The sequence below is a fragment of the Micromonospora sp. CA-263727 genome (genome assembly GCF_050942455.1).
Classification (GTDB): Bacteria; Actinomycetota; Actinomycetes; order Mycobacteriales; family Micromonosporaceae; genus Micromonospora.
The window spans coordinates 6,100,019-6,157,079 of sequence record NZ_CP192031.1; the positions used below are offsets into that span (position 1 = coordinate 6,100,019).

The following is a 57,061-nucleotide window of genomic DNA, read 5'->3' on the forward strand; positions in this document are numbered from 1 at the left end:
AAGGCCCGCGACCTCTCCGGCGTCGACGGGCTGCTGTTCTGGCGCAACTCGGTCACCGGGGCGCTGGAGGCCCGGCCGCGTACCGGCCGGGGCATCGAGCTGAACGCCGCCCTGCACGCCAACGACTGATGCAAGGAAGGGCCCCTTCCTAACGCCTCGCGTATAGGAAGGGGCCCCTCTTAACATCCCGGCCCCGGTGGCGGCGGGGCCACCGGGTACGGCTCACCGCAGGCGGTACGCCTGGATGATCCGCTGGGTCACCGTGTTGCCGGCGGTGTCCCGGGCACTGGCCCGCAGCGACACGTGGCCGGTGGCCCGCGGGTGCTGCACCGTGGCCCTCCACTCGCTACCGTTCTTCTTCACCTGGGCACTGCGCCAGGTCTTTCCACCGTCGTAGGAGACCTCGACGGTCAGCGACGCGATCTTCGCCGTCGGCGCACCGGGCTGACGTTCCACCCGGACCGGGATGACGAAGGACCGGCCGGCCGGCGCGCCCTGCTGCCCGTCCAGCTTCGGCGCGAACCTGATCGCCGAGGCGGGTAGCCGGGCGAAATCGTCGCCCGGGACGTGCCGGGAGCGGAAGGTCCACGTGGTGGCGACCTCGGTGCTCAGGTCGGTGAAGCTCCGCTTCGCCGACGTCTCCAGCCGGTACGCCGCCTCCCCGGGCGGCACCTCGAACCACGCCCAGCCGTGTTCCGGGACCTCCTCGACCAGCTGGCCGTTTCGGTACAGCGCGGTGCGGGCGGTGTCCGCGATCGACCCGCCGGCGTGTCCCTGCACGTCGCTGTGCAGCGGCACATCCAGGACGATCGTGTCGCCCTGGCGGGTGAGGCCCTGCCCCGGCCAGCGGGGCGCCGGGAAGGACGGCCCGTACGGCGCGCCGTTCCAGCTCTCCCGGTAGTGCCGGCCCGCCTTGTACACCGTCGGCTCCGACCACAGGGCAGCCACCAGGTCGAGCCACGGTTCCTCGGTCTGCGTACCGAAGGCCAGCTCGGAGGACCAGCGCATGCCCTTGGCTCGGTAGTGCTCGACCCGCTGCCCCGGTACCGCGGTCGGCAGGATGATCGCCCAGCCGCCCAGGTCCGGGTCGAACGTGGGATAGACGATCCGCTCGGCGAGTTGGCCCGGATAACCGGTCGGGAAGGTGTGCGTGACCGTGGCCAGGTCACGTTTCTGGTAGTGCCGGGTCAGCCCGGACGGCATCCGGCCGGGGAAGCTCTCGCCCAGGCCGTAGAGGTACGGGCTGCTGGCCGCCTCCAGATCCGCCCACTGGCTGGCCACCGTGCCGACGAACTGCTTCGGCGACACCGCCCGGCCGATCTGGCCGCTGGACAGCCCGGTGAAGTCGAGGCCGAGCAGGCCGAAGCCGGCGCCGCCGTCGTCGAGAATGAAGTTCGCTCCGATGTCGACCAGCGCCGGCGTCGCCGACCGGTCCGGCACGGTCATCCGCACCGGTCCCGCCTTACCCGCGTCGACGGTGACCTCGGTGTCCCGCTTCAGGGTCAGTTCGGGCTGAACCATCAGCGCGGCGCTCTCCCCCTCCGACTCGAACAGGTAGCTCGCCAGCCCGTACCGCCCCTTGGGCAGGCGCACCTCCGCGGTGCCGTCCGGGTCGTACGCCCAGGTGTAGCTGTACTCCGTGAGCCCGAGCAGGATGGTGGCGTAGTCGGCCGCCGGCGCACCCGCGGTGTCCAGATGCCGGACGGTCAGGGTGTAGCTCTCCACCTCCTTGTTGACGGCGAGCGGGGTGATCGCCACCGTGCCACCGGAACGGGCCACGATCCGCCCGGTGTAGTGACCGTCCGGGCTGTCGACGCTGGTGTCGGCCGTGACGGTGGCCGACACCGTGCCACCGGCCGGCACCACGACCCGCTGGGTGCTCAGCACGAACATGCCGGCCGGGGCCGGCGTGCCGCCGGGGCCGCTGGCCTCGACGGTGAGGTCCAGCGTGAGCGCCTGCGGCCCGTTGTTGCGCCAGCTCAACTCCCGGGTGACCGGTTCGTCGTCGTCGTGCGGCCAGAGCGTCCGGCCGAACGAGACGCTCGCCGGCTCGCTGACCAGCGACTGGGCGATCGCCCGGGCCACGTCGACCCGACCGGCGCCCTGTTGGAACGCGGTCAGCTCCGGGTGAGGGCTGGCCGAGGCCATCAGGGTTGCCTTGAGCTGCCCCGCCGTCGCGCCGCTCTGCTGCTGGGCGAGGAGCGCCGCCGCCCCGGCGACGTGCGGCGCGGACATCGAGGTGCCGGAGAGCGACACGTACTGCTCTCCGACGGGGTCGCCGAGCCGGGTGCCCGCGCCCCGGGCGGCGACGATGTCCACGCCGGGAGCGGTGATGTCCGGCTTCAGCGCGTCGTCGCCGACCCGCGGGCCCTGGCTGGAGAAGTAGGCGAGTTCGTCGTCGCGGTCGACCGCGCCGACGGCGAGCGCCGCGTCGGCGCTGGCCGGTGAGCCGATCGAGCCGACCATGCCGTCGTTGCCGGCCGAGATCACGAAGAGCGCTCCGGTCTGCTCGGTCAGCGTGTTGACCGCCTCCTCCAGGGGATCGATCTCGGGAGTGTCCATCCCGCCGAGGCTCAGGTTGACCACGTCGGCGCGCTGGTCGACGGCGGCCCACTGCATGCCGGCGAGGATGGCCGACTCGGTGCACCCGTAGATCTCGCAGACCTTGCCGGAGAGCAGGGTCGCGTCCGGTGCGACGCCGCGGTACCGGCCGCCGGAGGCGGCACCGCTGCCGGCGATGATGGAGGCGACGTGGGTGCCGTGTCCCACCAGGTCACCCGGGTTCTCCTCCTCGGTGAAGTTCTGCGCCTCGGCGACCCGGCCGGCCAGGTCCGGATGCCCGGCGTCGACCCCGGTGTCCAGCACCGCCACCCGCACCCCTTGGCCGGTGAAGCCGGCCTGGTGGGCAGCGGGTGCACCGATCTGCGGCACGCTGTGCTCCAGTGTCAGCTGTCGCCTGCCGTCGAGCCAGATCCGCTCGACACCCCCCGCCGCGTCGATCCGGGCGGCGCTGCCGGCCACGGCGGCCCACACCTGGCCCGCCTGTCGCTTCTCCGCGGTGGCCGCGACACCGCCGATGGCGGCCAGGTCGCCGGTGACGGTCACCCCGCCGGGCGCACCGCCACGCCGCGCCGCGCCCGCCTGGTACCTCATGATCAGCGGTAGGTTGTCGCGACGGGCGTCGTCGTAGCCGGCCGCGATCAGCCCGGTCACGTCGAAGAGCCGGCGGTCGACCCGGCCGTCGCGAATCAGCGGCAGCGCGTCCTGCGGCACCACCCAGAGGTGGTCCCGGTCGCGCAGGGTGAGGAAGCGGACGTCGGAACGCCCTTCCGCCGGGCGTACGCTCGCCGCGCCGGACGCGCTGACGGTCACCCGGTCACCGGTGAGCAGGGTGACGGTGGTCGACCGACCGGACTGCGCCGGCTGGCCGTTGGCGGAGAGAATGGCCGTGGCGGCCGGTTGGGACGGCTTGGCCGTGGCCGCGCCCGGCACCCCGAGCACCAGACCCAGCACAAGCCCGATGGCGGTCAGTCTGCGTTTCCGTGGCAACTGATCCTCCTTACTGGAGCGTCGTAACCGATGAGGAACCTCATCGATACCTGCAAGAATTGCATACCGAGTATGTATTGTGGAGTCAAGGATGTGACGAAGTTGATTCCGCAGCACGGCCGGCGGCGGCAGGATCAGACAAGTGACGTCCATGAAGGAACGCATGCTGGCCGGCGAGCCGTACATCGCCGAAGGGCCGGAGATCATCGCCGACCTCGACCGCGCCGCCCGGCTGATGGAGCGGTTCAACACCAGTTCCGCCGACGACCCCGACGGCCGGCTGGCCGCGCTGCGCGAGCTGCTCGGCGAATTGGGCGAGGACACCTGGATCCGTCCGCCGTTCTACTGTGACTACGGCCGGCACATCCGGATCGGCCCCCGCAGCTTCGTCAACTACCAGGCGGTCTTCCTGGACGTCGCGCCGATCACCCTCGGGGCCGACGTGCAGGTCGGCCCGAACGTGCAACTGCTCACCCCGACCCATCCGGTGGACCCGGAGCGGCGCCGGGCGAAGTGGGAGGCGGCCCAGCCGATCACCATCGGCGACAACGTCTGGCTGGGCGGAGGCGCAATCGTCCTCGCCGGAGTCACGGTGGGTGAGAACACCGTCGTCGGCGCAGGCGCCGTGGTGACCCGGGACCTGCCGGCAAACGTCGTCGCCGTCGGCAACCCAGCCCGCCCGGCACGCCAGATCGGCTGACCCCGACACCGCCTTTCACCTGCATAAACGCCGTCCCGGCCGGTGGCACTTTGCCCAGAAATCGAGCACCCTGGGTAGCAGAGTCGTCACCGGGAGGCTTGGCATGAGCGGACGGATTCTCGAACTACGCGTACACGGAGTGTCAAACACGCCGCCCGCCGAAACCCTGGGACTGACACCGGAGCCGGGCGGCGAGCCACCACAGCCACGGCTGGTCGCCGGCGGCCCGGTCACCGGCTTCTACCGCTCCGCCACCGCCTCGCCGGCCGACCCGATCGTGGTCGAGGCGTACAGCTGGGGACAGTTGACCTCCGGCGCGCGGACCGCGCGCGACGTGGAGCGGGCCCTGTGGACACTGCTGTTGCCCTTCACCCTGGCCAACGTGGCGCTGCACGCCCGGCCCGGCATACCGGCCGACCCGACCGACGAGCGGCTGGCCAGCCGCCCCGGGATCACCGCCTGGCTGATCCGGCTGTTCTGCCTGACCCTGACCAGCACACCGGTGCTCGCGCTGACCGGCGTCGGCGTCGATCTCATCGGCTGGCAGTGCGTGGACCAGACCTGCCTGAGCCGGATCCCCGGGCCCTGGGAGTTCCTCGCCAGCCCGTGGTGGCAGCAGGGCGGGCGGGCGCTGGCCGTCGGCCTGACCGTGCCGCTCGCCCTGATCGTGGTGCTCGGCCTCGTCGCCTGGCGCACCTACCAGTACGAGGCGGTCATGCCCGCCGATCCGGTCGATCCGCCGGTACCCCGGATGGCCGCACCGGTCGACGCCGACGCGCTGCCCAGCCAACCGGTCGACGAACCGGCTCCGGTGCCGCAGGAGCCGCCCGGCACGCTCGCCAACCCCCTCGAAGACCCCACCTTCTGGTGCGGCGAGGGGCAGCTACGCCGCGCCGCGGTGCTGCACCTCTGCACCGGTACGGTGGTGGCGGCGGCGATCCCGCTCGGCACCATCGGCGTGCTGGACCCGCCGCAGGGTGCGCGGGCGGTGCTCGTCTGGTCCACCGTGGCGCTGCTCGCCGCCGTCGTGGCGATCGCGCTGGTGGCCATCGGCCGCCCCTACCTGACCCGGCGTTCCGGGGCCACCCCGCTCGGCCCGTGGAGCGTCGCGGTCACCGTACTCACCCTCCTCGGCCTGGCCGGCACCGTGCTGGTGCTGCTACTGCCCGACGGCGCGGCCGGCACCCCACTGGCCCAGCTGCGCCCACCGGCCGGCTGCGACGCCACCCCGCTGCTGCCCGGGTGTCTGGAGGACCGGTCGCTGCCCGGCTTCGACGGGACCATCGCCTGGCTGGTCACCGGCCAACTGCTGCTGCTCATCGCCATCGGCACGACCGCCCGCTCCGGCCGCCGCGGGCTCGCCGCACCCGTCACCGCCGCGCTGCTGATCGCCGTCGGCACCGCCTGGGTCCACGGCTGGCTGCCCGGCGTCGGATCCGCTCCGCTCCAGGTCTGGCAACTCGCCCTGCCGGTGCTGGCCGTCACGGTGACCGGCCTGATGCTGCCGCGGATCCGGCCCAACGGTTCGAAGCAGCCGTTGGGACCGTACACCGACCTGGCGTGGCGGGGCCGGGCCCCGGCCGTCATCGCCGGCTTCGGCTGGCTGCTCTGCCTCGCGTACTGCACGGGGTTGCTCTACTTGGTGACCGACCACCTCAACGGCAACGTCCCGCCCGACGGCCGTCCGATGGTGGTCACGCCGGCCCCGACCACATGGGTCGGGCTGAGCTTCGCCGGCGCGCTGGTGGCCCTCGCCCTGGTCGCCGCCCGCGCGGTCGTGCTCTTCCAGCGGCTACGCCGGCACGAGTACGGCACCCTGGTGGCCGGCGGCGGGCAACTCTCCGCGCACGAGCTACGCCGGGCCCGGGACGTCAGCGCCCACCGCGCGGTCCACCGGCTGGTCGGCGAGCACGCCCTGCGCCTGATCGGCTGGTACGCGGGCGTGCTGGCCCTGCTGGCCGCCCTCGGCTGCGTGGCCGTCCTCTCCCCGGTCCATCCGAACGAGATGTCGACGACCGGCGGCACGGCCGTGGTCAGGGGCATCGCCGACGTGGGTGACGCACTGCTCGGCTGGCTGCCGGTGGCGGTCGCCGCCATCGGCCTGCTCGTCTACCGCAACGACACGGTCCGGCGGTCGGTCGGGGTGCTCTGGGACGTGGGGACGTTCTGGCCGCGCGCCGCGCACCCGCTCGCCCCGCCGAGCTACGCCGAGCGGGCCGTGCCCGAACTGCTCACCCGCACCGCCGGCCTGCTCGCGTTGACCGAGCACGATCCCCGTCGGATGGACGGCATCATCCTCTCCGGGCACAGCCAGGGCACCGTGCTCTGCACCGCGGTCATCCTCCAGTTGCCCAGCCGGTGGCGGCGGCGGATCTGGTTCCTCTCCTACGGCTGCCAGCTGACCCGGCTGTACGGCCGGGTCTTCCCCGCGTACTTCGGACCGGAGCGGCTGCCGGTGCTGACCCGGGCGCTGGCCCGCCCCTCCGGTGGGACCGGCTGGACGAACTTCTGGCGGGACACCGACCCGCTCGGCTGGCCGGTCACCGCCGGGGAACGCGACGTGGCCGTCACCGACCCCGAGGCGCTGCATCCCAGCGACGGAGAGGTGGCCGACCCGCCGATCCGCAGTCACAGCGGATACCCGGAGGCCGCCGAGTTCCAGCGGGAACGGTCCCGGGTGGCCTGGCTGCTCCGACGGACGGTCCCGTCACCCCGGCGGGGGCTCGGCTAGGCGTACCACCAGGTCGGCGCGGTCGGCGGTGCCGGCCACCAGCGCCGCGTTGACCTCGTCGCTGCCCAGCGCCCAGGCGCGGGCCTCATCCGCCGACCGCCCGTACGCGACGTGCCGCTCGACCAGCCGGCGGTGCCGCAGGTCGGCGTCCAGATCCACGAACCACGCGTCGTGCAGCAGGGCACGGACCTCGTCCCAGGGCCACTCCGGGATCAGCAGGTAGTTGCCCTCGGTCACCACCAGCCGGACCTCCGGCGGCACCTCGATCGCCCCGGCGATCGGCTCCTCCAGCTCCCGGCGGAACTCCGGCGCCCAGACCGAGGTCGGCTCCTTGCGCCGCAGCCGGCGCAGCAGCGAGACGTAGCCGTTGGCGTCGAAGGTGTCGATCGCGCCCTTGCGGGCGGCCCGGCCCAGTCGGTGCAGCTCCGCCTGGGAGAGGTGGAAGCCGTCCATCGGCACCAGCTGGGCGGCCGGGCCGACCGCCGCCACCACCTGCGCGGCCAGCGTGGACTTGCCCGCGCCGGGAGCGCCGGTGACGCCGAGCAGTTGGCGCGGGCCGGCAGCGGCGAGCGCGCGGGCACGCTCCAGCAGTTCCTCGACGGGCAGCACCCGGGCGGTGGGCATCAGGACAGGACCGGCCGGCTGATGGCAAACCGCGCCCGCACGGCCGCATGCACCGACTGCTGCTGCGGGTCGAGCTCCAGCTCCGGCGCACCGCCGCCGGCCTCGAACGCCATCCGCGCCATCATCGGCTGCCCGCCGCCGCCCTCGTCGGCCAATTCGATCAGGTCGGTGACCTGGGCACCGAGCGCCTCGGCGTATTCGCGGGCCCGCTGCACCGCATCGGCGATCGCGGCGTGCCGGGCCTCGCGGTAGGTGGGGCTGTCGGGGCGCAGCGACCACCACGGCCCGGCCACCTCGACCTGATCCTGGTCGGCCAGGCGCAGCATCAGCTCACCGAGCGCGGTGAAGTCGCTGACCGTCACCGTGGTGACCACCGAACCGTGCCAGGCCACCACCCGCTCGCCGGAGCGGCGCGTCTCGGGCCGTACCCGCAGCTCGCCGGTCTCCCGGCGGTCGACGGTCGGCTCGGCGGAGTCGAGCAGCACCCGGACGGCGGCGGCCCGCTCGGCCAGCCGGGTCAGGGTGGCCTCCCGGTCCCGGTCCCGCGCGAGCGCGGTCACCGTAAAGCGGGCGACCTCTGGAGCGACCTCGCGGTAGGCCTCGCCGCGTACCGTCACCACCGGTCCGTCCACCATGCCATCACCCTAGCGGCGGGTCCCCCGCCGCGCCCACCGATGCACCGCCCCGATCGGGCGTACGGCACCGGTGCCGGCCGTCGTCCGGGCCGGCCGCAGGCCAGCCGGTTCCGGTGAACGCGCCCTAACCGACGGTGTGCGGGAGGTGGGCGGTGTAGGTGACGGCGCCGGCATCGACCTGGCACGCGCTCAGGTGGCCGCCCGCCACGCCCAGCCCGCGCAGCCAGGCCAGCTCGCCGGCGAGGTCGCCGCCGGCCGGGAAGGACCGGACCCGCTCGTGGTGCAGCCGCCCGGCCAGCGCCAGGCGGGCGGCGCCGGCCTCGGCGTACCGGGCGGTGAGGGCGTCGCCGTCACCGGCCCGCAGCGCACCGGCCAGCTCGTCGAGGAACGCGGTGACCCCGGCCAACGCGGCCAGCACCTCGTCGCGGTTGCCACCCAGCATGTTCGCCGTGCGCTGCGGCGGAGTGCCGGCGACCCGGGTGCCGTCCCGGAAGCTGCCGGCGGCCAGCGTGAGGACCGCGTCGCGCAGCGCCGACCGCTCGGCCGCACCGGCCAGCGCACCGGCGAGCAGATGCGGCACGTGCGAGGCGAGCGCCACCACCGCGTCGTGCCGATCCGCCGCCATCGGCACCACCCGGGCGGCGAAGACCTCGGTGACCAGGGCGGCCAGGCGGCGGAACGCGGCCAGCCCGTCCGCTGCGGGGCAGAGCACCCAGGCCGCGCCGGCGAAGAGTTCCGGCAGCGCCGCGCCCAGGCCGGCCCGGTCGGTGCCGGCCATCGGATGGCCCGGCACGAACCGGTGGGTCAGCCCGCGTGCCCCGGCGAACGCCGCCAGCTCCGCCTTGGTGCTGCCGACATCGGTGAGCAGGCAGTCGTCGTCGGTCGCCGCGGCCACCTCGACCAGGGTCGCCGGCAGGGTGGGCAGCGGCCCGCCGAGGAAGACCACGTCCCGGTCGGCCACCGCGTCGACCAGCCGCTCGGCGGTGGGTACGCCGGTCGACCGGGCCCGCCTGCGGGTCGCCTCGTCCGGATCCCAGCCGGTCACGTCCAGCCCGGCGGCGTGCAGCCGGAGCAGCACCGACCCGCCGATCAGGCCGGTGCCGACCACCGCCGCCCGCAGCGGCGCATCCGGTCCGTCCACCATCCGCACCCCTCGACGTTCCTGCTCGGGTACGGGACCGACCGGTCCCGCGCCAAGGACTGTCGGGAGACCCCGGGGCGAGCGAGGCGGACTTTTCCGACAGTCTCTAAGCCCGCGCCGAGGATATCGTCCGGCCCGGTTTACCTGAGCCGGGCGGCGACCGCCGCGACCCGCTCGTCGGACTCGGTCAGCGCCGCCCGGACGTACTGCCGGGCGGCGGGGCCGTAGAAGACACCGGCGGCGACCAGGACCCCGCGCCGGGCCAGCCAGTCGACGGTGTCCCAGCAGTCCTCGCCCCGGGTGAGCCAGAGGTAGAGCCCGGCCTCGGAGTGCTCCACGGTGAAGCCGGCACCGGTGAACGCCGCGCGCAGCAGCTCGCGCCGGGCGCGGTAGCGCTCCCGCTGCTCGTCGGCGTGCCGTTCGTCACGCAGGGCCGCCACCATGGCCGCCTGCACCGGCGCGGGCACGATCATCCCCGCGTGCTTACGGATCTTCAGTAGCTCGGCCACCAGCGCCGGGTCTCCGGCGACGAAACCGGCCCGGTAGCCGGCGAGGTTGGAGCGCTTGGAGAGCGAGTGCACCGCCAGCACCGAGTCGTACGAGCCGCCACAGACCTCGGGCGAGAGCACCGAGACCGGCTCGGCGTCCCAACCCAGCGGCAGGTAGCACTCGTCGCTGGCGACCACCGCGCCGCGCTCCCGGGCCCAGTCCACCACCTTGCGCAGGTGGGTCGCGGGCAGCACCCGGCCGGTCGGATTGCCCGGCGAGTTGACCCAGACGAGGCGTACCCGGGAGGTCGGGCCGACGGCGGTCAGCGAGTCGGCGCGAACCGTGGTGGCCCCGGCCAGTCTCGCCCCGTCCTCGTAGGTCGGGTAGGCGACCGACGGCACCACCACGACATCGCCGGGGCCCACCCCGAGCAGGGTGGGCAACCAGGCGACCAGTTCCTTGGAGCCGATCGTCGGCAGCACCCCGAGCCCGTCGACGCCAGCCCCGCAGGCCCGGGCCACCCAGGCCGCGATCGCGTCACGCAGCGCCGGGGTGCCGGCGGTCAACGGATAACCCGGGGCGTCGGACGCCTCGGCCAGGGCCCGCCGGACCACCTCCGGCACCGAATCGACCGGCGTACCCATGGAGAGGTTGATCAGGCCGTCCGGATGCGCCGCCGCCAAGGCGGCCGCCGCGTCCAGGGTGTCCCAGGTGAACTCGGGCAGCCGCGACGAGACCGGCGCGGGCCGGTTCAGTGGCCCTCGCCGCGCGGCGGCTGCGCGGCGACGAAGGTGGCGTCCTTCTCCACCTTGCCGATCTTCGAGGCGCCACCGGGCGAGCCCAGGTCCTCGAAGAACTCGTAGTTGGCGCCGGTGTAGTCCTTCCACTGCTCCGGGACGTCGTCCTCGTAGAAGATCGCCTCCACCGGGCAGACGGGCTCACAGGCACCACAGTCGACGCACTCGTCGGGGTGGATGTAGAGCATCCGGTTGCCCTCGTAAATGCAGTCGACCGGGCACTCCTCGATGCATGCCTTGTCGAGCACATCCACGCACGGCTCGGCGATGATGTAGGTCACCGGTCTTCTCCTCCGCAAGACGCGCCGCGATCTCCCGCGACGGTAAGAGCCTAGTATCTCGCCGGGGAGGAGGTCGATCGTGCTCCGAGAGCAGGACGTGGGACACCGGATCGTGGTCCGACGCGTGGTGGGCAGTCGCGGTGGACGCCCGGTCTACTCCGACGCCCTCGGCGAACTCGTCGAGCTTACCGATACCCACCTCACGCTGACCACCCGTCAGGGGCGACTGCGCGTGCCGATGACGGAGGTGCACCGGGCCAAACGGGTACCGCCGGCCCGGCGGCCGACCGCCGCCGCCGTGGTCGAGCTGGAACTCGCCGCCGACGAGGCATGGCCGGCACCCACCCGCGCCCGCCTGGGCGACTGGCTGTTGCGCGCCGCCGACGGCTGGACCGGCCGGGCCAACTCGGCCCTGCCGGTCGGTGACCCGGACCGGCCGCTGCCCTCCGCGCTGGACGCGGTCGAGCGTTGGTACGCCGACCGGGGCCAGCCGGCACTGGTCAACACGCCGCTACCGCTCGCCGCGCCGGTCGGCGCCGAACTCGACCTGCGAGGCTGGGGCAGCCGCCCGCTGGTGCTGGTGCAGACCGCCCCGCTCGCCACCCTGACCGGGGCGCGACCGGAGCCGCCCTCCCTCGGCACCGGCCCGGAAAGGGCCGGCGCGGGAGGGTCCGGCCCGGGGGCCGGCTCCACCGCCGGGCTGGTGGTCGAGTTGGCGGCGGCGCCCTCGGCGGACTGGCTCGCGGTGGCGGCGGGCCGCAAGGGCGGCCTGCCGGAGACCGCCCGGCACGTGCTCACCGCCGTGGACCGGGTCCGCTTCGCCCACGTGTACGCCGACGGCAGGCTCGTCGCGGTCGGCCGCGGCACGGTGACCGGCCGGGGACGCTGGCTCGGATTATGCCTGATCGAGGTGCTGCCTGCCGCGCGCCGGCAGGGGCTGGCCGCCCGGCTGATCCGGGCGCTCGCCGACTGGGCCGCCGGCCACGGGGCGACCGATGTCTTCCTCCAGGTGGAGCAGGACAACGTGCCCGCCGTCACGCTCTACCGCAAGCTCGGCTTCACCACCCACCACACCTACCTGACCCGCGTCGCGCCGCACTGACCCGTCGGCAGAGAAGCCGAGCCGGACCCGCGCCCGGACGGCCCGCGTCAGCGGCGGACGATCCGGCGGGGCTTGGCGGCGCTGGTCTCGGCGTACCGCTTGAGGCTCTGCGAGCGGTGGTCGAGGCCCAGCGTGGTGAGCAGCAGGTAGCCCAGGAAGGCCCCGGCGGTGGTCGCCACCAGGTAGAGCACGACCTGCCAGAAGAAGGTGGCGCTACCCTCGGCGAACGGGCTTCTGCCGAGCAGAAGCGGCGCGATCAGCATGGTCAGCCCGAGCGCGATGCCGATCGAGGCGGCCGTCTCGGTGCCCCAGTGGGCAACCGGGTACCGCCGGCCCCGGGTGAAGGCGACCCAGGCCAGGATCAGCCCGATCACCCCGAACATTCCCAGCGTCACCCGGTCGGCGGCGGTTTCGTCACCGTCGAAGCCGAACCGGATGACCAGCCGGGCGACCACGTTGACCGCGAACAGCCCGATCGCGACCACCCCGATCGAGCGCCACCGCTGCCCCATCGCACGCCTCCCGCCGTACCGCCCGCCCCGATGGCGGGTCTCCTGGCAGGAATGTCTACCACCCGTTGCTGGGCGTCGTCAGTACCTACCGGGAGCCGGCGGCGGTGCCAGGATCGAGCGGAACGCCATCACCGCGAAGGTCATCGCACCGGCCACCACCAGGGTGAGCCCGACCCAGTTGCCGACGAGCAGCACATCGCCCTCGGTGGTCCGGTCGGCGGCGGCCACCATGATCACCACCCAGGGCAGCGCCGGCAGCGCCACCGCCCAGCGGCGTCCGACCGTCTCGATGGCGAACCAGCTCAGCGCGATGTTCGCGGCGACCGCCACGAGCACCGCCACCCCGACCAGCTGCCCGCTGACCCGCAGCGGCGCGAGCAGCAGCTCCAGCACCGCGGTCGCCGCCCCGGCGACGAAGACGACCAGCCCACCGGTCACCCGCAGGCCGACGTCGAGGGGCCGCCACAGCCGGGCGGGCGGGGGCGGCTCCTGTTCCGGCGGGGCGACCGACATCGCGGCGGGGAGCGTCACCGGAGACCGGCCGAGCCGACCGGCGCGCGATCCGCCGGGCCGGCGCCGACGTCCAGCCCGGCGAAGAGGTCCGACTCCCAGCCGTACGGGCCGCCGCCCGGCCCCTTCGTACCCACCGCGAGGGTGAAGTACTCCACTCCCATGAACTCGGCGCCGAAGTTGCCGGCGATCGAGTAGAGCCAGGAGGTGGCGGGAATCTGGGTGGCGTGCGCCCGCATCGCCGCCTCCTTCGCGGCGTGCTCCTCGGTGGCGTCGATCCGCGCCGCGATCTCCTTGTCCGGCGTGCAGAAAGGCAGCTCGGTCGCGTCCGAGATGCCGGCGAAGGGGTTGTCCGACGCCTCCTCGAAGTGCGTCATGCCCGCCTCCAGGACGCTCTGCGGCATCGCCGTCCAGTAGACCTTCGCCGGGGCGAGACCTTCCCGGTCGGCCAGTTCGACGGCCCGCATCGCCACCCGGTGCGCCTGGATGTGGTCGGGGTGGCCGTAGAAGCCATTGTCGTCATAGGTGATCATCACCTGCGGGCAGATCTCCCGGATGACCTCCAGCAGATATCCGGCGGCCTCGTCGAGGTCGGCCCGCCAGAACGCCCGGGGGTGCCCGTTGGTGGGCAGGCCCATCATGCCCGAGTCCCGGTAGCGTCCCGCGCCACCGAGGAAGCGGTGGTCGGTGACGCCGAGTTCGGCGCAGGCGGTGGCCAGTTCGGCGATCCGGTACCCACCGAGCTGGTCGGCCTCGGCAGCGGCGAGACCGGCCAGCTCCGGCACGTGGATCTCACCCTCCTCGCCGAGTGTGCAGGTGACCAGGGTGACGTGGGCACCGGTGGCCGCGTAGTGGGCCATCGTCGAGCCGGTGCCGATGGACTCGTCGTCGGGGTGCGCGTGGACCAGCAGCAGGCGGCGGTCAGGCAGCGTCGTCACGACGGTCACTCTAACCGGCGGTTCTCTCGTACCGGCCCCGACGCGTCCGCCCAGGTCGGTCACATCGTGTCCGGCACCGGCCTACGATCTGGCCTGTGGACTTTCCCGAGCTGGCCGCCCGCACCCGTCGGTTCAGCCACGGGGCGCCGCGCGCCGTCTCCGTGGCCGACGACGGGGCCCGGGTGGTCTTCCTGCGTTCCGCCGGCCCGGAGGACCCGGCCGACGCGCTCTGGCTGCTGGACGTCGCGACCGGCGAGGAGCAGCTGGTCGCCTGTCCGGCCACCCTGCTCGGCGCGGACGCCGACCCTGGCGCGCTCAGTCCGGGAGAACGGGCCCGCCGTGAGCGGCTGCGGCTGAGCGCCTCGGGCATCGGCTCGTACGCCCTCGACGGCACCGGGCGGGTGGCGGTGTTCGCGCTGGCCGGCCGGCTGTTCCGGGCCGACCTGGTGCACGGTGACGTGGTGGAGGTGCCCACCGTCGGGCCGGTGCTCGACCCCCGACCCGACCCGACCGGCCAGCGGCTGGCGTACGTGACCGACGCCGCCGAGGGAGTCCGCCGGGGCCAGCTGCGGGTGGTGGACATCGACGGCGCCGACAGCATCCTGGCCGGCGAGGACTCCGGGGTGGTCTGGGGGCTGGCCGAGCACATCGCGGCGGAGGAGTTCGGGCGGCACCGAGGCTACTGGTGGGCATCGGACGGGCGGTCCGTGCTGGCCGCCCGGGTCGACGAAGCCCGGCTGCCCCGCTGGCACCTGCACGACCCGGCGCAGCCGGCGAGCCCGCCGGTCGACGTCGCGTACCCGGTGGCGGGCGGGCCGAACGCGGAGGTCAGCCTGCACCTGCTCGACCTCGACGGCGGCTGGGTCGACGTGCACTGGGACCGGGAGACCTACCCGTACCTGACCGCGGTGCACTGGGCCGAGGGCGCCCCGCTGATCACCGTGCTGCGCCGGTCGCAGCAGCACGGGCTGGTGCTCGCCGTCGACCCGCGCACCGGCGAGACCCAGGTGCACGCCGAACTGGCCGACCCGCGCTGGGTGGAGCCGATCCCGGGCACCCCCGCGCACCTGCCCGACGGGCGGGTGCTGGTCGGCGGCGAACTGGCTCACGACGGGTACGACGCGCGCTGCCTCTTCGCCGACGGCACACTGCTCACCCCGCCCTCGCTCTACGTACGCCGGGTGGTCGGCCGGCTGGCCGCCAGCAGCGGCCCGGCGGACCTGCTGGTGGAGGCGAGCGACGGCGAGCCGAGCGAACAGCACCTGTTCCGGATCCGGACCAGCATCGGCGGGGGCGTCGACGCCCGCCGGCTCACCACCGACCCGGGCTGGCACGCCGCCGCGGTCGGCGGTGACGTGCTGGTCGTCGGCAGCGCCTCGCTGGACTACGCGGGCATCCGGTGGACGGTCTGGCAGGGCGACCGCGAGGTGGCCACGCTGCGCTCGCTCGCCGCCACCCCGAGCTATTCGCCGCTGCCGCTGCTGGAGCGGGTGACCGACCGGCGGCTGCCCTCGGCGGTGCTCTACCCGGACAACCACGTCACCGGGCGGCGGCTGCCGGTGCTGCTGGACATCTACGGCGGGCCGGGGCACCAGGAGGTGATCGCCGCGCGGGCGGCCTGGCTGGAACGGCAGTGGTGGGCCGACGCCGGCTTCGCGGTGGTGGTGATCGACAACCGGGGTACGCCGGGCATCGCCCCCTCCTACGAGAAGGCCATCCACCGGCGGGTGGCCGACGTGATCCTGGCCGACCAGGTGGAGGCGCTCACCGCGCTCGCCGACAAGCACCCGGATCTGGACCTGGACCGGGTCGCGGTGCGGGGCTGGTCGTTCGGCGGCTGGCTGGCCGGTCTGGCGGTGCTACGCCACCCGGAGTTGTTCCGCTGCGGGATCGCCGGGGCGCCGGTCACCGACTGGGCCCTCTACGACACCGCGTACACCGAGCGCTATCTCGGCCTGCCCGACGACGGGATGGACGTGTACGCGCACCACTCGCTGGTGGAGTTGGCGGCCGAGCCAATCACCGACCCGGCACAGGCCCGACCGCTGCTGCTCGTGCACGGCATGGTCGACGACAACGTGGTGGCGGCGCACACGCTACGGCTCTCGGCGGCGCTGCTGGCCGCCGGCCGACCGCACTCGGTGCTGCCGCTGACCGGAGCGACCCACATGGCCGCCGGCGGCCTCGCCGAACGCCTCCTCCGCCTCGAACTCAACTTCCTCCACACCCACCTGCCGTAAAGGAGGGGCCCCCTGTTAACGCCTGGTGTAGAGGCGGGGCCCCCTATTAACAGCGCCGACGGTCGGTGCCGGCCGGTGCCGTTAATAGGGGGCCCCTCCTTACATCACGGCTTGACGTGGGCGGCGATGAGGGAGGGGTAGCCGAAGACGCTGGAGACGAAGATCCCGCCGGCCTTCGAGCCGTGCACCAGATAGGCCACGTCGACGTAGAGCGGGACCACCGGGGCGTGCTCCCGCATGATCCGCTCGTCGAGCTTCGCCCACTCGGGGGCCTGCTCGGACGGGGAGAGGGTGAGGATCCGGTCGAACTCGGCGTTGATCGCCGGATCGTCGAAGTACGCCTGGTTGCTGTTGCCCGCGGCCCTGATGCTGCGACCGTCGTAGAGCACCGGCAGGATCGACGCGCCGCTCGGCCAGTCGGCAGCCCACGAGCCCAGGTACAGGTCCCAGGGGTTGTTCTTCTTCTTGATCTCGTCGAGCTTGGCGTCGGCCGGGATGCTGCGGACCGTGATCTTGAATCCGGCGCGTTCCAGGTTGCCCTTGAGCTGCGTCGCCACCTGCTGCTCGACCGAGCTGTCGGCCGCGCCGAGGACCAGCTCCGGGGTCTGCCCGCCGAGCAGATCCCGAGCCCTCTCCAGATCGCCGTTGGGCCCCGCCGGATAGGCGTCGTACGCCTCGTGGCCGATGGTGGCCGGCGGCATCAGGGTGGTCATCGGTGCGGCCACGGTCGCCCCACCGAGCACCTTGACCAGTCCCTCGCGGTCGATGGCGTAGTTGAGCGCCTGGCGTATCCGCAGGTCGGTGACCCGCCGGTTGTTGATGACCAGTTGGTTGGCGCTGGGCGTCGGGGAGAGGATGGTCCGGGACCGCAGCGCCGCGTCGCCCGCGACCCTGGCCACCAGCGGGGCGGGCACGTAGTCCCAGGCCATCGCGCTCCGGTCGGCGCCGTTGTCGGCGATCACCCGGTTGTTCGCGGCATCCGGGGTCGGGCCGAAGCTCCACACGATCCGGTCCGGATACTGGTGGCGGACCGGATCGGTGCCGGCGTCCCAGTGCTGGTTGCGCTCCAGCACAATCTCGACGCCCGCCCGGTACCGGGCAACCTTGTACGGGCCAGAGGAGAAGGGCGCGTTGCCGAGATTGAGCCCGGTGTCCTTCTCCGGCGGCAGCGGCGCGGTGGCCGGCAGCGACACCGCGAACGGCAGGTCACAGCGGGGCCGGGCGAACTCGAACCGGAGCGTGCGATCGTCCGGTGTGGTCAGGCCCGGCGGCAGCCCCGTCCGGTTGGCCCTGAAGTCCCATCTCGTGTCGTACTGAGGCGTGTCGGCCAGCCACTCCTGGAGGTAGGTGGGGCCACCTACGAGGTCCGGGTCGAAGGAGCGGGCGATGCCGTACGCGATCTCCCTGGAGGTGATCGGCCGGCCGTCCTCGAACCTGACCCCGTCCTTGATCGTGAATTCCCATGCCGTGCAGTCCTCGTTGACGTCGCGGCCCGGCGTCTCGGCGAGGTCGCCGACCAGCACCAGGTTGCCCTGGCCGTCGTCCTTCCAGGTGGTCAGAAAGCGCGTGAACAGCGGCGCGGCCATCAGGCCGACGAAGGAGTACGTCCGCTGCGGGTCCAGGTGGGAGATGGGGGTCTCCCGGATGATGGTGAAGGTGCCGCCGGGCTGCGCCCCCGCCACCGCGGGCGCCGGCCCCAACGAGTCCTTCGGGTCGGTGGCGATGACCCCGGTCTGCTGCCGGGCGATGTCCACCGTGGCGCCCTCGCCGGTGTTCCTCGTGCACGCGCCCACTGCCACCACCAGCGCGACCGCGCCGCCCGCCACCGCCGCCACGCGTGGTCTCATCCGCTGTTTCCTCCACCCGGACACCGCCGGTTCCACACCGGCGTCCGGAGAATCGTAGGGAAGAAGACCTTCGGATTCCGCAACGGATATCGATGAATCTCACCAGCAGCCGAGGCCCGGACGCTTTAGCCGAGCCGCACCCGCGGGTCGATGGCCGCGTAGAGCAGATCCACCAGCACGTTCGCCAGCACCACGAAGACCGCCGCGATCAGCACCGTGGCCATGATGGTCGGCAGGTCACCGGCGCGTACCGCCTCGACCGCCGTCCGGCCCACCCCGTGGATGCCGAAGGTCGTCTCGGTGATCACCGTGCCGCCGAGCGCCGCGCCGACGTCGAGCCCGGCGACGGTGACCACGGGCGTGATCGCCGCGCGCAGCGCGTGCCGGCCGTACACCCGGGTCCTGGTCAGGCCCTTGGCCCGCGCGGTACGGACGAAGTCCTCGCTCAGCGTCTCCAGCATCTGGGCCCGGAACAGCCGGGCGTAGATCGCGGAGAACAGGAAGGCCAGCGAGCACCAGGCCAGCACCAGCCCACTGGCCCAGCGCACCGGATCCTCGAACAGCGACGTGTAGCCCGGCACCGGCAGCCAGCGCAGCCGGTAGACGAAGACCAGCAGCAGCACCGCGCCGACGAAGTACAGCTGCGACGAGGCACCGGCGAGCGAGAAGCCGATCGCCGCCCGGTCCAGCCAGCTGCCCCGGCGCAGCGCGGAGAGCATGCCCAGACCCACGCCGAGCAGCAGCCACAGGACCGCCGCCGGCAGGACGATGCTCACCGTCACCGGCAGCACCCGGGCGATGGTGTCGGTGACCGCCTCGTTGTTCGCGTACGACCAGCCCAGGCAGGGGGCGTCGCAGCGTCCGCCCTGCGCGCCGCCGAGGTCCCGTCCGGCGACGATGCCCTTCATGTAGCCCGCGTACTGACTCACCAACGGATCGCGCAGCCCCAACTCCTGGCGCACCCGCTCCAGCCGGTCCGGGTTGCAGTTCTTCGGGCACATCCCGGTGACCGGGTCGCGGGGCAAAGCGAAGAACATCAGGAAGGTCAGCACGCTCACCGCGAAGAGGGCGAGTACGGCGGAGATGCTCCGCCGGACCAGGAAACGCACCATCAGGGCCTGCTCTCACCTCGGGTCGAGCGCGTCGCGGAGCGCGTCCCCGAACAGGTTGAAGGCGAGGACCAGCGCGAAGATCGTGACGCCGGGGAAGAAGACGAATGCCGGACCGGTCTGGAGGTGGTCCAGGCTCTGGTAGATCATCCGACCGAAGCTCGGGGTTTCCTCGGTCAACCCGACGCCGATGAACGACAGCGCCGCCTCGCCGGTGATGAACTGTGGCACGGCGAGTGAGAACGACACCAGGATCGGTGCCCAGACGTTCGGCAGGAGTTGCTGGAACAGCATGTGGCCGAGGCCGGCTCCGCTGGCCCTTGCCGCCGCCACGAACTCCCGCTCGCGCAGTGCGATCACCTGGCCGCGGACCAGCCGGGCGGTGCCCGTCCAGCCGAAGACGGCGAAGATGGCGATCAGCACCCCGACCCCGAAGGCCGGCGGCACCGCGTCCCGCTGGCCGTGAAAGCGCAGCGTCAACGTCGGGGTCAGGGCCAGCGCGACGACCAGGAAGGGCAGCGCGAGCGTCAGGTCGGTGACCCAGTTGACCACCGCGTCCAGCCAGCCGCCGAGGTAGCCGGCGAGCGCGCCGAGCACCGCGCCGATCGCGCCGGTGAGCACCGCCGCCGTGACGGCGATGAACAACGACGTACGCAGGCCGTACACCAGCCGGATGAAGATGTCCCGTCCGAGCCCGGGTTCCAGCCCGAAGAAGTGTTCGCCGGAGACGCCGCCGGCGTAGCCGAGCGGCGTGCCGGAGAGGTCCAGCCTGTCCTGGAACTGGTCGCGCGGGCCGATCCCGTAGGCCAGTTCGATCAGCGGCGCGGCGAGCGCCACCAGCACGAACAGGACCAGCATCGCCCCGCTGACCAGCGCGGTGCGGTCACGGCGCAGCCGCAACCAGGCGAGTTGCCCGGGCGAGCGGCCGACGATCCGGCGGTCCGGCGGCGCGCCGGACCCACCGCCTTCCGCACCGGCCCCGATCCCGGCCAGCGCCGCCCCGTCCACCCGCGACCGACTCATGCCGACGCCTCCCCTCCCGGTCGGCCGAGCCCGCCGGGAGCCGGGCCTGCGGCACGCCCGCCGGCAGCCCGGCAACGCCCGCCGGCAGCCCCGCCATGCTCGCCGGCAGCGGGCCGAGTGGCCCGGCCTCCGGGAAGTGGCAGGCGGTGGCCTGGGTGCCGGCAGCGCGCCGGACCAGGGCCGGCGCGTCGACCGCGCACCGGTCGCGCGCGTTCGGGCAGCGGGTTCGGAACCGGCAGCCGGAGGGCGGGGGCGGCGGGGCGGGCAGGTCGCCGGAGAGCCGGATCCGCCCGGCCGGGCCGAGCCGCGTCACCTCCGGCACCGCCGACAGCAACGCCCGGGTGTACGGGTGCTGCGGCCGCCGGTAGATGTCGTCCCGGTCACCGATCTCGACGATCCGGCCGAGGTACATCACCGCGACCCGCTGGCAGAAGTGCCGGACCACGGCCAGGTCGTGGGCGATGAAGACGAAGGCCAGGCCCAGCTCGCGTTGCAGGTCCCGCAGCAGGTTGACCACCTGGGCCTGGATCGAGACGTCCAACGCGGAGACCGGCTCGTCGGCCACCACCAGCCGGGGCCCCGGTGCCAGCGCCCGCGCGATGCCGACGCGCTGGCGCTGGCCACCGGAGAACTCGTGCGGGTACCGGTCGTGGTGCTCGGGGTTCAGGCCGACCAGCTCCATCAGCTCCCGCACCCGGGCCTTCGTCCCGCCGGGCGGAACGATCCCGTTGACCCGCAACGGCATCGCGATGATCCGGCCGACCGTGTGCCGGGGATTCAGCGAGGCGTACGGGTCCTGGAAGATGATCTGGAGGTCCGACCGCAGCGGGCGCAGCTCACGCCGGCCGGCGTGGGTGATGTCGCGCCCGGCGAATTCGATGCTGCCCCCGGTCGGCTCCAGCAGCCGCACGAGCATCCGACCGGTGGTGGTCTTGCCGCAACCGGACTCGCCGACCAGGCCCAGCGTCTCACCCGCCCGCACCGCGAAGTCCAGCCCGTCCACCGCGCGTACCAGGCCGCCGCGGCGCAGGCCGCGACGTACCGGGAAGTGCTTGGTCAGCCCGCGTACCCGCAGCAACGGCTCCGCGCCGTCGCCGCTCGCCGTCACCGGGCCGCCTCCGCCCGGGTGACGTCCGCGGCATGGTGCCGGGTCCGGTCCTCGGCGCAGAGGTGGCAGGCGACCCGGTGCCCGGCGGCGCCGGCCGGGCGCAGCTCAGGCAGCTCGGCGTGGCACCGGCCGCCGGTCTGTCCGGCGTACCGGCAGCGCGGGTGGAAGGCGCAGCCGGCCGGTACGTCGATCAGGCTCGGCGGGTGACCCGGGATCGGCGTCAGGTCCGCGTCGGCGTCGCCGTGCAGCGACGGCACGCTGGAGAGCAACCCCCAGGTGTACGGATGCTGGGGCCGGCGCAGCACCCGCTCGACGCTGCCCTGCTCGACCGCCCGGCCGGCGTACATCACCAGCACGTCGTCGGCGATCTGACCGACCACACCGAGGTCATGGGTGATCAGCACGATCGCGGTGTGGAACTCGGCCTGCACGTCGGCCAGCAGGTCCAGGATCTGCGCCTGCACGGTGACGTCCAACGCCGTGGTCGGCTCGTCGGCGATCAGCAGATCGGGATCGTTCACCAGCGCCATCGCGATCATCGCCCGCTGCCGCATGCCGCCGGAGTACTCGTGCGGGTACTGGCCGTACCTCCGTTCCGGCTCCGGGATCCCGACCCGGCCCAGCGTCTCCACCACCCGCCCGCGCACCTCGGCCCGCCCGGCCCGCGGATGGTGCACCCGGTACGCCTCGGCGACCTGCCGGCCCACCGGGTAGTACGGGTGCAGCGCCGACAGCGGATCCTGGAAGATCATGGCCAGGTTCCGGCCGCGCAGCCGGCGTACCTCCGCCTCCGGCCGGCCGACCAGCCGACGGCCGGCAACGGTGATCTCACCGGTGACGGTGGCCCGCCGGGGGTCGTGCAGGCCGAGGATCGCCAGTGCGGTGGCGCTCTTGCCCGAGCCGGACTCGCCCACCACGCCGAGGGTGCGCCCGCGCTCGACCGCGAACGACACCCCGTCGACCGCGCGCACCGTCCCACCGGCGGTGGCGAAGCTGACCCGCAGGTCCTCCACTAGCAGGTAAGGGTCCACGATCGCCTCCCTCCGCCCGGCGAAGGAAACCTACCGCCACCACCGTCTCCGCCGCCCACCCCGCGCACCAAGAGTGCGGCCATGGTTGCAGCGACCAGAACGAGAATGACGCCGGACGAGGTGGAGGTGACGATCATCCGGCCGGAGGACCTGCTCGCCTGACGGTTGTCGCCGGGCTCGCCTAGGGTCGGGTCATGAGCGAGTTCGATGCGGCTGGCGCCGCCGTGCAGGCCGCGCTGGACGCGGGCGCCCGGTATGCCGACGCTCGCGTGATGCACCGGCGCTACGAGTCGATGTCGGCCCGCAACGGCGAGGTCGAGGCGCTGACCCAGGACGAGAGCGTCGGGCTGGGCGTACGCGCGCTGGTCGGGTCGAGTTGGGGCTTCCACGCCGTACCGGAGCTCTCCGACCGGGCTGCCCGCGACGCCGGCCATCGGGCCGCGCGGACCGCCGCCGCGAGCGGCCTGGTTGCGGGCCCGCCGGTCCACCTGGTCCCCTCCCCACCCGCCACCGGGAGCTGGTCCTCGCCCTGCGAGGTGGATCCGCTCGGCGTCTCCCTCGCCACCAAGGGCGACCTGCTGGTGGCCGCCACCCGCACCATGGCCGACCACGGCGCCGACCTCGCCGAGGGCCTCTACCAGGTCTGGGACACCGCGAAGTGGTTCGTCTCCAGCGAGGGCCACCGGATCGACCAGCACATCCGCGAGTGCGGCGGCGGCATCTCGGCGACCGCCATCGGTGACGGCGAGACGCAGCGTCGGTCCTGGCCGAGCTACCGCGGCCAGTACGGCACCACCGGCTGGGAGCTGGTCGACTCCCTCGACCTGGCGTCCCACGCGGCACGCGTCGCCGAGGAGTCGCGGGCGCTGCTGACCGCGCCGCTCTGCCCGACCGGCGAGACCGACCTGATCCTCGGCGGCGAACAGTTGGCGTTGCAGATCCACGAGTCGGTCGGGCACGCCATCGAGCTGGACCGCATCCTCGGCTGGGAGGCGGCCTTCGCCGGCACCTCCTGGCTGGATCTCGCCCAGCTCGGCTCGCTGCGTTACGGGTCCGAGCTGATGAACATCACCATCGACCCGACCATCCCGGGCGCGCTGGGCAGCTTCGGCTACGACGACGAGGGCTCACCGGCGGTCAGGCGCGACGCGGTACGCGCCGGGCGGTGGGTGGGCGTGCTGGCCGGGCGGGACTCGGCCGCCGTCGCCGGCCTCGATTACGGCGGCAGCGTACGCGCCGACGGCTGGGCACGGCTGCCGATGGTACGGATGACCAACGTCGGCCTGGATCCCGGTCCACACACCCTGGAGGAGATCGTCGCCGCCACCGACCGGGGGGTGCTGATGGACGTCAACCGGTCCTGGTCCATCGACGACAAGCGGCTGAACTTCCAGTTCGGCTGCGAGATCGGGTGGGAGATCCGCAACGGCCGGCGCGGGCGGATGCTGCGCAACCCGACGTACACCGGCATCGGCCCGCTGTTCTGGCGCTCGATGGACATGCTCTCCTCCGAGATCATCTCGTGGGGCACGCCGAACTGCGGCAAGGGTCAACCCGGCCAGGTCGGGCACACCGGCCACCCGGCCGCGCCGGCCCGGTTCCGCAACGTCCGGGTGGGGGTGCGTGCATGACCGAGTTGGAGATCGCCGGTCAGGTGGTGGAGTTGGTCGCCCGGCTGGGCGGGCCTGCCGCGCAGGCCGAGGTGCGGGTGAGCCGGGCCGAGCTGGCGTTGACCCGGTTCGCCAACTCCACGATCCACCAGAATGTCGCCGAGTCCGTGGTGGAGGTCCGGCTGCGGGTGCACATGGCGGGACGCACCGTGGCCGGCGGCGGCAACGTGGTCGACGCCGACGGCCTGCGCGCGCTGGTGGAGCGGGTGCTCGCGGCGGCGCGGTTCTGCCCGCCCGACCCGGCCTGGCCCGGGCTCACCCCGCCCACGCCGGTGACCACGTCGGGATGGGACGCGGCCACGGCCCACGCCGGGCCGGACGAGCGGGCGGCGCTGGTCCGGGCGTTCGTCGGCGCGGCCGGCGGCCTGTCGACCGCCGGCTACTGCCGCACGACGGCCAACGCGACCGGGTTCGCGAACTCGGCCGGGCACTGCGCTCAGGGGCGGATGGCCGAGGCGGCGATGGACGGGATCGCCCGGGCCGGCGGCGCGGACGGCACGGCCCGGCACTGTGTCGATCGGCTGGTCGACCTCGACGGTGCCGAGCTGGGGCGCCGGGCCGCCGCGAAGGCACGGGCCGCCGCCGACCCGGTGGAGCTCTCCCCCGGGCGGTACCCGGTGGTGCTGGAACCGGCCGCCGTCGCGGACCTGCTACAGAACCTGGCCTGGTACGGCTTCAACGGCAAGCGGTACGCCGAGCGGCTGTCGTTCGCCCGGCCCGGCGTGGCCCAGCTCGACCGGGCGCTGACCCTGGTCGACGATCCACTCGGCGGCTCCGGGCTGCCGTTCGACCTGGAGGGCACGCCGACCCGGGCGCTGACGCTGGTCGACGCGGGCACCACCGCGGCAGTGGCGCACGACCGCCGCAGCGCCGCCGGGGTGGACGCCGAGTCGACCGGCCACGCCTGGACCGGCAGCAGCACCTTCGGTCCGATCCCGCGCAACCTGCGCCTCGCCCCGGCCGGCACGGCGGGCATGGCCGGCATCGCGGGGGCGACGGCCGCGACGTCGGGTGCGGGCGGCCGGGCGGCGTCGGCGGCCGGGGCGGTGGTCGACGCGGACACCGCCGCCCTGGTCTCCCGGGTGCAGCGGGGCCTGCTGGTCAGCGACCTCTGGTACATCCGGGTGCTCGATCCGAAGAGTCTGGTGGTCACCGGCCTGACCCGCAACGGACTGTGGCTGATCGAGGACGGCCAGGTCACCGGCGCGGTCCGCGACCTGCGCTTCACCGAGTCGTACCCGCGAGCGCTCGGGCCCGGCGCGGTGCTGGAGGTGGGGCGACGCGCGGCACGCCAGCCGGACCGTACCGACGGCGTCTGGTGGGAGGCGCCGTCGCTGCGACTGGCCTCCTGGAACTTCACCGGCGGAGCGTCCGGCTGACGGCTTCGTCCGCCGCTGGTCGATCTTTTTCGGACGCTCACATATTGATCATGGAGGGAGGGTTTCCAAAGGGCGGGACACACGGGACACTGCCTTGCGCGGACGGCCCGCCTAGATCGGCGTAACGTGTGTCACTTAGCTGCTCCGGTACGCCGGTGCGGTCGTTGGTGTGCGCATGGCGTGGCAAGCGGGGTCGGGATCGCCGCTCCGCGTGCCGACCGGAAAGTGTTCCGCCGCCCATGAACGGGCCCCGTCAGGGAGACGACGCGAATGACATCATCGGCAACGAAGCCGCGGGGGGCGCTGGCACGCGCCGCCATCACGGCGAAGACGTTGCGTACGGACCGTTGGTGGCTTGCCCCGCTGGTCACCGTCATCGGGCTCGGTGCGTGGATCACGTACGCGACGGTCCGGGTCTTCATGCACAAGTGGTACTGGGTCGAGGAGTTCCACTACCTGACGCCGTTCTACTCCCCGTGCGTGACCGATCGGTGCATCCCGGAGGCGTCGCACTTCGGGCAGTACCTCCCCGGCTGGTGGATCATCCCGGACGCCGCGTTCACCCTGCCGTTCCTGCTGCTGTTCCGGCTCACCTGCTACTACTACCGCAAGGCGTACTACCGGTCGTTCTGGCTCTCGCCGCCGGCCTGCGCGGTGCCCGACGGCCACGCCTCCTACGGCGGTGAGACCCGGTTCCCGCTGATCGTGCAGAACTCGCACCGGTACTTCTTCTACTTCGCCGCGATCATCTCGCTGATCAACACCTGGGACGCGATCGCGGCCTTCCGCAGCCCGGAGGGCTTCGGCTTCGGCCTGGGCAACCTGATCCTGGTCGGCAACGTGGTGATGCTCTGGGCGTACACCATCTCCTGTCACTCCTGCCGGCACATCATCGGTGGGCGGCTGAAGCACTTCTCCAAGCATCCGGTCCGCTACCGGGCCTGGGGCTACGTCTCCTGGCTGAACGTCCGGCACATGCAGCTCGCCTGGATCACCCTCGGCACGCTGGCGCTGACCGACTTCTACGTCATGTCGGTCGCCGCCGGGTGGATCTCCGACCTGCGGTTCATCAACTAAGGGCCCCTGACATGACCAATCCTCACCAGGACACCAGCGCGACCACTCGGATCGAGCGACACCACTACGACGTCGTCGTGATCGGGGCCGGCGGCGCCGGCCTGCGCGCGGCGATCGAGGCCCGGCTGGCCGGCAAGAAGACCGCCATCATCTCCAAGTCGCTGTTCGGCAAGGCGCACACGGTGATGGCCGAGGGCGGCGCCGCCGCGGCCATGGGAAACGTGAACAGCCGCGACAGCTGGCAGGTGCACTTCCGGGACACCATGCGGGGCGGCAAGTTCCTCAACAACTTCCGGATGGCCGAGCTGCACGCGAAGGAGGCGCCGCAGCGGATCTGGGAGCTGGAGACGTACGGCGCGCTCTTCGACCGCACCAAGGACGGCAAGATCTCCCAGCGCAACTTCGGCGGCCACGAGTACCCCCGGCTGGCGCACGTCGGTGACCGGACCGGCCTGGAGCTGATCCGCACCCTCCAGCAGAAGATCGTCTCCCTGCAACAGGAGGACAAGCGGGAGCACGGCTCGTACGACGCGCGGATCAAGGTCTTCGCCGAGACCACCGTCACCGAGCTGCTGCTCGACGGCGACCGGGTCGCCGGCGCGTTCGGCTACTACCGGGAGTCCGGCGAGTTCGTCCTCTTCGAGGCGCCCGCCGTGGTGCTCGCCACCGGCGGCGTCGGCCGCTCCTACAAGGTCACCTCGAACTCGTGGGAGTACACCGGGGACGGCCACGCGCTGGCGCTGCGGGCCGGGGCGACCCTGATCAACATGGAGTTCCTCCAGTTCCACCCCACCGGCATGGTCTGGCCGGTCTCGGTCAAGGGCATCCTGGTCACCGAGTCGGTACGCGGCGACGGCGGCATCCTGAAGAACACCGAAGGCAAGCGGTTCATGTTCGAGTACGTCCCCGACGTCTTCCGCAAGCAGTACGCGGAGACCGAGGAGGAGGCGGACCGCTGGTACACCGACCCGGACAACAACCGACGCCCACCGGAGCTGCTGCCCCGTGACGAGGTCGCCCGGGCGATCAACAGCGAGGTCAAGGCGGGCCGGGGCACCCCGGCCGGCGGCGTGTACCTGGACATCGCCTCCCGGCTGCCGGCCGAGGAGATCCGCCGTCGCCTGCCGTCGATGCACCACCAGTTCAAGGGGCTGGCCGACGTCGACATCACGAAGGAGCCGATGGAGGTCGGCCCGACCTGCCACTACGTGATGGGCGGCGTCGAGGTCGACCCGGACAGCGGTGCCGCCTACGGCTCGGTGCGTGGCCTGTTCGCGGCCGGCGAGGTCTCCGGCGGCATGCACGGCTCCAACCGGCTGGGCGGCAACTCCCTCTCCGACCTGCTGGTCTTCGGCAAGCGCGCGGGCGGCCACGCGGCCACCTATGTCGACCAGCTCGCCGCCCGGCCCCGGGTGGAGGTGGCCGCGGTGGAGACCGCGGTGGAGACCGCGCTGGCCCCGTTGCAGCGGGACACCGGCGAGAACCCGTACACCCTCCAGCAGGACCTCCAGGCGGTGATGGGGGACCTGGTGGGGATCATCCGGCGGGCGGGCGAGCTGGAGGAGTCGCTGGTCCGGCTGGCCGAGCTGCGGGAACGGGTGGCGAAGGTCAGCGCGGCCGGTGGCCGGCGCTACAACCCGGGCTGGCACCTCGCGCTGGATCTGCGCAACATGCTGGTCGTCTCGGAGTGCACCGCCAAGGCGGCGCTGGAACGCCGCGAGTCACGCGGCGGCCACACCCGGGAGGACTTCCCCGCCATGGATCCCCAGTGGCGGCAGGTCAACCTGGTCTGCTCGCTCGACGGCGACACCGTCCGGCTGGAGCGCAAGGCGCTGCCGAAGATGCGCAGCGAGTTGATCAGCCTGTTCGACCGCGCGGAGCTTTCCAAGTACCTCACCGACGCCGAGCTGGCCGAGTTCGACGCCCTGACCGCCGCCGACGCTGCCGCCGACGCCGACGCTGCCGAGAAGGAGAACCGCTGATGGGTACGAAGCGCCAGTTCCGGATCTGGCGGGGCGACGCCGACGGCGGCGACCTTGAGGACTACATGGTCGAGGTCAACGAGGGTGAGGTGGTCCTCGACGTGATCCACCGGTTGCAGGCCACCGACGCGCCCGACCTGGCCTGCCGGTGGAACTGCAAGGCCGGCAAGTGCGGCTCCTGTTCGATGGAGATCAACGGGATGCCCAAGCTCGGCTGCATGACCCGGATGTCGACGTTCGAGGAGAACGAAACGGTCACGGTGACCCCGCTGCGTACCTTCCCGGTCATCCGGGACCTGGTCACCGACGTGTCGTTCAACTACGAGAAGGCGCGGGAGACTCCCGCCTTCGCTCCCCCGGCGGACGTGGCGCCCGGTGACTACCGGATGCAGCAGGTCGACGTGGAGCGCTCGCAGGAGTTCCGCAAGTGCATCGAGTGCTTCCTCTGCCAGAACGTCTGCCACGTGATCCGCGACCACGACGAGAACAAGCCGGCCTTCTCCGGGCCACGGTTCTTCATCCGCGCCGCCGAGCTGGACATGCACCCGCTGGACGCCAGGACCGACCGCAAGGAGTACGCGCAGTCCGAGCAGGGTCTGGGCTTCTGCAACATCACCAAGTGCTGCACCGAGGTCTGCCCCGAGCACATCAAGATCACCGACAATGGGATCATCCCCATGAAGGAGCGGGTCGTCGACCGCAGGTACGATCCACTCGTATGGCTCGGTAGCAAAATCTTCCGGAGGGGTCAGGTGCCTCAGACCTTCGTGACCAGCGAACACTCCCCGGGTGCGGTGCACTCGCACGCCACCGGCGGTGGTGCGCACTCGCACGCGGGCGGCTCGCACGACTCCGCCGCCGAGACCCAGGCCCAGCAGGGCGTCAACTGGCACCGTGAGGTGCCCCACCCGACCGCCCCCGCCGTCGACGCGAACGGCAGGCTGCCGCTGACCGAACTCACCTTCGACCGCGCCGCCGCCCCCTCCCCCTTCGGCGACGACGTCACCTTCCCCCTCCCCCCCGAGCACCTCAACTTCGCCCACCCGGAGCAGGACGACAAGCACTGACAGCTCGACCAAGGGCGGGGGCTGCGGCATCAGCTGCGGCCCCCGCCCCCATTCGCCCTCGTTCGGAGGGTGAGTAGGAGGTGGAGGGCGGCGACGATGGGGGCGTCGGCGGGGAGCCAGGTGACGGTGTCCAGCTCGGCGGCGGAGAGCCAGCGCAACTCCTGGTGCTCCAGCGCCTGCGGGCGGTCGCCGTGCAGCAGGCGGGCCGCGTACACCTTGAGCACCGACCGGCCGTGCGCCATCCGGACGTTACGGCCGACCCGCTCGCCGACCTCGACCCGTACGGCGAGTTCCTCCGCGCACTCGCGGGCCAGCGCCACGGTCTCGCTCTCCCCCGGCTCGACCTTGCCGCCGGGGAACTCCCACATGCCCGCCACCTCGGGCGGAGCGGACCGGGCGCAGGCCAGCACCCGACCACCATCGATGATTGCCGCGCCGACGATCACCTTCAGATCCCGCCGGGCGGCCTGCCCGCCGCCACTCGCCCGTTCGGTCCGCACGGCCGTCCAGCGTGCCAGATCAATCGGCGGTTTGGGTACCTTGGCCGACCATCAGGTCAGGAATACCCGGAAGTGTGGGCGTGGACACACCCTCCAATCCGACGTAAGACTAGAGGCACTGACAAGACACGGGGCGGCGACGATTTGGCCACAAGCCGGCAACGAAGCCTGGGAGGCGCGGTGATGCGTGCGCTGTTCGGCGGTCGGGCGAAACACGACTACCTCAGCGACGCCCTCACCCTACTGAACGGGTGGACGCGGGAGGGTGAGCAGATCCGGCGCACTCTGGTCATCGACGACACCCAGCACGCGGCGCTGACCGAACGGGTCAAGGTGGTCGCCGACGCGCTGCACCTGCGGCCGGAGATCAGCCGGCGCGCCGACCACACCCAGATCTGCGTCGGGCACGGCAGCACTCCACTCACCGAGGGCGAGGTTCTGCTGGCCGCCCGCATCGAGGACGCGTACCGCACGGTCACCGCGTCCTGATCGAGCCGCCTGGCACGGCCCACCTACCGTGGGGACCATGGCGAACGCGACGTACGACCGCAAGGAGCAGTTCCAGCAGATCCAGAGCGGCCTGCTCGACGGAGAACAGATCATCGCCGTCTACGACGCCGTCGGCACCGGCACCGGGTTCATCGGCCTGACCGACCGACGCGTGATCATCCAGGACCGCTCGTTCATCGGCAAGCGGTACGCGATCACCAGCATCCCGTACTCGAAGATCACCAGCGTGAGTGTGGTCAGCAACAAGTCCTGGGGCGGCTCGTTCTTCTCCACCGGCGCGATCGCCATCCACGTCGGCACCCACACCTACGAGGTGGAGTTCCGGGGCGACCAGAAGAGCCACCACGTGCACAACGTGATCCTGCACTACATCAGCTGACCAGCCCCGACGTAGGGGCTCCCGAGTTGACCGGGGGCGCGCTCGCGCTGGCCTGGGATAATGATCCGCATGTCGATCCGTACCTCCCTGGCGACCACCCTGCGACGGGTACGGGACGGCGGCCGGGGCCGCTGGCTGCGCCGGGCGATGCTGGCCGGTGTGATCGGTGCCGTGCTGCTGGCGATCGCCAGCTGGGCCAGCGTGAGCTGGATCCGGTCCGGTGCCGATGGGCGGCTGTTCACGGCGGAGACGGTCCCCGAGGCGCCGGTGGCCCTGGTGCTGGGCACCCGGGTCCAGGCGGACGGCACCCCGGCGCCGTTCCTCACCGCCCGACTGGAGATCGCCCGCGAGCTGTACGCCACCGGCAAGGTCAAGGCGATCCTGGTCTCCGGCGACAACATGCGCCATGAATACAACGAGCCCGAGGCGATGCAGCGCTGGCTGGTCGACCGGGGCGTACCGGTCGAGAAGGTGGTGCTGGACTACGCCGGCTTCGACACGTACGACTCGTGTGCCCGGGCCAAGCGGATCTTCGGCGTGGATCGGGCCACCGTGGTGACCCAGTCGTTCCACCTGGCCCGCGCCGTCACGGTCTGCCGGCACCTCGGCGTCGACGCCGTCGGCGTCGGCGACGAGACGGCCCGGGAGCTGAGTCACCGCACCTGGCGGATCAGCTCGACCCGGGAGTACGGCGCCAGCCTGAAGGCCGCGGTGGACGTGCTCTCCGGCCGGGATCCGGTGCACCTGGGCCGCCGGGAGAGCGGCGTCGACGACGCCCTCCGGGCCAGCTGAACTTTCAAACGCGGCAGGCCGCGACAACCGCACCGTGGCCGGGCTGATCACCAGCCTGGCCACGACACCGGCAGCCGCGCAGAATCCCGAGGCGGCTCAGACGTTGAAGCGGAACTCGACCACGTCGCCGTCCTGCATGACGTACTCCTTGCCCTCGATGCGGACCTTGCCCGCCGCCTTGGCCGCAGCCATCGAGCCGGCCTCGACCAGGTCGGCGAAGGAGACGACCTCGGCCTTGATGAAGCCGCGCTGGAAGTCGGAGTGGATCACCCCGGCGGCCTCCGGCGCGGTCGCGCCGACCGGGACGGTCCAGGCCCGCGCCTCCTTGGGGCCGGCGGTGAGGTACGTCTGCAGGCCGAGCGTCCGGAAGCCGACGCGGACCAACTGGTCCAGGCCCGGCTCGGACTGCCCGATCGACTCCAGCAGCTCGCGGGCCTCCTCCTCGGGCAGGTCCACCAGCTCAGACTCGATCTTGGCGTCCATGAAGACCGCCTCGGCCGGGGCGACCAGCGCCCGTAGCTCGTCGAGGAAATCGGCGTTGTTCAGCTCGGCCTCGTCGACGTTGAAGACGTACAGGAACGGCTTGGTGGTGAGCAGATGCAGCTCCCGCAGGTGCTCCAGCTCGATCCCGGCCGCGGCCGCGCCGGTGTAGAGGGTGGTGCCGCCGTCCAGCACGTCGACGGCCTTACGCGCGGCCGTCACCGCGGCGGCCCGGTCCTTACGGAGCTTGGCCTCCTTCTCCAACCGGGGCAGCGCCTTCTCCAGGGTCTGCAGGTCGGCGAGAATCAGCTCGGTGTTGATCGTCTCGATGTCGTCGGCCGGGGAGACCTTGCCATCGACGTGCACCACGTTCGGGTCGGAGAAGGCCCGCACCACCTGGCAGATCGCGGCGGCGTCCCGGATGTTGGCCAGGAACGCGTTGCCGCGACCCTGCCCCTTCGAGGCACCACGCACCAGGCCGGCGATGTCGACGAACGACACCGGGGCGGGGATCACCTTCTGCGAGGTGAAGATCTCGGCGAGCTTGTCCAGCCGCTCGTCCGGCAGCCCGACCACGCCGATGTTGGGCTCGATCGTGGCGAACGGGTAGTTCGCGGCGAGCACGTCGTTCTTGGTCAGCGCGTTGAACAGAGTGCTCTTGCCGACGTTGGGCAGGCCGACGATGCCGATGGTGAGACTCACGACGAGCCAGCTTACGCCGATGCCTGACGTCCGGGCGCAGCCAGGCTCCCCTGACGTTGTTAACCTGCCCCGGCGCGAGCGACTTCGGGAGGCACGATGAGCCGGCTGCCGGAACTGTACGTCGCGGTCGACGTTGAGGCCGACGGGCCGATCCCCGGGCCGTACAGCATGATCTCGCTCGGCATGGCGGTCGCCGGCCACCCGGAGCTGACCTTCTACACCGAGTTGAAGCCGATCTCCGACGAGTACGTCCCGCAGGCGCTCGCCGTCTCCGGGCTCGACCGGGACCGGCTGCTACGCGCCGCGCCCACCGCGGAGCAGGCGATGAGCGCCGCCGCGTCCTGGGTCAACGGGCTGCGGAAGGTCGGCCGGCCGGTGTTCCTCGCCGCCCCGGCCGTCTGGGACGGCATGTTCGTCCACTGGTACTTCGTCCGGTTCGTGGGCCACAGCCCGTTCGGTGTCACCGGAGGCGGCGTCGACCTGCGCAGCTACTGGATGGGACGCTCCGGCTGCGAGTGGTCGCAGACCCGGAAGGACACCATCAAGCGCCAGCTGGGCCTCACCGACCTGCCGCACACCCATCACGCCGGCGAGGACGCCGCCGAACTGGCCCAGGTCTTCGACGCGCTGCGCCGCCCCTCCCCGCCCCCGCCCGCTTCGCTGCCCTCCGCCGACGGCCCTGCGACGACAGCCGCTGATCGGTAACAGCTGTGCAGCCGGTCGGCCGGCGTGTCGAGCAGCTCAGCCGCCACCGATCGGGGCTGATGCCGAGCGCCCCCGGGCACGATGGGCTCACGTGCGGCCGCGACCAGGCCAGGCGGGGCAGGCCGGCGGGGCGCGATGGGCTGGGCGGGGATCGGGGTGGGCTGGGCTGGGTGGTGGGTCAGGCTCGGTGGGGCGGGCTGGATTGACGGGGTACCACGGCATCGATCCGTAGTGCGCCAGGAGCCAGCTCGGCAGCGGCGGCCAGCGGCAGCATGAAGCGGGCATCGGCGGCCGGGCCTGCGGCGTGCGACTCGCGGAGCATCCAGTGGACCTCGTCGGCCGTCCAGCCGAGCGCTGGGCGACCGGCGATCTCCCTGAGCAGCCGAAGCGCGGCCCGGGTGTCGTCGTCGTAGAAGCGCATGCACCAGTGGTGCACCCACATTCCCAGCGCCCGTACGCCGTCACGGTCCAGGGAGCGCAGCAGGCGGCCGCAGGCGGTGTCGCCGAAGGCCCGGCCCGGGTCGCCGGCGCGGTCCCGTTCGATGGCGCCGACCGCAGCGGGGGCGACTGCCCGCATCCGGTCGTACAGGCGCTGGACCATGACCTCGCTCGGCGAAGGGTGCCCGTCCCTCGACGCTGCCGGTCCCGCCACGCTCGCCATCGCCGCGCCCCTTCTTGAGTTGATGGGCGCACGCTACCGACCACAACCGACACTTCCCCGGCGGCCCGGCGCCGCCCGGCACAACCCCACAGCCCGTCCCACCCGGGCCGTACCACTGCCCCGGCCGGAGCCAACCCGACCGGTGTTAATAAGGGACCCCTCCTCTACCTCAGGCGTTAACAGGGGGCCCCTCCTTACAGCCAGGTCTGAAAAGCGCCAGATGGGGGGTGGGAGGGGGCGCATTATCGGTGGTGTGGAACTGGACTTCGAGCGTTGCTACCGGGCCGTCGACAGCCGCGACCAGCGGTTCGACGGCTGGTTCTACACCGGCGTGACCTCGACCGGGATCTACTGCCGGCCGTCCTGTCCGGCGGTGACGCCGAAGCGGCAGAACGTCCGGTTCTTCCCCTCGTCGGCGGCGGCCCAGGGGGCCGGGCTGCGCGCCTGCCGTCGCTGCCGCCCGGATGCCGCCCCCGGCTCTCCGCAGTGGGACGTGCGCGCCGACGTGGTGGGCCGGGCGATGCGGCTGATCTCCGACGGGGTGGTCGACCGGGACGGGGTGCCCGGGCTGGCTGCCCGACTCGGGTACACCGAGCGACACCTGCACCGGATGCTGCGCGCGGAACTGGGGGCGGGGCCGTTGGCGCTGGCCCGGGCCCAGCGCGCCCAGACCGCCCGTACCCTGATCGAGACCACCGGCCTGGGCATGGCCGAGGTCGCCTTCGCCGCCGGATTCGGCAGCGTGCGGCAGTTCAACGACACCGTTCGCGAGGTCTACGGCGTGGCGCCCTCGCAGTTGCGCACCGGTCGCCGGGTGGCCAACGGCGGTGCGGGCACGGTCACCCTGCGGTTGGCGTACCGACCCCCGCTGCACGCCGCCGCGCTGCTCGACTTCCTGGCCCGGCGCGCGCTGCCGGGGGTGGACGAGGTGCTCGCCGGGACGTACCGCCGGGGGTTACGGCTGCCGCACGGCACCGGCGAGGCGGCCCTGACCCCGGCGGACGGGCACGTGGCCGCCACGCTGCGCCTCACCGACCTGCGCGACCTGGCCCCCGCCGTGGCTCGCTGCCGGCGCCTGTTCGACCTCGACGCGGACCCGGTCGCCGTCGACCAGACGCTCGGGGCCGATCCGGCGCTGGCCGCCGTGGTGGCCGCCGAGCCCGGCGTCCGGGTCCCGCGTGCGGTGGACGGCTTCGAGATGGCCGTCCGCGCCATCGCCACCCAGCAGGTCTCCCTGACCTCCGCCCGCACCACCCTCACCCACCTCCTGACCGCCGTCCCCGGCCCCGGCGCTGTTGATCAAGAAGTTTGCGTCGGGACCGGCTCGCTGGATGACCAGAACCTCATCGACGGCGCGGGGGCCGGGGGTGCGGTGCTGCGGGGATTCGTGAGCCCGGAGGAGGTGTTACGGGTGGCGGATGCCGGGTTTCGGATGCCGGCGGCGCGGCGGGAGACGATCCGGGCGTTGGCGCGGGCGGTCGCCGGCGGCGAGCTGGACCTGGAGCCGGGTGGGGATCGGGCGGAGACCGCGCGGCAGTTGGCCGCGGTCCCCGGGATCGGCCCGTGGACGGCGGGCTACGTGGCGATGCGCGCGCTCGGCGACCCGGACGTCTTCATCGCCGCAGACCTCGCGGCACGCCGGGGCGCCAGCGCCCTCGGCCTGCCCGACGGACCGGAGGCCCTCGACGCGTACGCCGCCCGTTGGCGCCCCTGGCGGTCGTACGCGGTGCTCCGGCTCTGGCGAGCAGCACCCGTCCGACCCGGGCCGACCGCACCACTCCGAACTGGACGAACAGCACCGAACCGACCTGGGAGAAGATCGTGAAGAACATCATCATCGACGGCACCCGCATCGACACGCCTGTCGGCGCGTTCAGCGTTCTCGCCGGCCCGGACGGCGCGGTACGGGCCGCCGGCTTCACGGCCGACCCGGCGAGCCTGCTGCCGCTGGTCCACCCCAGCCTCCACGGTGAGCTGCGCCAGCGGGGTGAACTCGGTGCGATCACCAGGGCCGTCGCCGGGTATCTCGACGGTGAGCTGACCGCGATCGACGGGGTTCCGGTCGAGCAGCACAGCGGCGGGGCGTTCCTGCCCCACGCCTGGCGGGTGCTGCGCGAGGTGAAGCCGGGCGAACCGGTCACCTACACCGCGTACGCCGGCCTGGCCGGCCGCCCCGCCGCGGTGCGCGCCGCCGCGGCGGCCTGCGCCCGCAATGCCGCCGCCCTCTTCGTCCCCTGCCACCGGGTGCTGCGTACCGACGGGACGCTGGGCGGCTACCGCTGGGGGCTGCCCGTGAAGCAGTGGCTCCTCGACCATGAGCGACGCGGCTGACAACAAGCCGACATCGGCAGCGCTCCCATTTGCCGCTACCGTCGGGTAGTGGCTGCGGGGAGCGACGGCGACCCGGCCGACCGGGGTGAGAATCATCGACATCCGCTGCGCAACCTCTGGCGGCTGCGCTCCTACCTGCGTCCGCACATCGTGGAGTTCAGCTGGCTGATGCTGGCCGGGCTCGCCGCCACCGCGGCGGGCATCGCCGTACCCCTGGTGGCGCAGCGGGTGGTCGACGGGCCGGTCGCCGAAGGGAACCTGGCCGGCCTGTATCGGCTGGCCGGGCTGGCGCTGCTGCTCGGGCTCGCCGAGGCCCTACTGATCTTCATCCGGCGCTGGGTGCAGTCGTCCTCCTCGGTGGCCATGGAGGCGGTCATCCGCGACGACGTCTACGCCCACCTGCAAGCGCTGCCGACCAGTTTCCACGACCGGTGGCCCTCCGGTCAGCTGCTCTCCCGGATCACCAGCGACCTGTCGGTGCTGCGCCGGTTCCTCTCCTTCGGCCTGTTCTTCCTCGTCCTCAACCTGGTCACCTATCTGAGCGTGGTGGTGCTGCTGATCCGGCTGCATCCGGTGCTGGGCCTGCTGGTGGCGGCCAGCGCGGTGCCGCTGTTCCTGATCGCCCGCCGGTTCGGCCGGCACTACCACGCCGCGTCCCGGCGGATGCAGGACCAGCAGGGCGACGTGGCCACGCTGGTCGAGGAGACCGCGCTGGGCCTGCGCACCATGAAGGCGTACGGGCGGGGGCCGCAACTGGCCGCCCGGTTCACCGCCGGCACCCGGGCGCTGCAAGACACCGGGATCGCCAAGGGGCGGCTGCTCGCCGGCACCTCCGCGCGGCTCGACCTGGTGCCCAACGTGACCCTGGGCATCGTGCTGGTGGCCGGCGCGGCGGCGGTCGCGGACGGGCGGCTCACCGTCGGCCAGTTCGTCGCGTTCGTCAGCCTCCAGCTGATGCTGATCTGGCCGGTGCAGTCACTGGGCTGGATCATCGCCAACGGGCAGGAGGCGGCGACCGCCGCCGACCGGATCCAGGAGGTGCTGGACACCCCGCCGGCCATCGTCGACGCGCCCGGGGCCATCGCGCTGGCCCGCTCGGCGGTACGCGGACGGCTCCGTTTCGAGGCGGTCACCTTCCGCTACCCGGGCACCACCGTCCCGGTGTTGCGCGGGGTCGACCTGACCGTCGAACCCGGCGAGACCCTGGCCGTGGTCGGCGCCACCGGCAGCGGCAAGAGCACCCTGCTCTCCCTGGTGCCCCGGCTGCACGACGTCGGCGCGGGCCGGATCACCCTCGACGGGCACGACCTGCGCGACCTGCGGCTGGCCTCGCTGCGCCGGCTGGTGGGGGTGGCCTTCGAGGAGCCGACGCTGTTCTCCATGTCGGTCTGGGAGAACCTCACCCTGGGCCGGCCCGACGCCGGTGAGGACGAGGTCCGGGCGGCCCTCGCCCTGGCCCGGGCCGAGTTCGCGTACGCCCTGCCGTGGGGCCTGCACACCCGGCTGGGTGAGCAGGGCCTGTCGCTCTCCGGCGGCCAGCGGCAGCGGCTGGCGCTGGCCCGGGCGGTGCTCGTCCGGCCCGCGGTGCTGGTCCTCGACGATCCGCTCTCCGCGCTCGACGTGCACACCGAGGCGGCGGTGGAGTCGGCGTTGAAGCGGGTGTTGCGGGACCTGACCGCGCTGCTGGTGGTGCACCGGCCGTCCACCATCGCCCTCGCCGACCGGGTCGCGCTGCTGGAGCAGGGCCGGATCTCCGCCGTCGGCCGGCACACCGAGCTGCTGGCCGCCGTGCCGGCGTACCGTGCGCTGCTCTCGGCCGAGCCGGCCACCGTGCCGCCGCCCCGGACGCCATCCGGCCCGACGCCCGGCGGTACCCCGCTGGTGCGCTCGTGACCGCCGGCAGCGGCCCGACCCACCAACCGCCCGGCAGCGGCCCGGCGGGCGGGTCGACGGCGACGGGATCCGACTCGACCTACTGGCGGGGGGTCGCTCCCGATCCGCACGCCGACCGCAGCCTCGCCGAGGAGTCCAGCCCCGAGGCGGTGGCCCGGTTACGGGCCCGCAGCCGGTCGCTCTTGAACGACGTGCTGCGCCCGCACCGCGCCCGGTTGGGCGCCGCGGTCGCGCTGCTGTTGACCCAGAACGCCGCGGCCATGTCCGGGCCGTACCTGGTCATGTTGGGCATCGACCGGGCGATCGAGCCGCTGCGGGCCGGCCGCCCCGGACCGCTGATCGCCGTCGCCGTGTCGTTCGCCGCCGCGACCGGCATCGAGTACACGGCCCGGCGCGGCTTCCTCACCCTCTCCGCCCGGATCGGCCAGGCCGTCCTGCTCGACCTTCGCCAGCGGGTGTACGCGCACTTCCTGCGCCTGCCGGTGGCCTTCCACGAGCGGTACACCTCGGGCCGGATGATCTCGCGGTTGACCAGTGACATCGACTCGATCGCCGAACTCGTCGACGGGGGCGTCGACAGCCTCGTGATGGCCGCCCTGACGATCGTGTCGGTGGCCGGCATCCTGCTCTGGCTGGACCTGCCGCTGGCCGCGGTGACCCTGCTCGCCTTCCCGCTGCTGTTCTGGCTGTCCCGCTGGTTCGCCCGGGCGTCCGCCGCCGCCTATCGGCGCACCCGGGAGGCGATGGCCCTGGTCATCGTCCACTTCGTCGAGTCGATGCGGGGCATCCGCGCCGTGCAGGCGTACCGCCGGGAGCCACGCAACCAGCGCATCTTCGCCTCGGTGAGCGACGACTACCGCCGGTCCAGCCGGCACGCCTTCCGCCTCATCGCGACGTACTCGCCGGGCATCAAGCTGATCGGCAACGTCACCGTGGCGGTGGTGCTCTGCTACGGCGGGGCCCGGGTGCTGGGCGGCGAGACCGGGGTCGGGGTGCTCGCGGCCTTCCTGCTCTACCTGCGCCGGTTCTTCGAGCCGATGCAGGAGCTGAGCCAGTTCTACAACTCCCTCCAGTCGGCGACGGCGGCGCTGGAGAAGCTCGCCGGGGTGCTCGACGAGCGACCCGCGGTCGCCGAGCCGGTGCGACCCGTGCCGCTGCCCCGCGGCCGGGCCCGCGGGGCGGTCACCTTCCGCGCGGTCTCGTTCGGCTACCGCCCGGAGGCGGAGATCCTGACCGGGCTGGACCTCACCATCCCCGCCGGGCAGACGGTGGCGCTGATCGGGCCGACCGGCGCCGGCAAGTCGACCGTGGCCAAGCTGCTCGCCCGGTTCCACGACCCGGCCGCCGGCACGGTCGCCCTCGGCGGCGTGGACCTGCGCCAGGTCGCCGACGCGCAGCTACGCCGGACGGTGGTGCTGGTGACCCAGGAGACCCACCTGTTCGGCGGCACCGTGGCGGAGAACATCCGGTTCGGCCGCCCGGACGCCGACGACGCCGCCGTCGAGGCCGCGGCCCGGGCGATCGGCGCGCACGACTTCATCGCGGCGCTGCCCGACGGGTACGCCACCGACGTGCACCGGCGCGGCGGCCGGCTCTCCGCCGGGCAGCGGCAGTTGGTCGCCTTCGCCCGGGCCTTCCTGGCCGATCCGGCGGTGCTGATCCTGGACGAGGCCACCTCGTCGCTGGACGTGCCGACCGAGCGCCTGGTGCAGCACGCACTCGGCACCATCCTGCGCGACCGGACCGCGGTGGTGATCGCGCACCGGCTCTCCACCGTGGAGACCGCCGACCGGGTCCTGGTCCTCGACGGCGGCCGGATCGTCGAGGACGGCCCACCGGCCAAGCTGATCAGCGACGGCGGCCGGTACGCCGACCTGCACCGCCGGTGGCGCGACTCACTGCTCTAGGTACGCGACCCGCCGCTGTAGGTATTGGTGTGCTCGCCCGCCGGCCGGTGCCTACGATCGACGGATGACCGATACGGCGAGGACGGCCCGCACCGGCGTCCCCGAGCGTCCGACCCTGAACGGGCTCGAGGAGACCTGGTCGCGCCGCTGGCAGGAGGAGGGCACGTACGCGTTCGACCGCAGCAAGCAGCGGTCGGACGTATACGCGATCGACACCCCGCCGCCGACCGTATCGGGCGAACTGCACATGGGGCACGTCTTCTCGTACACGCACACCGACCTGATCGCCCGGTTCCAGCGGATGCGCGGCCGGACGGTCTTCTACCCGATCGGCTGGGACGACAACGGGCTGCCCACCGAGCGCCGGGTACAGAACGTCTACGGCGTGCGCTGCGACCCGTCGCTGCCGTACGACCCGGAGTGGCGGGCGCCGGAGGCGCCGGTGGACGATGCCGCCCGCAAGGACCCGGCCCCGATCCCCCGGCGCAACTTCATCGAGCTGTGCGAGCGGCTGACCCGCTCCGACGAGCAGGCTTTCGAGGCACTCTGGCGGCGGCTCGGGCTCTCGGTGGACTGGTCCCTGATGTACACGACGATCGGTCCGGCGGCCCGGGCCGCCTCGCAGCGGGCGTTCCTGCGCAACCTGGCCCGGGGTGAGGCGTACCAGGCCGAAGCGCCGACGCTCTGGGACGTGGGCTACGCCACCGCGGTGGCCCAGGCCGAGCTGGAGGACCGGGAGCGCCCCGGCGCGTACCACCGGCTACGGTTCCACGCCCCCGGCGGGCGGGAGGTGCTGATCGACACCACCCGGCCGGAGCTGCTGCCGGCCTGCGTGGCGCTGGTCTGCCATCCCGACGACGAGCGGTACGCGGAGCTGGTCGGCACGTCCGTGCGTACCCCCGTCTTCGGGGTCGAGGTGCCGGTGCGCGCGCACCCGCTCGCGGAGCCGGCCAAGGGCACCGGCATCGCGATGGTCTGCACCTTCGGCGACCTGACCGACGTGACCTGGTGGCGGGAGCTGGCGCTGGAGACCCGGGTGGTGATCGGCCGGGACGGCCGGCTGCTGCCGGAGCCGCCGGCCGGGGTGCCCGCGCAGCCGTACGCGGCGCTGGCCGGGCAGAGCGTCAACGGGGCCCGGCGGACCATCGTGGACCTGCTGGCCGACGCGGGCGACCTGGTCGGCGAGGCGCGCCCGATCAGCCACCCGGTGAAGTTCTACGAGCGGGGCGACCGGCCTCTGGAGATCGTCTCGACCCGGCAGTGGTACCTGCGCAACGGCGGACGGGACGCCGACCTGCGCGAAACGCTGCTGGCCCGGGGGCGGGAGCTGCGCTGGGTGCCGGAGCACATGCGGCACCGCTACGAGCACTGGGTGAGCGGCCTGACCGGCGACTGGCTGGTCAGCCGGCAGCGCTTCTTCGGGGTGCCGGTGCCGGTGTGGTACCGGCTCGACGACGCTGGCGAGCCGGACTGGTCCCACCCTCTCACGCCGGAGGAGTCCGCACTGCCGATCGACCCGTCCGAGGATGCCCCGCCCGGGTACGACGAGTCGCAGCGCGGCCTGCCGGGCGGCTTCGCCGGTGACCCGGACGTGCTGGACACCTGGGCCACCTCGTCGCTTACCCCGCAGATCGCCGGGGGCTGGGAACGCGATCCGGAGCTGTTCCGCCGGGTCTTCCCGATGGACCTGCGTCCGCAGGGCCAGGAGATCATCCGGACCTGGCTCTTCGCCACGGTGGTCCGCGCGCACCTGGAACACGGCACGTTGCCCTGGCGGACGGCCGAGCTCTCCGGCTGGATCCTCGACCCGGACCGCAAGAAGATGTCGAAGTCCAAGGGAAACGTGGTCACCCCGATGGCGCTGCTGGAGCAGCACGGCTCCGACGCGGTGCGCTACTGGTCGGCCAACGGCAGACCCGGCACCGACCTGGCCTTCGACCCGGCGCAGATCAAGGTCGGCCGGCGGCTCGCCACCAAGCTGCTCAACGCGTCGAGGTTCGCGCTCGGGCTGGGCGCCGCGGACGCGCTGCGTGCCCCGGCGACCGAGCCGCTGGACCGGGCCATGCTCGCCGAACTCGCCACGGTGGTGGTCACGGCCAGCGCCGCCTTCGAGGCGTACGACCACACGGCGGCGTTGCAGGCCACCGAGTCGTTCTTCTGGCGGTTCTGCGACGACTACATCGAGCTGGTGAAGGAGCGCGCCTACGGCAGCGGTGCCGGGGCGGACTCGGCCCGGGCGGCGCTGGCCACCGCGCTCTCGGTGCAGTTGCGGCTCTTCGCCCCGGTACTGCCGTACGCGACCGAGGAGGTGTGGTCCTGGTGGCGGTACGGCTCGGTGCACCGGGCGCCGTGGCCCACCACGTACGAGGTGGGCCGGGCAATCCACGGCGACGGTGACCCGGAGCTGCTGCGACTGGCCTCGGACGCGCTGGGGCAGGTCCGCCGGGCCAAGTCCGAGCGCAAACTGTCGATGAAGGCGGGAGTGCCGCTGGCCGAGGCGCTCGGCCCGGCCGCCCTGCTCGACCAGCTCACCCTGGTCGTCGACGACCTGCGCGCGGCGGGCCACATCGGCAAGCTCGACCTGCTCCCCGACCGCACCCCCCAACTCGTCATCGCCTGCGCCTTCTGAGATGTAAGGAAGGGCCCCCTATTAACGCCTGGTGTATAGGCGGGGCCCCCTATTAACGGGCGCCGAAGAGGAGTTCGGCGTTTGTTAATAGGGGGCCCCTGCTTGCATCTCAGCTGGTTTCGCCGGCTACGGAGAAGGAGCGCAGGCGGTCGATCGCGAGCAGGGTGAAGCCGACGCTGATCAGCGCGGTCATCACCACCGCCAGCGACGCGGAGACGGTGGTGTCGAGCAGGTTGGTCGGGGCGATCCGGTCGGCCAGGGCGATCACGTAGTGCTGGATGGAGAGGACCCGGGTGCCGTCGATCACGTTGCCCAGCAGCCCCTCCCAGATCAGCACGTAGACCAGGCCGAGCAGCACCGGCCGCCGGGTGAGGAGGCTGACCGCCACGAACAGCGCCGAGTACGCAAGCGCACCGACCGACGAGGCGGCGGCGAGCGCCAGGCCGAGGCGGGGCGAGTTGGCCAGCAGCCCCGCGGCGAACATCGGCACCGCGACGGTGACCGCGGTGACCCCGGCCGCCACCGCCAGTTTCGGCAGCACGATCTGCCAGCGCGGCAGCGGGGTGGTGAGCACGTGCACCACGGTGCCGTCGTCGATCTCGGCACCGAGCACGCCGGTGCCGACGATCAGGGCGACCACCGGCAGCACCACGGCCAGCCCGAGGCCGACCAGCACCGGCGGGCCCCAGTCGGCCGGCGACACCCCCAGGCCGCGGGAGATCACGGCCAGCGCCACCAGCAGCACCGGAAGCGGCAGCAACATCAGGAACCGGCGACGCCCGAACAGGCCACGCGCGGTGATCCAGGAGACAGTGGACATCAGGCCTCCACCAGGTAGGAGAAGACGCTCTCCAGGGACTCGTCCTCGGGCAGCAGCTGTCGCACCCGGATGCCGCCGGCCAGGGCGACCTTCGGCAGCATCCGGGTGAAGGCGCCGTAGTCGCCGGCCCGCACGGTCAGGCCGTCGCGGCCCAGCTCGACCCCGGTCACCGAGGGCTCGGCCATCAGGGCCACGGCCAGCGCCCGGTCGTCGGTGGAGCGGATGGCGAAGACGTGCGGCCGGTTGGTCATCAGCCGGCGGATGGTGCGGAAGTCGCCGGAGGCGGCGAGCCGGCCGGCGACCATCACCTGCACGGTGCCGGAGACCTGCTCGACCTCCTCCAGGATGTGCGAGCTGAACAGGATGGTGCGGCCCGCGTCGCCGAGGGAGTGCAGCAGCTCCATCATGTGCAGCCGCTGGCGCGGGTCCATGCCGTTGAACGGCTCGTCGAGCAGCAGCACCTGCGGGTCGTGCACCAGCGCCGCCGCCACCCGGGCCCGCTGCCGCATGCCCTTGGAGTACGTGCCGATCCGGCGGTCCTGCGCGCCCTCCAGCTCGACCAGGGCCACCGCCCGGCGGGCCGCCCCCTGCGGGTCGGGCAGCCGGTGCAGCTTCGCGGTGGCCAGCACGAACTCGTACGCGGTGAGGAAGGAGTGCACGGCCTCCCGCTCGCTGACCAGCCCGAGTCGCCGGTAGACGTCCGGGTTGCGCCAGGTGGGCCGCCCGTCCAGGGTGACCGTGCCCCGGGACGGGGCGAGGAAGCCGGCCATCATGTGCAGCAGCGTGGTCTTGCCCGCGCCGTTGGGGCCGAGCAGGCCGGTCACCCCGGGCCCGAGGCTCATGCTCACGTCGTTGACCGCGACCACGTTGCCGTACCAGCGGGAGACCCCGGCGAGGTCGAGCGTGCTCGTGGTGGTGGCGGTCGGGGCAGCGGAGTCGATCGCGGTCATCGTGCGGCCACCTTCCGGTAGCGGGCCAGCAGCAGGGCGACACAGGCGGCCACGAGCGCGACGGCGACCAGCGCGTACACCGGGCCGAACGGGCCGAGGTCGGGGATGCCGGCGTTCTCGTCGGTGATCAGCAGGTCGCGCAGCGCCCAGATGCCGACCCCCTGTACCAGGGTGGACGGGGAGGCGACGCCGGCCAGCTGGTTCGCCGCCTCCGCGGGCAGGATCGAGAGGATGCCGACGATCGGCGTGGTCATCAGGAAGACGGCGACGATCCCACCGGCGGCGAAGGCCCGCTTGCCGGTCAGCGAGGCGACCAGCAGGCCGACCGCGGCGAAGACCACCGCCCAGAGCCCGGCGTAGAGCAGCCCGGGGAGCAGGTCCAGCAGTTCGTCCCAGACCGCGCGCATGCCGTCGGCGGTGAACGCGGCGCCGAGGAACATCAGCAGCTGCGGCGCGCCGAGCAGCAGCCAGAGCGCGGTGACCAGGGCGAGCAACTTGGCCAGCGGGTAGTCGGCGCGCGGCAGCGGCCGGGAGAAGTAGAGCGGGAGCACCCCGCTGCGCAGGTCGCGGGAGACCAGCTCGGGCGCGGCCACCGCGACGAAGAAGATGACCAGCCAGCTCATCGCGTCGGCGAACTGGGCGTACGTCATGACCGATTCGCCGATCTGGCTGCTGATCGCGGTCACCGCGCCGGCCACCATGATGACGATGCCGACCACCAGCCAGGGGAAGATCTTGGCCTTGGCGCTGCGCCCGAACCCGAAGGTGGTCCGCACCCCGTGCAGGTAGAGCGCGCCGAAGACCTGCCGGCGGCCGAGCCGGGGGCCGGTGTAGCGCTGGTAGCCGATGTCGTGGATGACGCCGGTCGGCTCAGGCATGGCTGCTCTCCCTCCGGGCGAAGAGTTCGGCCACCCGGTGCCGGCGCTGGTCCAGCCGATGCAACGGCAGGTCCAGCTCGGCCACCGCGCCGAGGATCAGGTCGTAGGTGGCCTGGTCGGCCAGGGGGACGAGGAGCAGCCGCCCCTCCCGGCTCACCGGCAGGTCGAGCGCGGCCAGCCGGGCGGCCAGGTCGTCGGTGCCCTCGCTGACCTCGACGGCGAGCACGTCGGTGGCCGAGGTCATCGCGGCGATGTGGTCGGCCCGCAGCAGCCGCCCGCCCTCGATGGCGACCAGGGTGTCGCAGATCCGCTCGACCTCGCCGAGCAGGTGCGAGCAGACCAGCACGGAGATGCCGAACTCGGTGCCGATCCGGTGCACCAGGGCGAGCATCGCGTCCCGGCCGGCCGGGTCGAGGCCGTTGGTGGGTTCGTCGAGCAGCAGCAGGTCGGGGTCGTGCACGAGGGCCTGGGCCAGCTTGACCCGTTGCTTCATGCCGGTGGAGTAGCCGCCCACCGGGCGATGGCGTTCCTCGTGCAGCCCGACGTGGCGCAGCGCCTCGGAGGCCCGCTCCCGGGCGACCGTACGTGGCAGGCCGCTCATCCGTCCCAGATGGGTGACGAGTTCGGCGCCGGAGAGGTCGGGCGGCAGGCAGTCATGTTCCGGCATGTAGCCGACCCGGGCACGCACCGCCGGCGCGTCGGTGGCCGGGTCCAGCCCGAGCACCTGGATTCGGCCACGGGTGGGGGTCAGCAGTCCGAGCAGGAGCTTGATCAGGGTCGACTTGCCGGCGCCGTTGGCGCCGACCAGACCGACGATCCCCGGCTCGACTGCGACCGTCAGGTCGGCCAGCGCGGTGACGCTCCCGCCGTAGACCTTCGTCAACGACTCGGTTGCGATCAATGTCACGCCAACAGCCTAGAGCCGGCGGACCACGTCGCGGACTCCGGAGGCGACCCCCGATTCCCCTGATCCTGGCAGGGGCGGATCCCCTAGGGACGGCAGCATCTGATAGACAGTGGTGTCACTGTACGGGTTGATTCGATCACTGAAGGCTACGGAGGGGGTCATGGCGGCTGGCGTTCCGAAGGTGAGCGTGGTGGTCCCGGCGTACAACCCGGGTCCGCACGTCGAGCAGCTCGTCGCTTCGCTGCTACGCCAGTCGATGCCGGCCACCGACTTCGAGGTGATCTTCGTCGACGACGGTTCGACCGATGGCACGCCGGCCCGGCTGGACGAGCTGGCCGCCGCCCATCCGCACTTCCGCGTGCGGCACATCGAAAACTCCGGCTGGCCGTCCCGCCCGCGCAACCTCGGCGTCGAGCTGGCCCGTGGGGAGTACGTCCAGTTCGTCGATGACGACGACTGGCTCGCCGACGAGGCCCTGGCACGGCTGTACGCGTACGCCCGGGAGAACGACGCCGACATCGCCATCGGCCGGATGGCCGGGCACGGCCGGTCGGTGCCCCGTGGCCTGTTCCGGGTCAACCACCCCGACGCCACGCTGGACAACGCACCGCTGATCGACAGCCTCACCTGCCACAAGATGTTCCGCCGGGCGTTCCTGCTCCGGCACGGCCTGCGGTTCCCGGAGGAGGGCCGCAAGCGGCTGGAGGACCACCACCTGGTCGTCCGGGCCTACCTGCTCTCCCGCCGCACCTGCGTGCTCTCCGACTACACCTGCTACCACCACCGGAAACGGCCGGACGGCGGCAGCCTGACCGCTACCCGGATGGTGCCGGCGGCGTACTTCGGCAGCCTGCGCGAGGTGCTCGACATCGTCGACGCGCACACCGAGCCGGGCCCGCTGCGCGACAAGCTGCACCGGCGGTGGCTGCGCACCGAGATGACCAGACGGCTGCGGGGCGCCCGGCTGCGCAACGCCCCGCCGGACTGGGTCGACCAGGTCGTCACCGAGATCCGGCAGACCATCCGGGAGCGGTTCGCGCCGGGGGTCGCCGCCGGGCTGCCGTCGGTGCTGCGGACCATCGCCGGCCTGGCCGCGCAGGGCCGGGTCGCCGACCTGCGCCGGCTGGCCGAGTGGGAGGCGGGCATCCGCGCCCGCGCCCGCCTCCAGGGGTACGCGGTGACCGGCGCGACGGTGACCGTCACGCTGACCGGTCAGCTCCGCGACGGCGACCAGCCCCTGGCGTACGCCCACTCCGACGGGCGCGACCGGCTGGTCTTGCCCGTCGAGGAGGTGCCCGCCGAGCTGCTCGACTGCACCGTCGAACTGGGTCGGGCGCGGCTGGACGTGCTCGCCCGGCACGCCGGGGGCAACGGCGAGTTCCTGCTGCCGGTGAGCTTCGAGGTGGACCGCGTACCGACGCCCTCCGGCGGGCTGCACCTGCTCTACCGGGGCACCGCGACCGTCGACTTCCGCACTCTCAACGCTGGCCGCACCCAGGGCGACTGGACGTTGAAGGCCCGGGTCAGCAGCGCCGGGTGGAGCCTGGACGCGAAGCTGCCGTTGGCGTTCTCCTGTGCCGTCGACGGCGCCGATCCGACGGTGGTCGACAAGCGGAAGCGGCAGCCGGCGAGGCAGCCCGCCCTGTGGCGGCGACTGGAGCAGGCGATCCGGCGCCGGCTGGAGCAGGCGGTGCGGCGCGGGCCGGGCGTGACCGGCCGGCAGTCGGTGCGGACCCCGTAGCACCGACCGGGCCGACGACGCCCCGCGCCCGGCACCGACGCCCCGCGCACCCGACACACTGGACATGACGGACGGCACCGGCCGGCGCTGGTGGGCCGGCCGCGGAGCCCTCCACGGCCAGCAGGAGTGGCGCTCTCGACCGATTGGCGGGCGGCTGCGAAACTGTGGGCCGGTCGCCGGAGTGGGGAGTCTGATGAGCAACGGGTGGGTGCTGCCCGACGAGGTACTCAGGGACGCGCCGGCGTACACGCCGCGCCCCGGCGAGCTCGCGGACCTGGAACTGCTGCTGACTGGCGCGTACGCACCCTTGACCGGCTTCATGACCCGGGCCGACCTGGTCTCCGTCAGCCGCCGTGGCCGGCTCGTCGACGGCGCGCCGTGGCCGGTGGCGGTGACCCTCCAGGTGCCCAGCGCGCTGGTGCAGGAGTTCGACCTCGCCGACCCGGACCACCGGACACTGGTGCTCACCGACGGCGAGGGCGCACCGGCGGCGGCACTTGAGGTGACCGACGTGTGGCAGGTACGCGACGGCGTGACCGGGGTCGGCGGCGAGGTCCGGCGGCTCGGCGACGGTGGGCACGGGCCGTTCCAGCGGTTGCGCCGCACGCCGGAGGAGATCCGCGCGCTGCTGCCACCGGGCCGGGTGCTCGGGGTGATCGCCGACCGCCCGCTGCACCGGCCGCAGCTGGCCCAGATCGCGCACGCCGTGCGTACCCTCGGCGCGCATCTTCTGATCATGATTCCGGTGGGCGAGGACGGCACCGGCGGACTGCCGCCGGAGGCGCTGGTGCGCGGCGTCTTCGCGGCCCGCGACCGGATGCCGCCGGCGACCCTGGTCGCCGTGCCGCTGGCCCGGCGGCGTGACGAGATCAGCGATGCCCTGCTGCGGGCCCGGGTCTCCGCCGCGTACGGCGTCACCCACCTGCTCTCCACCGGCGAGATGCTCTCCGGCGCCGGGCTGCGGGTGCTGGTCCCGCGCGAGCTGGCGTACGACAACCGGGACGGCCAGTGGCGCTGGCGCGAGGACATCCCGCCGCGCAACCGGCGGCTGGCCCTCACCCAGAGCGAGATCGACGACCTGCTGGACCGGGGGTTCCCGCTGCCCGAGTGGCACACCCCGCCCGCGGTGGCGAAGGAGCTGGCCCGGGCCCGGCCGCCCCGGCGGCACCGGGGCCTGGTGGTCTTCCTCACCGGGCTCTCCGGCTCGGGCAAGTCGACCATCGCCCGCGGCCTGGCCGACGCCCTGCGCGAGGAGGGCGAGCGCACCATCACCCTGCTCGACGGCGACGTGGTGCGCCGCGAACTGACCGCGGGGCTGGGCTTCAGCAGGGCCGACCGGGACGTCAACGTCCGGCGGATCGGCTGGGTGGCCGCCGAGCTGGCCCGGCATCGGGGCATCGGCATCTGCTGCCCGATCGCCCCGTACGCCCAGGCTCGGGCGACCGCCCGGGAGATGGCCGTGGCGGCGGGAGCGGGCTTCGTGCTGGTGCACGTCGCCACCCCGTTGGAGGTCTGCGAGAGGCGGGACCGCAAGGGCCTGTACGCGCGGGCGCGGGCCGGCCTGCTCACCGGGATGACCGGCATCGACGACCCGTACGAGGAGCCGACCGACGCCGACCTGGTGCTCGACACCACGGATATCAGCGTGGACGAGGCGGTCCGGCAGGTCCTGGACCACCTGACCGAGACCGGCTGGGTGGAGCTGCGCCGGACGCCCCTCTGATCCCGGGAGCGCCGCCCCTTTCACAGGGTCGTTCCTCCGCGCTAGTGTTTGACTCTGTTTGAAGATGTTCATTCACGTGAGTCGCGGAGAGGGACGGATGCTCGCGCAACAGCGCCAGACGGCGATCCTCGACCGGGTCCGGGCCACCGGCGGGGTACGCGTCGGCGAGCTGGCCGCCGAGTTCGGCGTCTCCGACATGACCATCCGTCGCGACCTGGACCTGCTGCACGAGCGCGGCCTGCTGGCTAAGGTGCACGGCGGCGCCACCGTCGCCGGCGCGACCGATGAGCCGGGCTTCCAGGCCAAGTCGGTGCGCCAGCAGGGCGAGAAGGCGGCCATCGCGGCCCGCGCCGCGCAACTGGTCCGCCCCGGCGCGGCGATCGCGCTCTCCGCCGGCACCACCACCGCCGAACTGGCCCGCCGGCTGGTCGACGTGCCGGCGCTGACCGTGGTGACCAACTCGCTGCCGGTGGCCGAGATCCTGCACGGCCAGGGCCGCGACGACCAGACGGTGGTGCTCACCGGCGGGGTGCGTACCCCCTCGGACGCGCTGGTCGGCCCGCTGGCCGTCGGCGCGGTCCGGACCCTGCACCTGGACCTGCTCTTCCTCGGCGTACACGGGGTCACCGACCGGGCGGGTTTCACCACCCCGAACCTTCTGGAGGCCGAGACGAACCGGGCCCTGGTGACGGCGGCGGACCGGCTGGTGGTGCTCGCCGACCACACCAAGTGGGGGACGGTCGGCATCTCCGCCATCGTCCCGCTGGCCGACGCCCACGTGCTGATCACCGACGACCGGTTGCCGCCGGAGGCCCGGCGGCTGCTCGCCGACCGGGTCGGCGAGCTGGTCGTGGTGCCCGGCGACGGGGCGCGCCGATGAGGCGTACGGCGATCACGCTGGCCGACGGCCGCGAGCTGATCTACTTCGACGAGCGGGACGACGCCGTCCGGGACCACCCGGACCGGCGCGAGCTGCCCCCTCCCCCGCCCGCCTCCCAGCTGCGCCACGACCCGCTCACCGACGAGTGGGTGGCGCTCGCCGTGCACCGGCAGACCCGCACCTTCCTGCCGCCGGCCGACCAGTGCCCGCTCTGCCCCTCGGCGGGCGAGCGGCTCAGCGAGATCCCGGCCCCGGAGTACGACGTCGCGGTCTTCGAGAACCGGTTCCCGGCGTTGAGCGGGCGGGTGGTCGAGGAGCCGGCCGAGATCATCCCGTTCACCGCGGCCCGGCCCGGTCAGGGGCGCTGCGAGGTGGTCTGCTTCACCGACGACCACCACGCCGCCTTCGCCGGCCTGCCACCGCGCCGGGTACGCACCGTGCTCGACGCGCTGGCCGACCGGACCACCGCCCTCGGCGAGCTGCCCGGGGTCGAGCAGGTCTTCTGCTTCGAGAACCGGGGCGTGGAGATCGGGGTGACCCTGCACCACCCGCACGGGCAGATCTACGCGTACCCGTTCGTCACGCCGCGTACCCGGTCACTGCTGGCCGCGGCCCGCCGGCACGCCGCGCGTACCGGCGGCGGCAACCTCTACGCCGACGTGCTCGCCGCCGAACGCGCGGCCGGCGAGCGGGTGGTGGCGACGAACGACCATTGGACCGCGTACGTCCCAGCGGCGGCGCGATGGCCGTTCGAGGTGCACCTCGCGCCGCACCGGCCGGTGCCCGACATCCCGGCCCTGACCGACGCCGAGCGGGACGCCTTCGGCCCGCTCTACCTCGACCTGCTGCGCCGCTTCGACGGGCTCTTCGACACGCCCATGCCGTACATCGCCGCCTGGCACCAGGCCCCGGTGCGCCTCGACCGCGAGTTGGCTCATCTGCACCTGCAACTGTTCAGCGTCCGGCGGGCGGCCGACAAGCTGAAGTACCTGGCCGGCTCGGAGTCGGCCATGGGAGTCTTCATCAACGACATCGCCCCGGAGCAGGCCGCCGCCCTGCTCCGCGCCGCCTGACGGTCGGGCCACCTGACCCGGCCACCGGGCCGGTGCGGGCCCCGGGAAGCAGGGCGCGGGGGGCCCGGGACAGGGCCCCCCGCAGGGAAGGGACGGCTGGCTGTGCACGACAGCCGGGAAGGCTGGCTGCTGGGCACTCGTACCGCTCGGCGACGGTCAACCTTCCAGGACGGGACTGGCATCTCGTCCACCCAGGTCAACGAGGCGCGCCGGCTCGGGTGACGCGCTCCGGCGTGTCGTACCGTGACACGCCCTTCCCTGCCGGCCGCGACCAGCATCGAGCCCGCCAGCGCCTCGGGCTGGCGGGCTCGGTGGGTGCTGACGGGGCTCAGGCGGCCAGGCGGCGGGCCAGGTTCTCGTCGAGCGCGTTCATGAACTCGTCGGTGGTCAGCCACGGGGCGTCCCGCGAGATGAGCAGCGCGAGATCCTTGGTCATCTGGCCGCCCTCGACGGTGTCGACGATGACCTGCTCCAGCGTGTTGGCGAATTCGGTGACCGCCGGGGTGCCGTCCAGCTTGCCCCGGTGGGCCAGGCCCCGGGTCCAGGCGTAGATCGAGGCGATCGGGTTGGTCGAGGTCTTCTCGCCCTTCTGCCACTGCCGGTAGTGCCGGGTGACGGTGCCGTGCGCGGCCTCGGCCTCGACGGTACGGCCGTCGGGGGAGAGCAGCACGGAGGTCATCAGGCCGAGCGAGCCGAAGCCCTGCGCCACGGTGTCCGACTGCACGTCACCGTCGTAGTTCTTGCAGGCCCAGACGTAGCCGCCCTCCCACTTGAGCGCGGCGGCGACCATGTCGTCGATGAGCCGGTGCTCGTAGGTGAGGCCGGCGGCCTCGAACTCCGCCTTGAACTCGTTCTCGAAGATCTCGGCGAAGATGTCCTTGAAGCGGCCGTCGTACGCCTTGAGGATGGTGTTCTTGGTCGACATGTAGACCGGGTAGTTGCGGTCCAGGCCGTACCGGAACGAGGCCCGGGCGAAGTCCCGGATCGACTCGTCGAAGTTGTACATGCCCATGGCGATGCCGCCGCCGGGGAAGTTGGCGACCTCCATCTCGACCGGGGCGGAGCCGTCGGCCGGGGTGTAGGTGATGGTCACCGTGCCCGGGCCGGGGACCACGAAGTCGGTGGCCTTGTACTGGTCGCCGTGGGCGTGCCGGCCGATGATGATCGGCTTGGTCCAGCCGGGCACGAGCCGCGGCACGTTGGACATGATGATCGGCTCACGGAAGACGACGCCGCCGAGGATGTTGCGGATGGTGCCGTTCGGCGACCGCCACATCTTCTTCAGCCCGAACTCCTCCACCCGGGCCTCGTCCGGGGTGATGGTGGCGCACTTGACGCCGACGCCGTGCTCCTTGATGGCGTTGGCGGCGTCGATGGTGACCTGGTCGTCGGTGGCGTCGCGGTGCTGGATCGACAGGTCGTAGTAGTGCAGGTCGACGTCGAGGTAGGGCAGGATCAGCTGCTCCCGGATCTGCTTCCAGATGATCCGGGTCATCTCGTCGCCGTCGAGCTCCACGACCGGGTTGTTTACCTTGATCTTCGCCATCGGCCGGCGCTCCTCTCGGGGGACTCGTGCTCAAGCAGTACGAGCGTACTGGATCCGCCTGGACGGGACCGCCGGGCCCGGCGGAGGGATACCCCGCCGGGCCCGGGACATGCCGGCGTCCGCGATCAGTCGGCGGCCTCCGGGCTGTGCACCCACTGCACCAACTGGAGGATCACGCCGTTGGGATCGGTGACCTGGAAGAAGCGCTCGCCCCACGGCTCGGTCTGGATCGGGGTGGTGATCGGCACACCGGCGTCCTTGATCCGGGCGTACTCGGCGTCGACGTCGTCCACCACGAAGGCGACGATCACTCCCTCGGCCCGCTGCGCCAGCAGGCTCGCCGGTTGCAGGGTGGCCAGCCCGATGCGCAGGAAGACCAGGTTGAAGCCGACCCCGTCCCGGGTCAGCGAGACGAACCCGTCGGCCGCCATCTCCTCGCGGAATCCGAAGTGCCGCTGGACGAACGCGGCCGAGGCCGACACGTCTTCGACGTTGAGCGAGATCGCCGATGCGGTGATGTTCACGCGCTCCCCCTGAGAGTGGAAAACAAACTCCGTACATTGTACAACGTACTGCGTACGATGATTTGGCCTGCGAAGATCGGAGCGTGCCCAACCACCGCACCGGAGGCGGAGATCCCGCCCACACCCTGCGACTGCTCTGGCGTCAGCCCGACGAGAGCCGCCGACGCGGTCCACGCCCGGGCCGCTCGCTGGACGACATCGTGACGGCCGCGATCGCGCTGGCGGACGCCGAAGGATTGGACGCGGTGACCATGCGGGCGCTCGCCCAGGCCGTCGGGGTGGCACCGATGACCCTCTACACGTACGTGCCGGGCAAGGCCGAACTGCTCGACCTGATGCTCGACGCGATCTACGCGGGCATGCCCAGGCCGGACCACTCCGGCAGGTCATGGCGTACCCGGGTGGCGGCGCTCGCCCAGGCCAACCGCGACCTCTTCACCGCCCATCCCTGGGCCGCCGAGGTCGCCACCGGCCGACCGCCGCTCGGGCCGGGCCTGCTGGCCAAGTACGAGCACGAGCTGCGCGCCTTCGACGACACCGGCCTGGACGACGTGGCCCGGGACGCCGCGTTGACCTACGTCCTCGACTTCGTCCGCGCCGCGGCGCGGGCGGCGGCCGAGGCGCAAGCCGCCCGGCGGGACAGCGCCTGGACCGACGAAGAGTGGTGGGCGGCGAACGGGCCCCTGCTGGCCCAGGTGCTCGACGAGCAGCGGTACCCGACCGCCGTCCGGGTCGGCGCCGCGGCGGGAGCGGCCCAGAACGCCGCCTACCACCCCGATCAGGCGTACGAGTTCGGCCTGGCCCGGCTCCTCGACGGCCTGGCGGCCCTGATCGACACCGAGCGGACCGGCCCCACGGCCGACGTCACCGACGGCTGACGCCCGTTACGCCGTAACGCCGAGCGCCCCACGACCGGGTGGTCGTGGGGCGCTCCGGCGGCGGTTGGTCACATGTTGGCGACGTCGGCCTGCTTGGCGCGGACCGCCTCGGCGGCCTCCTTCAGCGCGGCCAGCTCGTCGGCGTCCAGGTCCGTCTCGACGACGCGCTTGACGCCCTGGGCGCCGATCTCGGCCTCGACCCCGAGGTAGACGCCGGAGATGCCGTACTCGCCGTCGACCCAGGCGCAGACCGGCATGACCTCGCCGGAGTCCTCCGCGACGGCCTTGGCCATCCGAGCGGCGGCGGCGGACGGGGCGTAGTACGCCGAGCCGGTCTTGAGCAGCGCCACCACCTCGGCGCCGCCGTTACGGGTACGGACGACCAGGTCCTCGATCTGCTCGGCCGGCATGACCTCGCGCAGCGGCTTGCCGTCGACGGTGCTCTTCGACGGCACCGGAACCATGGTGTCGCCGTGCGACCCGAGGGTGAGGGTGCGTACCGACTTCACCGGCACGTCGAGCGCCTCGGCGACGAAGTTGGTGAACCGGGCGGTGTCCAGCATGCCGGCCTGGCCGAGCACCCGGTTGCTCGGGAACTGGGTGGCGATCTGGGCCAGCGCGGTCATCTCGTCGAGCGGGTTGGAGACCACGATGACCACGGCGTTCGGGGCGTACTTGGCCACGTTCTCGGCGACCTGACGAACGATCTTGGCGTTGGTCGCCAGCAGGTCCATCCGGCTCATGCCCGGCTTGCGGGGCAGGCCAGCGGTGATCACGACGACGTCCGAGCCCTCGATGCCCTCGTACCCCTCGCCGTTCGGCCCGGTGGTGACGCCGACGATCCTGGTCTCGAAGCCCTCGACCGCGCGCGACTGGTTGAGGTCCAGGGCGATGCCCGCGGGCTTGCCCTCGATGATGTCGGTGATCACGACGGTGTCGAAGACGTCGTACTCGGCCAGGCGTTGTGCGGTGGTGGAGCCGTAGAAACCGGCGCCGACGACAGTGACCTTCTTACCCATGGTCGTCCCACTCCCTGATACCAGTCGGTTTTCCGGACCGTATCAGCCATCCTGGCACCGATCGGGCCAGGGGCGGAGGGTTCTCCCCCAGCGGGTGTTAATAGGGGGCCCTTCCTCTACCGCAGGCGTTAAGAAGGGACCCCTCCTTACATCTCGGCGCGTTCTACGACGTTGGTTAGCAGCATGGCGCGGGTCATCGGGCCGACGCCGCCGGGCATCGGCACCAGCTTGCCGGCCACCTCGGCGACCTCCGGGTCCACGTCACCGGTGTAGCGGCCCTTGCCGTCCGGGCCGATCACCCGGGTGATGCCCACGTCGACCACGACCGCACCCGGGGTGACCATGTCCGCGGTGAGCAGGCCGGGCACGCCGGCCGCGACGATGACGATGTCGGCGGCGCGGGTGTGCGCGGCGAGATCGAGCGTGCCGGTGTGACAGAGGGTCACGGTGGCGTTCTCGCTACGCCGGGTGAGCAGCAGGCCCAGCGGGCGGCCGACCGTGTTGCCCCGGCCCACCACCACGACGTTGGCCCCGCGCAGCGCCACGTCGTGCCGGCGGAGCAGCTCCACGATGCCCCGCGGGGTGCACGGCAGCGGCGCGTCGTAGCCGAGCACCAGCCGACCCAGGTTCACCGGGTGCAGGCCGTCGGCGTCCTTGTCCGGGTCGATCAGCTCCAGCACCCGCTGGGTGTCCAGGTGTGCCGGCAGCGGCAGTTGGACGATGTAGCCGTGGCACGCCGGGTCGGCGTTCAGCTCGGCGAGGGTCCCGTCGACCTGCTCCTGGGTGGCGTCGGCCGGCAGCTCCCGACGGATCGAGGCGATGCCGACCTCGGCGCAGTCGCGGTGCTTGCCGTTGACGTACGCCTGGGAACCGGGATCGGAGCCGACCAGCACCGTGCCCAGCCCCGGCACGGTGCCCCGTTCCGCCAGCGCCTTCACCCGTGCCCGCAGCTCGTCCTTGATCTCTGCCGCGGTCGCCTTGCCGTCCAGAAGCGTCGCCGTCACGACCAGATCGTCTCACGGCCGGCACCGCCGGCAGCCCCGACCTGGCCGGGCCGGCAATCCCGCTCGCCAAATCACTTTCTGTGACGT

47 protein-coding genes and 2 pseudogenes (1 of these 49 only partly in view) are annotated in these 57,061 nt (G+C 72.6%); 24 read left to right on the forward strand and 25 right to left on the reverse strand.

Going from position 1 to position 57,061, the window contains the following annotated elements; genetic code table 11:
* Positions 1-129 carry the 3' end of a 2,3,4,5-tetrahydropyridine-2,6-dicarboxylate N-succinyltransferase gene (gene dapD, locus ACQPYA_RS26685; protein WP_433529802.1) on the forward strand. It extends 831 nt beyond the left edge of the window, so only the last 129 of its 960 coding nucleotides appear in the window; its start codon lies beyond the left edge, outside the window; the stop codon is at positions 127-129.
* Between the two features lie 93 nt (positions 130-222).
* Here dapD and ACQPYA_RS26690 read toward each other — a convergent pair whose 3' ends face one another.
* Positions 223-3,549: a S8 family serine peptidase gene (locus ACQPYA_RS26690; RefSeq protein WP_433529803.1), complete on the reverse strand. Its 3,327-nt coding sequence runs from the start codon at positions 3,547-3,549 to the stop codon at positions 223-225.
* Between the two features lie 142 nt (positions 3,550-3,691).
* Here ACQPYA_RS26690 and ACQPYA_RS26695 point away from each other — a divergent pair, with 142 nt between their 5' ends.
* Both ACQPYA_RS26695 and ACQPYA_RS26700 read left to right on the forward strand, forming a co-directional pair.
* The gene (locus tag ACQPYA_RS26695) at positions 3,692-4,249 is read left to right on the forward strand and encodes a sugar O-acetyltransferase (protein ID WP_433529804.1); all 558 of its coding nucleotides are present in this window, start codon (positions 3,692-3,694) and stop codon (positions 4,247-4,249) included.
* 103 nt (positions 4,250-4,352) lie between these two features.
* Positions 4,353-6,980 carry a hypothetical protein gene (locus ACQPYA_RS26700; RefSeq protein ID WP_433529805.1) on the forward strand — a complete coding sequence of 876 codons (2,628 nt, stop codon included), beginning with the start codon at positions 4,353-4,355 and terminating at the stop codon, positions 6,978-6,980.
* Here the strand turns inward: ACQPYA_RS26700 and ACQPYA_RS26705 are convergent.
* The 5 genes from ACQPYA_RS26705 to fdxA form a co-directional block, all read right to left on the reverse strand.
* Positions 6,957-7,604: a nucleoside/nucleotide kinase family protein gene (locus ACQPYA_RS26705; protein ID WP_433529806.1), complete on the reverse strand. Its 648-nt coding sequence runs from the start codon at positions 7,602-7,604 to the stop codon at positions 6,957-6,959. The two genes, ACQPYA_RS26700 and ACQPYA_RS26705, sit on opposite strands and share 24 nt — an antisense overlap.
* A complete protein-coding gene (locus ACQPYA_RS26710) occupies positions 7,604-8,239 on the reverse strand; it encodes an SIMPL domain-containing protein (RefSeq protein WP_433529807.1) in 636 nt (211 codons plus the stop codon). Before ACQPYA_RS26710 ends, ACQPYA_RS26705 begins: the two co-directional genes overlap by 1 nt.
* A gap of 124 nt (positions 8,240-8,363) precedes the next feature.
* Positions 8,364-9,383, reverse strand: a complete 1,020-nt coding sequence (locus ACQPYA_RS26715) for a prephenate dehydrogenase (RefSeq protein ID WP_433529808.1) — start codon at positions 9,381-9,383, stop codon at positions 8,364-8,366.
* A gap of 137 nt (positions 9,384-9,520) precedes the next feature.
* Entirely contained in the window at positions 9,521-10,624 is a 1,104-nt protein-coding gene (gene dapC / locus ACQPYA_RS26720; protein ID WP_433533638.1) for a succinyldiaminopimelate transaminase, read from the reverse strand.
* Positions 10,621-10,947, reverse strand: coding sequence for a ferredoxin (gene fdxA / locus ACQPYA_RS26725; protein ID WP_007464872.1), 327 nt, complete (start codon positions 10,945-10,947; stop codon positions 10,621-10,623). Before fdxA ends, dapC begins: the two co-directional genes overlap by 4 nt.
* Before the next feature lie 79 nt (positions 10,948-11,026).
* Between fdxA and ACQPYA_RS26730 the strand changes: the two genes are divergently transcribed.
* Entirely contained in the window at positions 11,027-12,049 is a 1,023-nt protein-coding gene (locus tag ACQPYA_RS26730) for a GNAT family N-acetyltransferase (RefSeq protein ID WP_433529809.1), read from the forward strand.
* 47 nt (positions 12,050-12,096) lie between these two features.
* On the opposite strand, the gene ACQPYA_RS26735 is transcribed toward ACQPYA_RS26730, so the two are convergent.
* From ACQPYA_RS26735 to mshB, 3 genes are all read right to left on the reverse strand, one after another.
* Positions 12,097-12,561: a hypothetical protein gene (locus ACQPYA_RS26735; protein WP_433529810.1), complete on the reverse strand. Its 465-nt coding sequence runs from the start codon at positions 12,559-12,561 to the stop codon at positions 12,097-12,099.
* Between the two features lie 78 nt (positions 12,562-12,639).
* Positions 12,640-13,074, reverse strand: coding sequence for a hypothetical protein (locus ACQPYA_RS26740; RefSeq protein ID WP_433533639.1), 435 nt, complete (start codon positions 13,072-13,074; stop codon positions 12,640-12,642).
* Positions 13,075-13,088: 14 nt separating this feature from the next.
* Complete coding sequence (gene mshB / locus ACQPYA_RS26745) at positions 13,089-14,018, reverse strand: N-acetyl-1-D-myo-inositol-2-amino-2-deoxy-alpha-D-glucopyranoside deacetylase (protein WP_433529811.1); 930 nt, start codon at positions 14,016-14,018, stop codon at positions 13,089-13,091.
* 86 nt (positions 14,019-14,104) lie between these two features.
* On the opposite strand from mshB, the gene ACQPYA_RS26750 reads away from it, so the two are divergent.
* The gene (locus ACQPYA_RS26750) at positions 14,105-16,249 is read left to right on the forward strand and encodes a prolyl oligopeptidase family serine peptidase (RefSeq protein ID WP_433529812.1); all 2,145 of its coding nucleotides are present in this window, start codon (positions 14,105-14,107) and stop codon (positions 16,247-16,249) included.
* A gap of 104 nt (positions 16,250-16,353) precedes the next feature.
* Here the strand turns inward: ACQPYA_RS26750 and ACQPYA_RS26755 are convergent, their stop codons facing one another.
* From ACQPYA_RS26755 to ACQPYA_RS26775, 5 genes and pseudogenes are all read right to left on the reverse strand, one after another.
* Entirely contained in the window at positions 16,354-18,096 is a 1,743-nt protein-coding gene (locus tag ACQPYA_RS26755; protein ID WP_433529813.1) for an ABC transporter substrate-binding protein, read from the reverse strand.
* A gap of 125 nt (positions 18,097-18,221) precedes the next feature.
* Positions 18,222-19,208, reverse strand: coding sequence for an ABC transporter permease (locus tag ACQPYA_RS26760; RefSeq protein WP_433529814.1), 987 nt, complete (start codon positions 19,206-19,208; stop codon positions 18,222-18,224).
* 12 nt (positions 19,209-19,220) lie between these two features.
* Complete coding sequence (locus tag ACQPYA_RS26765; RefSeq protein ID WP_433529815.1) at positions 19,221-20,105, reverse strand: ABC transporter permease; 885 nt, start codon at positions 20,103-20,105, stop codon at positions 19,221-19,223.
* A gap of 241 nt (positions 20,106-20,346) precedes the next feature.
* Positions 20,347-21,336 (reverse strand): annotated as a pseudogene (locus tag ACQPYA_RS26770) (ABC transporter ATP-binding protein); the annotation flags it as partial.
* Complete coding sequence (locus tag ACQPYA_RS26775; protein WP_433529816.1) at positions 21,333-22,367, reverse strand: ABC transporter ATP-binding protein; 1,035 nt, start codon at positions 22,365-22,367, stop codon at positions 21,333-21,335. The gene ACQPYA_RS26775 and the pseudogene ACQPYA_RS26770, both read right to left, overlap by 4 nt.
* A 194-nt stretch (positions 22,368-22,561) precedes the next feature.
* On the opposite strand from ACQPYA_RS26775, the gene ACQPYA_RS26780 reads away from it, so the two are divergent.
* The 5 genes from ACQPYA_RS26780 to ACQPYA_RS26800 all read left to right on the forward strand — a co-directional run bounded on the left by ACQPYA_RS26780 (position 22,562) and on the right by ACQPYA_RS26800 (position 29,542).
* Complete coding sequence (locus ACQPYA_RS26780) at positions 22,562-23,998, forward strand: TldD/PmbA family protein (protein ID WP_433529817.1); 1,437 nt, start codon at positions 22,562-22,564, stop codon at positions 23,996-23,998.
* Positions 23,995-25,416, forward strand: a complete 1,422-nt coding sequence (locus ACQPYA_RS26785) for a TldD/PmbA family protein (protein ID WP_433529818.1) — start codon at positions 23,995-23,997, stop codon at positions 25,414-25,416. The genes ACQPYA_RS26780 and ACQPYA_RS26785 overlap by 4 nt, the downstream gene beginning before the upstream one ends.
* 270 nt (positions 25,417-25,686) lie before the next feature.
* A complete protein-coding gene (locus ACQPYA_RS26790) occupies positions 25,687-26,493 on the forward strand; it encodes a hypothetical protein (RefSeq protein WP_433529819.1) in 807 nt (268 codons plus the stop codon).
* Between the two features lie 11 nt (positions 26,494-26,504).
* Entirely contained in the window at positions 26,505-28,475 is a 1,971-nt protein-coding gene (locus ACQPYA_RS26795) for a fumarate reductase/succinate dehydrogenase flavoprotein subunit (RefSeq protein WP_433529820.1), read from the forward strand.
* Positions 28,475-29,542 carry a succinate dehydrogenase/fumarate reductase iron-sulfur subunit gene (locus ACQPYA_RS26800; RefSeq protein ID WP_433529821.1) on the forward strand — a complete coding sequence of 356 codons (1,068 nt, stop codon included), beginning with the start codon at positions 28,475-28,477 and terminating at the stop codon, positions 29,540-29,542. The genes ACQPYA_RS26795 and ACQPYA_RS26800 overlap by 1 nt, the downstream gene beginning before the upstream one ends.
* 29 nt (positions 29,543-29,571) lie before the next feature.
* Here the strand turns inward: ACQPYA_RS26800 and ACQPYA_RS26805 are convergent, their stop codons facing one another.
* Positions 29,572-30,042 (reverse strand): (deoxy)nucleoside triphosphate pyrophosphohydrolase, encoded by a 471-nt coding sequence (locus tag ACQPYA_RS26805; RefSeq protein ID WP_433529822.1) that lies wholly within the window; start codon positions 30,040-30,042, stop codon positions 29,572-29,574.
* A gap of 183 nt (positions 30,043-30,225) precedes the next feature.
* On the opposite strand from ACQPYA_RS26805, the gene ACQPYA_RS26810 reads away from it, so the two are divergent.
* The 3 genes from ACQPYA_RS26810 (at position 30,226) to ACQPYA_RS26820 (ending at position 31,723) form a co-directional block, all read left to right on the forward strand.
* Positions 30,226-30,531 (forward strand): 4a-hydroxytetrahydrobiopterin dehydratase, encoded by a 306-nt coding sequence (locus ACQPYA_RS26810; RefSeq protein WP_433533640.1) that lies wholly within the window; start codon positions 30,226-30,228, stop codon positions 30,529-30,531.
* Positions 30,532-30,568: 37 nt separating this feature from the next.
* Positions 30,569-30,931 (forward strand): PH domain-containing protein, encoded by a 363-nt coding sequence (locus tag ACQPYA_RS26815; RefSeq protein ID WP_111219789.1) that lies wholly within the window; start codon positions 30,569-30,571, stop codon positions 30,929-30,931.
* 69 nt (positions 30,932-31,000) lie between these two features.
* Complete coding sequence (locus ACQPYA_RS26820) at positions 31,001-31,723, forward strand: SanA/YdcF family protein (RefSeq protein WP_433529823.1); 723 nt, start codon at positions 31,001-31,003, stop codon at positions 31,721-31,723.
* A gap of 96 nt (positions 31,724-31,819) precedes the next feature.
* Here the strand turns inward: ACQPYA_RS26820 and ychF are convergent, their stop codons facing one another.
* The gene (ychF, locus tag ACQPYA_RS26825) at positions 31,820-32,905 is read right to left on the reverse strand and encodes a redox-regulated ATPase YchF (protein ID WP_433529824.1); all 1,086 of its coding nucleotides are present in this window, start codon (positions 32,903-32,905) and stop codon (positions 31,820-31,822) included.
* Positions 32,906-33,001: 96 nt separating this feature from the next.
* On the opposite strand from ychF, the gene ACQPYA_RS26830 reads away from it, so the two are divergent.
* On the forward strand, positions 33,002-33,610 hold the full coding sequence (locus ACQPYA_RS26830; RefSeq protein ID WP_433529825.1) for an exonuclease: 609 nt from the start codon (positions 33,002-33,004) through the stop codon (positions 33,608-33,610).
* A 178-nt stretch (positions 33,611-33,788) separates the two neighbouring features.
* Here the strand turns inward: ACQPYA_RS26830 and ACQPYA_RS26835 are convergent, their stop codons facing one another.
* Complete coding sequence (locus ACQPYA_RS26835) at positions 33,789-34,271, reverse strand: hypothetical protein (protein ID WP_433529826.1); 483 nt, start codon at positions 34,269-34,271, stop codon at positions 33,789-33,791.
* 253 nt (positions 34,272-34,524) lie between these two features.
* Here ACQPYA_RS26835 and ACQPYA_RS26840 point away from each other — a divergent pair.
* The 5 genes and pseudogenes from ACQPYA_RS26840 to valS form a co-directional block, all read left to right on the forward strand.
* Positions 34,525-36,021, forward strand: a pseudogene (locus ACQPYA_RS26840) (DNA-3-methyladenine glycosylase 2 family protein); the annotation flags it as partial.
* 80 nt (positions 36,022-36,101) lie between these two features.
* Positions 36,102-36,602, forward strand: coding sequence for a methylated-DNA--[protein]-cysteine S-methyltransferase (locus ACQPYA_RS26845; protein WP_433533641.1), 501 nt, complete (start codon positions 36,102-36,104; stop codon positions 36,600-36,602).
* 48 nt (positions 36,603-36,650) lie between these two features.
* The gene (locus ACQPYA_RS26850) at positions 36,651-38,495 is read left to right on the forward strand and encodes an ABC transporter ATP-binding protein (RefSeq protein WP_433529827.1); all 1,845 of its coding nucleotides are present in this window, start codon (positions 36,651-36,653) and stop codon (positions 38,493-38,495) included.
* The gene (locus ACQPYA_RS26855; RefSeq protein WP_433529828.1) at positions 38,492-40,402 is read left to right on the forward strand and encodes an ABC transporter ATP-binding protein; all 1,911 of its coding nucleotides are present in this window, start codon (positions 38,492-38,494) and stop codon (positions 40,400-40,402) included. Before ACQPYA_RS26850 ends, ACQPYA_RS26855 begins: the two co-directional genes overlap by 4 nt.
* A 64-nt stretch (positions 40,403-40,466) precedes the next feature.
* Positions 40,467-43,031, forward strand: coding sequence for a valine--tRNA ligase (valS, locus tag ACQPYA_RS26860; RefSeq protein ID WP_433529829.1), 2,565 nt, complete (start codon positions 40,467-40,469; stop codon positions 43,029-43,031).
* A 109-nt stretch (positions 43,032-43,140) separates the two neighbouring features.
* Here the strand turns inward: valS and ACQPYA_RS26865 are convergent, their stop codons facing one another.
* The 4 genes from ACQPYA_RS26865 to ACQPYA_RS26880 are packed head-to-tail and all read right to left on the reverse strand — an operon-like array spanning position 43,141 to position 46,586.
* On the reverse strand, positions 43,141-43,851 hold the full coding sequence (locus ACQPYA_RS26865) for an ABC transporter permease (RefSeq protein ID WP_433529830.1): 711 nt from the start codon (positions 43,849-43,851) through the stop codon (positions 43,141-43,143).
* On the reverse strand, positions 43,851-44,801 hold the full coding sequence (locus ACQPYA_RS26870) for an ABC transporter ATP-binding protein (protein ID WP_433529831.1): 951 nt from the start codon (positions 44,799-44,801) through the stop codon (positions 43,851-43,853). The genes ACQPYA_RS26865 and ACQPYA_RS26870 overlap by 1 nt, the downstream gene beginning before the upstream one ends.
* Positions 44,798-45,679: an ABC transporter permease gene (locus tag ACQPYA_RS26875; RefSeq protein WP_433529832.1), complete on the reverse strand. Its 882-nt coding sequence runs from the start codon at positions 45,677-45,679 to the stop codon at positions 44,798-44,800. The genes ACQPYA_RS26870 and ACQPYA_RS26875 overlap by 4 nt, the downstream gene beginning before the upstream one ends.
* The gene (locus ACQPYA_RS26880) at positions 45,672-46,586 is read right to left on the reverse strand and encodes an ABC transporter ATP-binding protein (protein ID WP_433529833.1); all 915 of its coding nucleotides are present in this window, start codon (positions 46,584-46,586) and stop codon (positions 45,672-45,674) included. Before ACQPYA_RS26880 ends, ACQPYA_RS26875 begins: the two co-directional genes overlap by 8 nt.
* Before the next feature lie 160 nt (positions 46,587-46,746).
* Here ACQPYA_RS26880 and ACQPYA_RS26885 point away from each other — a divergent pair, with 160 nt between their 5' ends.
* The 4 genes from ACQPYA_RS26885 (at position 46,747) to galT (ending at position 52,003) form a co-directional block, all read left to right on the forward strand.
* Complete coding sequence (locus ACQPYA_RS26885) at positions 46,747-48,327, forward strand: glycosyltransferase family 2 protein (RefSeq protein WP_433529834.1); 1,581 nt, start codon at positions 46,747-46,749, stop codon at positions 48,325-48,327.
* 193 nt (positions 48,328-48,520) lie between these two features.
* Positions 48,521-50,050: an adenylyl-sulfate kinase gene (gene cysC, locus ACQPYA_RS26890; protein WP_433529835.1), complete on the forward strand. Its 1,530-nt coding sequence runs from the start codon at positions 48,521-48,523 to the stop codon at positions 50,048-50,050.
* A gap of 97 nt (positions 50,051-50,147) precedes the next feature.
* Complete coding sequence (locus ACQPYA_RS26895) at positions 50,148-50,930, forward strand: DeoR/GlpR family DNA-binding transcription regulator (protein WP_433529836.1); 783 nt, start codon at positions 50,148-50,150, stop codon at positions 50,928-50,930.
* Complete coding sequence (gene galT / locus ACQPYA_RS26900) at positions 50,927-52,003, forward strand: galactose-1-phosphate uridylyltransferase (RefSeq protein WP_433529837.1); 1,077 nt, start codon at positions 50,927-50,929, stop codon at positions 52,001-52,003. The genes ACQPYA_RS26895 and galT overlap by 4 nt, the downstream gene beginning before the upstream one ends.
* Before the next feature lie 328 nt (positions 52,004-52,331).
* Here the strand turns inward: galT and ACQPYA_RS26905 are convergent, their stop codons facing one another.
* A complete protein-coding gene (locus ACQPYA_RS26905) occupies positions 52,332-53,549 on the reverse strand; it encodes an NADP-dependent isocitrate dehydrogenase (protein ID WP_433529838.1) in 1,218 nt (405 codons plus the stop codon).
* 125 nt (positions 53,550-53,674) lie between these two features.
* Positions 53,675-54,073 (reverse strand): VOC family protein, encoded by a 399-nt coding sequence (locus ACQPYA_RS26910; protein WP_433529839.1) that lies wholly within the window; start codon positions 54,071-54,073, stop codon positions 53,675-53,677.
* An 83-nt stretch (positions 54,074-54,156) separates the two neighbouring features.
* On the opposite strand from ACQPYA_RS26910, the gene ACQPYA_RS26915 reads away from it, so the two are divergent.
* Positions 54,157-54,951 (forward strand): TetR/AcrR family transcriptional regulator, encoded by a 795-nt coding sequence (locus ACQPYA_RS26915; RefSeq protein WP_433529840.1) that lies wholly within the window; start codon positions 54,157-54,159, stop codon positions 54,949-54,951.
* Between the two features lie 68 nt (positions 54,952-55,019).
* Here ACQPYA_RS26915 and ACQPYA_RS26920 read toward each other — a convergent pair whose 3' ends face one another.
* Both ACQPYA_RS26920 and ACQPYA_RS26925 read right to left on the reverse strand, forming a co-directional pair.
* Positions 55,020-55,970: a malate dehydrogenase gene (locus ACQPYA_RS26920; protein WP_433529841.1), complete on the reverse strand. Its 951-nt coding sequence runs from the start codon at positions 55,968-55,970 to the stop codon at positions 55,020-55,022.
* A 146-nt stretch (positions 55,971-56,116) separates the two neighbouring features.
* Positions 56,117-56,974 carry a bifunctional methylenetetrahydrofolate dehydrogenase/methenyltetrahydrofolate cyclohydrolase gene (locus ACQPYA_RS26925; protein ID WP_433529842.1) on the reverse strand — a complete coding sequence of 286 codons (858 nt, stop codon included), beginning with the start codon at positions 56,972-56,974 and terminating at the stop codon, positions 56,117-56,119.
* Positions 56,975-57,061: the final 87 nt, after the last annotated feature.

Bases quoted from the DNA above. Each gene is read 5' to 3' on its own strand.
- ACQPYA_RS26700 (WP_433529805.1), top strand. From the start codon at position 4,353: ATGAGCGGACGGATTCTCGAACTACGCGTACACGGAGTGTCAAACACG.
- ACQPYA_RS26705 (WP_433529806.1), bottom strand. From the start codon at position 7,604: ATGCCCACCGCCCGGGTGCTGCCCGTCGAGGAACTGCTGGAGCGTGCC.
- ACQPYA_RS26710 (WP_433529807.1), bottom strand. From the start codon at position 8,239: ATGGTGGACGGACCGGTGGTGACGGTACGCGGCGAGGCCTACCGCGAG.
- ACQPYA_RS26715 (WP_433529808.1), bottom strand. From the start codon at position 9,383: ATGGTGGACGGACCGGATGCGCCGCTGCGGGCGGCGGTGGTCGGCACC.
- ACQPYA_RS26735 (WP_433529810.1), bottom strand. From the start codon at position 12,561: ATGGGGCAGCGGTGGCGCTCGATCGGGGTGGTCGCGATCGGGCTGTTC.
- ACQPYA_RS26740 (WP_433533639.1), bottom strand. From the start codon at position 13,074: ATGTCGGTCGCCCCGCCGGAACAGGAGCCGCCCCCGCCCGCCCGGCTG.
- ACQPYA_RS26755 (WP_433529813.1), bottom strand. From the start codon at position 18,096: ATGAGACCACGCGTGGCGGCGGTGGCGGGCGGCGCGGTCGCGCTGGTG.
- ACQPYA_RS26760 (WP_433529814.1), bottom strand. From the start codon at position 19,208: ATGGTGCGTTTCCTGGTCCGGCGGAGCATCTCCGCCGTACTCGCCCTC.
- ACQPYA_RS26780 (WP_433529817.1), top strand. From the start codon at position 22,562: ATGAGCGAGTTCGATGCGGCTGGCGCCGCCGTGCAGGCCGCGCTGGAC.
- ACQPYA_RS26785 (WP_433529818.1), top strand. From the start codon at position 23,995: ATGACCGAGTTGGAGATCGCCGGTCAGGTGGTGGAGTTGGTCGCCCGG.
- ACQPYA_RS26790 (WP_433529819.1), top strand. From the start codon at position 25,687: ATGACATCATCGGCAACGAAGCCGCGGGGGGCGCTGGCACGCGCCGCC.
- ACQPYA_RS26795 (WP_433529820.1), top strand. From the start codon at position 26,505: ATGACCAATCCTCACCAGGACACCAGCGCGACCACTCGGATCGAGCGA.
- ACQPYA_RS26800 (WP_433529821.1), top strand. From the start codon at position 28,475: ATGGGTACGAAGCGCCAGTTCCGGATCTGGCGGGGCGACGCCGACGGC.
- ACQPYA_RS26810 (WP_433533640.1), top strand. From the start codon at position 30,226: ATGCGTGCGCTGTTCGGCGGTCGGGCGAAACACGACTACCTCAGCGAC.
- ACQPYA_RS26815 (WP_111219789.1), top strand. From the start codon at position 30,569: ATGGCGAACGCGACGTACGACCGCAAGGAGCAGTTCCAGCAGATCCAG.
- ACQPYA_RS26820 (WP_433529823.1), top strand. From the start codon at position 31,001: ATGTCGATCCGTACCTCCCTGGCGACCACCCTGCGACGGGTACGGGAC.
- ACQPYA_RS26830 (WP_433529825.1), top strand. From the start codon at position 33,002: ATGAGCCGGCTGCCGGAACTGTACGTCGCGGTCGACGTTGAGGCCGAC.
- ACQPYA_RS26835 (WP_433529826.1), bottom strand. From the start codon at position 34,271: ATGGCGAGCGTGGCGGGACCGGCAGCGTCGAGGGACGGGCACCCTTCG.
- valS (WP_433529829.1), top strand. From the start codon at position 40,467: ATGACCGATACGGCGAGGACGGCCCGCACCGGCGTCCCCGAGCGTCCG.
- ACQPYA_RS26865 (WP_433529830.1), bottom strand. From the start codon at position 43,851: ATGTCCACTGTCTCCTGGATCACCGCGCGTGGCCTGTTCGGGCGTCGC.
- ACQPYA_RS26870 (WP_433529831.1), bottom strand. From the start codon at position 44,801: ATGACCGCGATCGACTCCGCTGCCCCGACCGCCACCACCACGAGCACG.
- ACQPYA_RS26875 (WP_433529832.1), bottom strand. From the start codon at position 45,679: ATGCCTGAGCCGACCGGCGTCATCCACGACATCGGCTACCAGCGCTAC.
- ACQPYA_RS26885 (WP_433529834.1), top strand. From the start codon at position 46,747: ATGGCGGCTGGCGTTCCGAAGGTGAGCGTGGTGGTCCCGGCGTACAAC.
- cysC (WP_433529835.1), top strand. From the start codon at position 48,521: ATGAGCAACGGGTGGGTGCTGCCCGACGAGGTACTCAGGGACGCGCCG.
- ACQPYA_RS26895 (WP_433529836.1), top strand. From the start codon at position 50,148: ATGCTCGCGCAACAGCGCCAGACGGCGATCCTCGACCGGGTCCGGGCC.
- galT (WP_433529837.1), top strand. From the start codon at position 50,927: ATGAGGCGTACGGCGATCACGCTGGCCGACGGCCGCGAGCTGATCTAC.
- ACQPYA_RS26905 (WP_433529838.1), bottom strand. From the start codon at position 53,549: ATGGCGAAGATCAAGGTAAACAACCCGGTCGTGGAGCTCGACGGCGAC.
- ACQPYA_RS26920 (WP_433529841.1), bottom strand. From the start codon at position 55,970: ATGGGTAAGAAGGTCACTGTCGTCGGCGCCGGTTTCTACGGCTCCACC.